This is a genomic window from uncultured Roseobacter sp., from assembly GCF_947496515.1.
In the GTDB taxonomy this organism is placed as follows: domain Bacteria; phylum Pseudomonadota; class Alphaproteobacteria; order Rhodobacterales; family Rhodobacteraceae; genus Roseobacter.
Map to the genome: position 1 here is coordinate 57,672 of NZ_CANMDB010000011.1, position 56,513 is coordinate 114,184.

At 64.4% G+C, this 56,513-nt stretch carries 54 protein-coding genes (2 of these 54 cut by a window edge); 30 read left to right on the forward strand and 24 right to left on the reverse strand.

Annotation, left to right across the window (positions count from 1 at the left end; translation table 11 throughout):
* The 10 genes in view from Q1A53_RS17645 to Q1A53_RS17690 are tightly spaced (at most 18 nt apart) and all read left to right on the forward strand, a layout consistent with a single transcriptional unit that may run on beyond the window.
* Positions 1–155 carry the 3' portion of a transporter substrate-binding domain-containing protein gene (locus tag Q1A53_RS17645; RefSeq protein WP_299968967.1) on the forward strand. The gene continues 679 nt to the left of window position 1, outside the view, so the window shows 155 of its 834 coding nt (coding positions 680–834); its start codon lies beyond the left edge, outside the window; its stop codon occupies positions 153–155.
* 1 nt (position 156) lies between these two features.
* Complete coding sequence (locus Q1A53_RS17650) at positions 157–912, forward strand: amino acid ABC transporter ATP-binding protein (RefSeq protein ID WP_299968968.1); 756 nt, start codon at positions 157–159, stop codon at positions 910–912.
* Positions 913–918: 6 nt separating this feature from the next.
* Complete coding sequence (locus Q1A53_RS17655; protein ID WP_299968969.1) at positions 919–1,593, forward strand: amino acid ABC transporter permease; 675 nt, start codon at positions 919–921, stop codon at positions 1,591–1,593.
* Between the two features lie 3 nt (positions 1,594–1,596).
* Entirely contained in the window at positions 1,597–2,262 is a 666-nt protein-coding gene (locus Q1A53_RS17660) for an amino acid ABC transporter permease (protein ID WP_299968970.1), read from the forward strand.
* A 17-nt stretch (positions 2,263–2,279) separates the two neighbouring features.
* A complete protein-coding gene (locus tag Q1A53_RS17665; protein WP_299968971.1) occupies positions 2,280–3,206 on the forward strand; it encodes an N-carbamoyl-D-amino-acid hydrolase in 927 nt (308 codons plus the stop codon).
* Positions 3,203–3,838 (forward strand): flavin reductase family protein, encoded by a 636-nt coding sequence (locus Q1A53_RS17670; protein WP_299968972.1) that lies wholly within the window; start codon positions 3,203–3,205, stop codon positions 3,836–3,838. The genes Q1A53_RS17665 and Q1A53_RS17670 overlap by 4 nt, the downstream gene beginning before the upstream one ends.
* Positions 3,835–4,767 (forward strand): dihydrodipicolinate synthase family protein, encoded by a 933-nt coding sequence (locus Q1A53_RS17675; RefSeq protein ID WP_299968973.1) that lies wholly within the window; start codon positions 3,835–3,837, stop codon positions 4,765–4,767. The genes Q1A53_RS17670 and Q1A53_RS17675 overlap by 4 nt, the downstream gene beginning before the upstream one ends.
* Positions 4,767–6,236 carry a dihydropyrimidinase gene (gene hydA, locus Q1A53_RS17680; protein ID WP_299968974.1) on the forward strand — a complete coding sequence of 490 codons (1,470 nt, stop codon included), beginning with the start codon at positions 4,767–4,769 and terminating at the stop codon, positions 6,234–6,236. The genes Q1A53_RS17675 and hydA overlap by 1 nt, the downstream gene beginning before the upstream one ends.
* Positions 6,233–6,889, forward strand: coding sequence for an aspartate/glutamate racemase family protein (locus Q1A53_RS17685; protein WP_299968975.1), 657 nt, complete (start codon positions 6,233–6,235; stop codon positions 6,887–6,889). Before hydA ends, Q1A53_RS17685 begins: the two co-directional genes overlap by 4 nt.
* Positions 6,890–6,907: 18 nt before the next feature.
* Positions 6,908–7,819 carry a LysR substrate-binding domain-containing protein gene (locus Q1A53_RS17690; RefSeq protein WP_299968976.1) on the forward strand — a complete coding sequence of 304 codons (912 nt, stop codon included), beginning with the start codon at positions 6,908–6,910 and terminating at the stop codon, positions 7,817–7,819.
* A 461-nt stretch (positions 7,820–8,280) separates the two neighbouring features.
* On the opposite strand, the gene Q1A53_RS17695 is transcribed toward Q1A53_RS17690, so the two are convergent.
* Together Q1A53_RS17695 and Q1A53_RS17700 are read right to left on the reverse strand one after the other, a co-directional pair.
* Positions 8,281–9,405, reverse strand: coding sequence for a beta-ketoacyl-ACP synthase III (locus Q1A53_RS17695; RefSeq protein ID WP_299968977.1), 1,125 nt, complete (start codon positions 9,403–9,405; stop codon positions 8,281–8,283).
* Between the two features lie 181 nt (positions 9,406–9,586).
* Complete coding sequence (locus tag Q1A53_RS17700) at positions 9,587–10,315, reverse strand: Crp/Fnr family transcriptional regulator (RefSeq protein ID WP_299968978.1); 729 nt, start codon at positions 10,313–10,315, stop codon at positions 9,587–9,589.
* 84 nt (positions 10,316–10,399) lie between these two features.
* Here Q1A53_RS17700 and Q1A53_RS17705 point away from each other — a divergent pair, with 84 nt between their 5' ends.
* The 3 genes from Q1A53_RS17705 (at position 10,400) to Q1A53_RS17715 (ending at position 13,745) form a co-directional block, all read left to right on the forward strand.
* Positions 10,400–10,774 (forward strand): hypothetical protein, encoded by a 375-nt coding sequence (locus tag Q1A53_RS17705; protein WP_299968979.1) that lies wholly within the window; start codon positions 10,400–10,402, stop codon positions 10,772–10,774.
* 146 nt (positions 10,775–10,920) lie between these two features.
* The gene (locus tag Q1A53_RS17710) at positions 10,921–12,810 is read left to right on the forward strand and encodes a bifunctional diguanylate cyclase/phosphodiesterase (protein ID WP_299968980.1); all 1,890 of its coding nucleotides are present in this window, start codon (positions 10,921–10,923) and stop codon (positions 12,808–12,810) included.
* Positions 12,811–13,145: 335 nt separating this feature from the next.
* Complete coding sequence (locus Q1A53_RS17715; protein ID WP_299968981.1) at positions 13,146–13,745, forward strand: NAD(P)H-dependent oxidoreductase; 600 nt, start codon at positions 13,146–13,148, stop codon at positions 13,743–13,745.
* 233 nt (positions 13,746–13,978) lie between these two features.
* On the opposite strand, the gene carB is transcribed toward Q1A53_RS17715, so the two are convergent.
* On the reverse strand, positions 13,979–17,323 hold the full coding sequence (gene carB, locus Q1A53_RS17720; protein WP_299968982.1) for a carbamoyl-phosphate synthase large subunit: 3,345 nt from the start codon (positions 17,321–17,323) through the stop codon (positions 13,979–13,981).
* A 97-nt stretch (positions 17,324–17,420) separates the two neighbouring features.
* On the reverse strand, positions 17,421–18,176 hold the full coding sequence (locus tag Q1A53_RS17725; protein WP_299968983.1) for an alpha/beta fold hydrolase: 756 nt from the start codon (positions 18,174–18,176) through the stop codon (positions 17,421–17,423).
* A gap of 89 nt (positions 18,177–18,265) precedes the next feature.
* Here Q1A53_RS17725 and Q1A53_RS17730 point away from each other — a divergent pair, with 89 nt between their 5' ends.
* Positions 18,266–18,619, forward strand: coding sequence for a hypothetical protein (locus Q1A53_RS17730; protein ID WP_299968984.1), 354 nt, complete (start codon positions 18,266–18,268; stop codon positions 18,617–18,619).
* A 124-nt stretch (positions 18,620–18,743) separates the two neighbouring features.
* Here the strand turns inward: Q1A53_RS17730 and glyA are convergent, their stop codons facing one another.
* Positions 18,744–20,039, reverse strand: a complete 1,296-nt coding sequence (gene glyA, locus Q1A53_RS17735) for a serine hydroxymethyltransferase (RefSeq protein ID WP_299968985.1) — start codon at positions 20,037–20,039, stop codon at positions 18,744–18,746.
* 229 nt (positions 20,040–20,268) lie between these two features.
* Between glyA and Q1A53_RS17740 the strand changes: the two genes are divergently transcribed.
* From Q1A53_RS17740 to Q1A53_RS17750, 3 genes are all read left to right on the forward strand, one after another.
* The gene (locus tag Q1A53_RS17740) at positions 20,269–21,030 is read left to right on the forward strand and encodes an NAD kinase (protein WP_299968987.1); all 762 of its coding nucleotides are present in this window, start codon (positions 20,269–20,271) and stop codon (positions 21,028–21,030) included.
* The gene (locus tag Q1A53_RS17745; RefSeq protein WP_299968989.1) at positions 21,027–22,235 is read left to right on the forward strand and encodes a Coenzyme F420 hydrogenase/dehydrogenase, beta subunit C-terminal domain; all 1,209 of its coding nucleotides are present in this window, start codon (positions 21,027–21,029) and stop codon (positions 22,233–22,235) included. The genes Q1A53_RS17740 and Q1A53_RS17745 overlap by 4 nt, the downstream gene beginning before the upstream one ends.
* Positions 22,236–22,511: 276 nt before the next feature.
* Positions 22,512–22,721: a CsbD family protein gene (locus Q1A53_RS17750; protein WP_299968991.1), complete on the forward strand. Its 210-nt coding sequence runs from the start codon at positions 22,512–22,514 to the stop codon at positions 22,719–22,721.
* Between the two features lie 100 nt (positions 22,722–22,821).
* On the opposite strand, the gene Q1A53_RS17755 is transcribed toward Q1A53_RS17750, so the two are convergent.
* The 4 genes from Q1A53_RS17755 to Q1A53_RS17770 form a co-directional block, all read right to left on the reverse strand.
* Positions 22,822–23,586 carry a VPLPA-CTERM sorting domain-containing protein gene (locus Q1A53_RS17755; RefSeq protein WP_299968993.1) on the reverse strand — a complete coding sequence of 255 codons (765 nt, stop codon included), beginning with the start codon at positions 23,584–23,586 and terminating at the stop codon, positions 22,822–22,824.
* A 405-nt stretch (positions 23,587–23,991) separates the two neighbouring features.
* Complete coding sequence (locus Q1A53_RS17760; protein WP_299968995.1) at positions 23,992–25,884, reverse strand: propionyl-CoA synthetase; 1,893 nt, start codon at positions 25,882–25,884, stop codon at positions 23,992–23,994.
* 173 nt (positions 25,885–26,057) lie between these two features.
* Positions 26,058–26,330 (reverse strand): hypothetical protein, encoded by a 273-nt coding sequence (locus Q1A53_RS17765; RefSeq protein ID WP_299968997.1) that lies wholly within the window; start codon positions 26,328–26,330, stop codon positions 26,058–26,060.
* Between the two features lie 114 nt (positions 26,331–26,444).
* The gene (locus tag Q1A53_RS17770) at positions 26,445–28,718 is read right to left on the reverse strand and encodes an NADP-dependent malic enzyme (RefSeq protein WP_299968999.1); all 2,274 of its coding nucleotides are present in this window, start codon (positions 28,716–28,718) and stop codon (positions 26,445–26,447) included.
* A gap of 132 nt (positions 28,719–28,850) precedes the next feature.
* Here Q1A53_RS17770 and Q1A53_RS17775 point away from each other — a divergent pair, with 132 nt between their 5' ends.
* Positions 28,851–29,948 carry a cupin domain-containing protein gene (locus Q1A53_RS17775; protein WP_299969001.1) on the forward strand — a complete coding sequence of 366 codons (1,098 nt, stop codon included), beginning with the start codon at positions 28,851–28,853 and terminating at the stop codon, positions 29,946–29,948.
* Positions 29,949–29,951: 3 nt separating this feature from the next.
* Here the strand turns inward: Q1A53_RS17775 and Q1A53_RS17780 are convergent, their stop codons facing one another.
* Positions 29,952–30,158 (reverse strand): DUF3072 domain-containing protein, encoded by a 207-nt coding sequence (locus Q1A53_RS17780; RefSeq protein WP_299969003.1) that lies wholly within the window; start codon positions 30,156–30,158, stop codon positions 29,952–29,954.
* 92 nt (positions 30,159–30,250) lie between these two features.
* Here Q1A53_RS17780 and Q1A53_RS17785 point away from each other — a divergent pair, with 92 nt between their 5' ends.
* From Q1A53_RS17785 to Q1A53_RS17805, 5 genes are all read left to right on the forward strand, one after another.
* The gene (locus Q1A53_RS17785) at positions 30,251–30,646 is read left to right on the forward strand and encodes a cytidine deaminase (RefSeq protein WP_299969005.1); all 396 of its coding nucleotides are present in this window, start codon (positions 30,251–30,253) and stop codon (positions 30,644–30,646) included.
* Between the two features lie 2 nt (positions 30,647–30,648).
* A complete protein-coding gene (locus tag Q1A53_RS17790; protein WP_299969006.1) occupies positions 30,649–31,959 on the forward strand; it encodes a thymidine phosphorylase in 1,311 nt (436 codons plus the stop codon).
* Positions 31,959–33,152 (forward strand): phosphopentomutase, encoded by a 1,194-nt coding sequence (locus Q1A53_RS17795; protein WP_299969008.1) that lies wholly within the window; start codon positions 31,959–31,961, stop codon positions 33,150–33,152. The genes Q1A53_RS17790 and Q1A53_RS17795 overlap by 1 nt, the downstream gene beginning before the upstream one ends.
* A gap of 86 nt (positions 33,153–33,238) precedes the next feature.
* Complete coding sequence (gene upp / locus Q1A53_RS17800; protein WP_299969010.1) at positions 33,239–33,871, forward strand: uracil phosphoribosyltransferase; 633 nt, start codon at positions 33,239–33,241, stop codon at positions 33,869–33,871.
* 64 nt (positions 33,872–33,935) lie between these two features.
* Positions 33,936–34,544, forward strand: coding sequence for a hypothetical protein (locus Q1A53_RS17805; protein WP_299969012.1), 609 nt, complete (start codon positions 33,936–33,938; stop codon positions 34,542–34,544).
* A gap of 485 nt (positions 34,545–35,029) precedes the next feature.
* On the opposite strand, the gene Q1A53_RS17810 is transcribed toward Q1A53_RS17805, so the two are convergent.
* Together Q1A53_RS17810 and Q1A53_RS17815 are read right to left on the reverse strand one after the other, a co-directional pair.
* On the reverse strand, positions 35,030–36,046 hold the full coding sequence (locus tag Q1A53_RS17810; protein ID WP_299969014.1) for a hypothetical protein: 1,017 nt from the start codon (positions 36,044–36,046) through the stop codon (positions 35,030–35,032).
* A gap of 93 nt (positions 36,047–36,139) precedes the next feature.
* On the reverse strand, positions 36,140–37,771 hold the full coding sequence (locus Q1A53_RS17815; protein ID WP_299969016.1) for an AMP-binding protein: 1,632 nt from the start codon (positions 37,769–37,771) through the stop codon (positions 36,140–36,142).
* Positions 37,772–37,896: 125 nt separating this feature from the next.
* Between Q1A53_RS17815 and Q1A53_RS17820 the strand changes: the two genes are divergently transcribed.
* On the forward strand, positions 37,897–38,562 hold the full coding sequence (locus Q1A53_RS17820; protein WP_299969018.1) for a sulfotransferase family 2 domain-containing protein: 666 nt from the start codon (positions 37,897–37,899) through the stop codon (positions 38,560–38,562).
* A 92-nt stretch (positions 38,563–38,654) separates the two neighbouring features.
* Here Q1A53_RS17820 and Q1A53_RS17825 read toward each other — a convergent pair whose 3' ends face one another.
* The 8 genes from Q1A53_RS17825 to Q1A53_RS17860 form a co-directional block, all read right to left on the reverse strand.
* Complete coding sequence (locus Q1A53_RS17825) at positions 38,655–40,856, reverse strand: 3-hydroxyacyl-CoA dehydrogenase NAD-binding domain-containing protein (protein ID WP_299969020.1); 2,202 nt, start codon at positions 40,854–40,856, stop codon at positions 38,655–38,657.
* Positions 40,853–41,803 carry a hypothetical protein gene (locus Q1A53_RS17830; RefSeq protein ID WP_299969022.1) on the reverse strand — a complete coding sequence of 317 codons (951 nt, stop codon included), beginning with the start codon at positions 41,801–41,803 and terminating at the stop codon, positions 40,853–40,855. The genes Q1A53_RS17825 and Q1A53_RS17830 overlap by 4 nt, the downstream gene beginning before the upstream one ends.
* A 5-nt stretch (positions 41,804–41,808) precedes the next feature.
* Entirely contained in the window at positions 41,809–43,020 is a 1,212-nt protein-coding gene (locus tag Q1A53_RS17835) for an acetyl-CoA C-acetyltransferase (RefSeq protein ID WP_299969024.1), read from the reverse strand.
* A gap of 231 nt (positions 43,021–43,251) precedes the next feature.
* Positions 43,252–43,890, reverse strand: a complete 639-nt coding sequence (locus Q1A53_RS17840) for a glutathione S-transferase family protein (RefSeq protein WP_299969026.1) — start codon at positions 43,888–43,890, stop codon at positions 43,252–43,254.
* Positions 43,887–44,189, reverse strand: coding sequence for a hypothetical protein (locus Q1A53_RS17845; protein ID WP_299969028.1), 303 nt, complete (start codon positions 44,187–44,189; stop codon positions 43,887–43,889). Before Q1A53_RS17845 ends, Q1A53_RS17840 begins: the two co-directional genes overlap by 4 nt.
* Before the next feature lie 246 nt (positions 44,190–44,435).
* A complete protein-coding gene (locus tag Q1A53_RS17850; protein WP_299969030.1) occupies positions 44,436–46,217 on the reverse strand; it encodes an acyl-CoA dehydrogenase C-terminal domain-containing protein in 1,782 nt (593 codons plus the stop codon).
* Positions 46,218–46,254: 37 nt separating this feature from the next.
* On the reverse strand, positions 46,255–46,656 hold the full coding sequence (locus tag Q1A53_RS17855; protein ID WP_299969032.1) for a MerR family DNA-binding transcriptional regulator: 402 nt from the start codon (positions 46,654–46,656) through the stop codon (positions 46,255–46,257).
* A gap of 391 nt (positions 46,657–47,047) precedes the next feature.
* A complete protein-coding gene (locus Q1A53_RS17860) occupies positions 47,048–47,422 on the reverse strand; it encodes a MerR family DNA-binding transcriptional regulator (protein ID WP_299969034.1) in 375 nt (124 codons plus the stop codon).
* Between the two features lie 133 nt (positions 47,423–47,555).
* On the opposite strand from Q1A53_RS17860, the gene Q1A53_RS17865 reads away from it, so the two are divergent.
* The 3 genes from Q1A53_RS17865 to Q1A53_RS17875 are packed head-to-tail and all read left to right on the forward strand — an operon-like array spanning position 47,556 to position 49,805.
* Positions 47,556–47,978: a PaaI family thioesterase gene (locus Q1A53_RS17865; RefSeq protein WP_299969036.1), complete on the forward strand. Its 423-nt coding sequence runs from the start codon at positions 47,556–47,558 to the stop codon at positions 47,976–47,978.
* The gene (locus Q1A53_RS17870; RefSeq protein WP_299969038.1) at positions 47,975–48,490 is read left to right on the forward strand and encodes a PaaI family thioesterase; all 516 of its coding nucleotides are present in this window, start codon (positions 47,975–47,977) and stop codon (positions 48,488–48,490) included. Before Q1A53_RS17865 ends, Q1A53_RS17870 begins: the two co-directional genes overlap by 4 nt.
* The gene (locus Q1A53_RS17875) at positions 48,483–49,805 is read left to right on the forward strand and encodes an MATE family efflux transporter (protein WP_299969040.1); all 1,323 of its coding nucleotides are present in this window, start codon (positions 48,483–48,485) and stop codon (positions 49,803–49,805) included. The genes Q1A53_RS17870 and Q1A53_RS17875 overlap by 8 nt, the downstream gene beginning before the upstream one ends.
* A 217-nt stretch (positions 49,806–50,022) precedes the next feature.
* Here Q1A53_RS17875 and Q1A53_RS17880 read toward each other — a convergent pair whose 3' ends face one another.
* Positions 50,023–51,063, reverse strand: a complete 1,041-nt coding sequence (locus Q1A53_RS17880; protein WP_299969160.1) for a quinone-dependent dihydroorotate dehydrogenase — start codon at positions 51,061–51,063, stop codon at positions 50,023–50,025.
* The gene (locus Q1A53_RS17885; protein WP_299969042.1) at positions 51,063–51,407 is read right to left on the reverse strand and encodes a DUF952 domain-containing protein; all 345 of its coding nucleotides are present in this window, start codon (positions 51,405–51,407) and stop codon (positions 51,063–51,065) included. Before Q1A53_RS17885 ends, Q1A53_RS17880 begins: the two co-directional genes overlap by 1 nt.
* Before the next feature lie 183 nt (positions 51,408–51,590).
* Between Q1A53_RS17885 and Q1A53_RS17890 the strand changes: the two genes are divergently transcribed.
* Complete coding sequence (locus Q1A53_RS17890) at positions 51,591–53,150, forward strand: bifunctional UDP-sugar hydrolase/5'-nucleotidase (protein ID WP_299969044.1); 1,560 nt, start codon at positions 51,591–51,593, stop codon at positions 53,148–53,150.
* 31 nt (positions 53,151–53,181) lie between these two features.
* On the opposite strand, the gene Q1A53_RS17895 is transcribed toward Q1A53_RS17890, so the two are convergent.
* On the reverse strand, positions 53,182–54,108 hold the full coding sequence (locus Q1A53_RS17895) for a LysR substrate-binding domain-containing protein (protein ID WP_299969046.1): 927 nt from the start codon (positions 54,106–54,108) through the stop codon (positions 53,182–53,184).
* A gap of 83 nt (positions 54,109–54,191) precedes the next feature.
* Between Q1A53_RS17895 and Q1A53_RS17900 the strand changes: the two genes are divergently transcribed.
* Positions 54,192–55,415, forward strand: a complete 1,224-nt coding sequence (locus Q1A53_RS17900) for an acyl-CoA dehydrogenase (RefSeq protein ID WP_299969048.1) — start codon at positions 54,192–54,194, stop codon at positions 55,413–55,415.
* A 76-nt stretch (positions 55,416–55,491) separates the two neighbouring features.
* The gene (locus Q1A53_RS17905) at positions 55,492–56,097 is read left to right on the forward strand and encodes a class I SAM-dependent methyltransferase (protein ID WP_299969050.1); all 606 of its coding nucleotides are present in this window, start codon (positions 55,492–55,494) and stop codon (positions 56,095–56,097) included.
* A gap of 327 nt (positions 56,098–56,424) precedes the next feature.
* Here Q1A53_RS17905 and Q1A53_RS17910 read toward each other — a convergent pair whose 3' ends face one another.
* Positions 56,425–56,513 carry the end of a mandelate racemase/muconate lactonizing enzyme family protein gene (locus Q1A53_RS17910; RefSeq protein ID WP_299969052.1) on the reverse strand. Its footprint extends 1,150 nt past the window's final position, so 89 of the gene's 1,239 nt are visible here — the last part of the coding sequence; the start codon falls outside the window, past its right edge; its stop codon occupies positions 56,425–56,427.

Sequence of the window (56,513 nt, forward strand, 5' to 3'; positions counted from 1 at the left end):
GCATGAAGATCGACGGCACCATGGCCGAACTCAGCGTCAAATGGTTCGGGGTGGAACCCGCGCCCGGCTCCGCCGCGGTCACGCCGCTGCCGGGCTTTGGTGAGCCGGGGTTCAAAGGTCACGTGGAGGGTGGGCACACACCGAGCTGCGGCTAAGATGAACGCCCCTTCTTCTCTGACGGTGCCTAGCCTGCGCATCGCGGGGCTCGACAAGTCCTTTGGCACGGATCCGGTGCTGACGGGCATCGATCTCAGCGTGGCACGCAGCGAGATGGTCTTTGTGCTGGGGCCTTCGGGCTCCGGCAAATCCACCATGCTGCGCTGCTGCAACCGGCTGGAGGAGCCTGACAGCGGGTCGGTCTTTGTGGAGGGTGATCCGGTGACCGGGCCGGGGGTGGATCTCAACCGGATGCGTCAGCGGATCGGAATGGTGTTCCAGTCCTTCAACCTCTACCCGCATCTGACCGCTTTGGGGAATGTGACCCTGGCCCTGCGGCGGGTGCAGAAGATGCCGCGGGCGCAGGCCGATGACGTGGGGCTGGAGGCGCTGGCGCTGGTCGGGCTGACCGACCGCGCACGGCACTATCCGGCGCAGCTGTCGGGCGGGCAACAGCAGCGGGTTGCCATCGCGCGCGCGCTGGCGCTGAAGCCCGCGGTGATGCTGTTTGATGAGCCCACATCGGCGCTGGACCCTGAGCTGGTCGGCGATGTGCTGGCGGTGATGCGCGACATGAAAGCGCGCGGCATGACCATGCTGGTGGTCAGCCATGAGATGGGCTTTGCCCGGGATGCCGCCGACCGCGTGGTGTTCATGGACGGCGGCCGGATCGTAGAGCAGGGCCTGCCAGAGCAGATCTTTGGCAACCCGCAACAGGAGCGCACGCGCGCCTTTCTCGCCCGGGTGCAGGGCTGAGCGGCGATGGAGCGGTTCGTCGATACCTTCTTCAACGGTGCGGTGCTGATCCGTTACGCGCCCGCGATCCTCGAAGGGGCTGCGGTGACCGTGCTGCTTTCAGTGCTGATCGTGCTGAGCGGTGTTTTGCTGGGCGGGGTGCTGGCCTGCTTGCGTGCCTACCGGATCCGCGCGCTGTCGTTCATCATCGTGATCTACGCGGATGTGTGGCGGGCGCTGCCACCCTTGGTGCTGATCCTGCTGGGGTTCTTCGGGTTGCCCAACGTCGGCATGGTGCTGTCCTCTTTCATGGTGCTCTATCTGGTGCTGACGCTGGTGCTGGCAGCCTTTGCGGAGGAGATCATCTGGGCCGGCATCACAGCCACGCCCAGGGGCCAGTGGGAGGCCGCGCGCTCCACAGGGCTGTCGTTTACCGCCGCACTCGGCCATGTGGTGCTGCCGCAGGCGGTGCGCATGGTCATCCCGCCCCTGACCAACCGCGCCATTGCGATCACCAAGATGACAGCACTTGGCATGGTCATCGGCGTGCCCGACATCCTCGGGCAAGCCACGACAGCGCAGAGCTTTTCGGCCAATGCCTCGCCGCTGACGCTGGCCGCCATCACTTATGTCATTCTTTTTCTGCCGCTTGTCATCGCCTCGCGCTGGCTGGAAGCGCGGTTCACGCCGCCGGGGGTCTGAGGCATGGAGGCGATGGTCGATCAGTTCTTCAACGTCGGGATCATGATCAAGGCATGGCCGCTGGTGATCAAGGGCCTCGGCATGACCCTGCTGATCTGTGTGGTCGTCATTCCGCTGGGCGCCATCGGTAGTCTGCTGGCAGCGCTCGGCGCGCTGTCGCCCAACCGGGCGCTGCGGTGGGCGTCGCTGGCCTTCATCGATCTGTTCCGCGCCTTGCCGCCGCTGGTGCTGCTGATCTTCATCTACGCGGGTCTGCCGTTTGCGGGGATGAGCCTCACGCCTTTTGTCGCCGTGATCATCGGGTTTTTCCTCAACAATACCGCCTATTTCGCCGAGATTTTTCGCGCGGGCCTTCTGTCGGTCCCGAAAGGTCAGCGGGAGGCTGCACGCTCCACCGGGCTGACACCTGCGCAAACGCTGATCTGGGTGACGCTGCCGCAGGCCACGCGCAATGTGCTTCCGGACCTGCTGTCCAATGTGGTGGAGGTGGTCAAGCTGACCTCGCTCGCCTCGGTGGTCAGCCTGGGCGAAATGCTGCACGCGGCGGGGCTGGTGCGGTCGATTACCTACAACGCGTCGCCGCTGGTGCTGGCGGCAGGGCTTTATCTCGCGCTGCTCTGGCCGCTGATCCGTTTGATCAGCCGGTTTGAGCGGCGCCTGGCACATTGAACGAGGAGGAGGTTGGTATGCGGGAAATCGTCATCGGGGGGGCTCAGCTGGGGCCCATTCAGAAGGCCGACAGCCGGGAGGAGGTGGTCGCGCGGATGATCAAGCTGCTGGACCGGGCGGCGGGCGCGGGCTGCGATCTGGTGGTCTTTCCGGAGCTGGCGCTGACCACCTTCTTTCCCCGCTGGTGGATGGAGGACCAGACCGAGATCGACAGCTGGTTCGAGAGCGAAATGCCCGGCCCCGCCACGCGGCCGCTCTTTGACCGGGCGCGGGAGCATGGGATCGCTATCACCTTTGGCTACGCGGAAAAGACACCCCAAGGGCGCTATTTCAACACCTCCATCCTCACCGACCGGGCCGGGCAGATCGTGGGCACCTACCGCAAGGTGCACTTGCCCGGACATTCGGACTACGACACCGAGCGCGCCTTTCAGCATCTGGAGAAACGCTATTTCGAACCCGGTGATCTGGGCTTTCCGGTCTGGCGCAATTTGGATGCCTGGATGGGGATGTGTATCTGCAATGACCGCCGCTGGCCCGAGGTCTACCGGGAGATGGGACTACAGGGGGTGGAGCTGATCACGCTGGGCTACAACACGCCGTCCGTGAACAGTCAGGACAGCGCCGAAGGGCTGGCGCAGCGGCTCTACCATTCGGAGCTTTCAATGACCGCCGGTGCCTATCAGAACGCCGCCTGGGTTGTGGGCGTGGCCAAGGCAGGGAATGAGGATGGTCACCCGCTGATGGGAGGCAGTATCATCTGTGATCCCAACGGTTATGTGGTGGCGCGGGCCGAGAGTGAGGGCGACGAGCTGATCGTGCACGCCTGCGATATGGACCTGTGCCACTTCGGCAAGACGACGATCTTTGATTTTGCCCGCCACCGCCGGGTGGAGCACTACGGGCGCATCACGGCGCAGACGGGCGTGGTGTTGCCGGAATGATGGACGCATTTGATTTTGACGCACTGACACCGGCGCAGCGTTACAAGCTGTTGACGGCGGTCGTGCTGCCACGACCTGTCGCCTGGGTCACGACGCAGAACGCCCAAGGCATCGTCAACGCCGCCCCCTATTCGTTCTTCAACGTGTTCGGGCAGGATCCGGCGCTGGTGATCCTCGGGCTGGAGCACCGTGTGGACGGCACGCCCAAGGACACCACCCTGAACATCCGCGCCACCGGTGAATTCGTGGTCAATATCGCGACACCCGCGCTGAGCGAGGTTATGGTCGCGACAGCAGCATCCTACCCGGGCGATGTCTCCGAAGCGGCGGCTTTGGGGCTGTCCCTGGCGCCCTCGCGCCGTGTCGCGCCGCCGCGGCTGGCGGAGGTGCCGGTGGCCATCGAATGCAAGCTGCTCGACCGATTGACCTATTCGCCAGAGCGCGACATCGTCGTCGGCAGAGCCGTGGGGCTCGCGGCACAGACGGGGCTGATCGACGAAGAGACGTACCGCGTGGATTGGCAGGGCGACTATCCGGTTGCGCGGCTCTTTGCGGATAAATACGCCCGGCTCGAAGAGATCGCACCGCGCAGCATCCCGCAGCTGTCCGACATGAAGGAAAAGACATCGTGACCCAACTGATCAACCGGAATTCGGAAGGTGTGTTTATCATTGCCGCCACCCCCTTTGACGACGCAGGGGCGCTGGATCTGGCCAGCACGGACCGGATGGTGGATTTCTATCTCGACTGCGGCGTGACCGGCATGACCATCCTGGGGATCATGGGCGAAGCGCCCAAGATGGGCGGGGACGAGGCCATCCAGTTTGCCCGCCATGTGCTGGACCGGGTGGCAGGGCGCGTGCCCGTCATCGTGGGCGTCTCTGCCGCGGGGCTCGACAATATGGCGCGGCTGGCGGGCACGGTGATGGACGCAGGCGCCGGTGGTGTGATGGTGGCGCCGCAACCGGGCATGGTGACCGAGGCCAAGCTCGCAGCCTACGTCGGCCAAGTCTGCGCGGCGCTGCCCGATATTCCCATCTGCTTTCAGGATTACCCGCAGACCACCGGTGTTCAGGTCTCGGTCGAGACGATCCTGCGCCTTGCCACCGATCATCCCCAGATTGTCATGCTGAAACATGAGGATTGGCCGGGGCTGACCAAGCTCAGCCGTGTACGGGCGGAGACCGGGACAGATGCGGTCCCGCGCCTGTCGATCCTGACCGGCAATTCCGCGCTGTTCCTGCCGCAGGAGATGCAGCGCGGGGCGGATGGCGCCATGACCGGTTTTGCCTACCCGGAGATGCTCGTTCAGGTGGTCGCAAAGCACAAGGCGGGCGATGTGGACGGGGCGGAAGATCTCTTTGATGCCTACCTGCCGCTGGTGCGCTACGAGCAGCAGCTGGGCCTCGGCCTCGCCATCCGCAAGGAAACATTGCGCAGGCGCGGTGTGCTGGGCTCCGCCAAGGTGCGTGCACCGGGGCCTGCCATGACCGAGCTGGATCACGCAGAGCTGACCCGGCTGATCGCGCGGCTGGAAAAACGACTGAAGGAGCTGAGCTGATGCAAGGCGAGAGCATATTTGACACCGTGATCACCGGCGGAACGGTCGTGACCGCATCCGATACGTTCAACGCCGATATCGGTATCAGCGGCGGACAGATCACCGGGCTTGGCCTGGGATTGACCGGTCGCGACACCATCGACGCCACCGGCAAGCTTGTGCTGCCCGGCGGCATCGAGGCGCATTGCCACATCGCACAGGAATCCGCGACAGGGGGGATGACGTCGGACGATTATCGCAGCGGGTCGATCTCCGCGGCTTTCGGGGGGAACTCGTGTTTCGTGCCCTTCGCCGCACAGCATCGCGGGATGGGCGTGACGGAAACACTGGACCTTTATGACAGCCGCGCGGAGGGAAGCTCCGTCATTGACTACGGCTATCATCTGATCGTCGCCGACCCAACCGAGAAGGTGCTGACCGAGGAGTTGCCCGCGGCCTTCGCGCGGGGGGTGACCTCCTTCAAGGTCTTCATGACCTACGATTTGATGCGCGTGGATGATCGGCAGTTCCTCGACATTCTGACCGTGGCCAAAACCCACGGCGCGCTGACCATGGTGCACGCAGAAAACAACGGCATGATCTCCTGGATCTCCGACAGGCTGCTGGCCGCGGGCCACAGTGCGCCGCGCTACCATGCGCCCAGCCACCCGGCATTGGCCGAGGCGGAGGCGATCAACCGGGCGATTTCACTTGCGAAACTGGTGGATGCCGCCTTGCTGATCGTGCATGTTTCCACCCCCGAAGGCGCAGGGCTGGTCTCGGAGGCGCGCATGGCGGGGGCCAAGATCTTTGGCGAGACCTGCGCGCAATACCTGTTCCTGACCCGCGAGGATCTGGACCGTCCGGGGATGGAGGGTGCCAAGTTCATGTGCTCGCCCCCCTTGCGCGACGTGCCGACACAGGACGCGCTCTGGCGGCACCTGCAGGCCGGAACCTTCAGCGTCTTCTCCTCGGATCACGCGCCCTACCGCTTTGATGAGACGGGTAAATTGGCGAACGGGCCGGATGCCACATTCAAACAGATTGCCAATGGCATGCCGGGCATCGGGCTGCGCCTGCCGCTGTTGTTTTCCGAAGGTGTCGGCAAGGGGCGCATCACACTGCAGCAGTTCGCCGCCCTGTCATCGAGCAACGCGGCGCGTCTCTATGGTCTGGACCAAAAGGGCAGCATCGCCATCGGCATGGATGCGGATATCGCCATCTGGGACCCGGAGGAAACCCGCACGGTGACCGCCGAGGACCAGCACGACAACATGGACTATACGCCCTTTGAGGGGTGGCAGGTCACCGGCTGGCCGGTCACCGTGCTCACGCGCGGGCAACGGGTGATTGACGGTGGCAAGCTTCAGGTCGAGCCGGGACACGGGCGCTACGTGGCGCGCTCGCGGATTGATCTGACAGGTTATCCCGGCCACCGCGCGCCGGAGCTGGACCCGGCGACAAACTTCGGCGCGGAGATCGCGCCATGAGCGGACCCGTCGTCGTGATCAATCCAAATTCCAATCAGGCGGTGACGGATGGCCTGGCCACGGCGCTGGCGCCTTTCGATCTGCCCGGCGGGCCGGGGATCGAGTGTGTGACCCTGGCCGACGGGCCCTTCGGGATCGAGAGCCAGTTGCAGTCGGATCAGGTTGTCTTGCCGCTGGTGGCGCAGATGCGCGCGCGCGGCGATGCGGGCGCCTTTGTCATCGCATGCTATTCGGATCCCGGGATCGACGCCTGCCGGTCAGAGATCGCGGTGCCCGTTTTCGGCATTCAGGAAAGCGGGCTTCTGACGGCGATGGCGCGCGCGGACAGAATTGGGATCATCGGGATCTCTGCCGCGTCGGAACGGCGGCACCGGCTCTACATGCGGCGGATGGGGGTGAGCGCGCGCATTGCAGGCGAGCGGGCGCTCGATATGTCCGTGGATGAGACCGCGCGCGGAGAGGATACGTTCGACCGCCTTGTGGACGTCGGCAGCGGGTTGATGGTCGATGGCGCCGAGGCTCTGGTGCTGGGTTGTGCTGGCATGGCAGTGCACCGCGCGCCGCTGGAGAGCCGCTTGGGCGTTCCGGTGATCGACCCCACGCAGGCTGCGGTGGCGATGGCGCTTGGGTCCATTCTGGCCGCGGGGCTGTGACCGGGGTATAGCTGAGGCATGAAGGTTGCCCGCCGCAATGATCTGTCCCTGCGTTTGCTGGAGGTGTTCGGGACGCTGATGCTGCATCACACGACGGTGCGCACGGCAGAAGAGCTTGGCATCTCGCAACCGTCTGTCTCAAGCGCCATCCAACAGCTGGAGCGGCAGCTGGGCTTTGCGCTTTTTGAACGCTCCAAAAAGCGGATGCTGCCGACGCCGGACGCGCTGAGCCTCTTTGAGGAAATCGAGCCGATGTTCGAACAGCTGCGCCGGGTGGAGAGCCGGGTGCGCGATTTGCGCGGTGGCTCGGTGGGCAAGCTGCGGCTGATGGCGACGCCACCGCTGGGCCATTCGGTGGTGCCGGGTGCCCTGCTGTCCTTTCTGGAGGACCGGGCCGATGTGACGGTGCAGTACGATGTCCGCCGGATGGAGAACGTGATCGAGGCCGTGGCGACGGGCACGGCTGACATCGGTCTTTGCCTCGGGCTGGACAGTCACCCGGGCGTGAGTGTGGAGAAGATGCGCACCGACAGGATGGTGGCGCTGATGCGCATGGATCATCCGCTGGCAAGCCTGAGCGTGGTCACCCCGGCGGATGTAGTAGAGAACGGGTTCATCGGGCTCGACCGGGCGTCGCGGCTTGGGTTCCTGATGCAGAGCGCCTTTGACAGCGCTGGCGTTGCCTATACGCCGCGGGTCGAGGTGCGCTATTGCCACACTGCGGCGGTGCTGGCGCAGTCAGGCAGTGATGTGGCCATCGTGGATAGGTATACGGCGAGCTTTCTGCCGAACATGGAACTGGCAGTGCGCGCTTTTGATCCGGCGATCACCGTATCGGCCTGCTTGCTGACGCGACCGGGAAGGCCATTATCCCGCCTCGCGGCCGACTTTCGGCAGTGCTTTATCCTCGTGATGACGCAGCAGCGGTAATGGTTCGCGTTATACTTTAAGTTAAGCTTTCAAGTATTTGATAAGTTTGTATTTATTCAAATATAGTGATCAACCCGCTACGCAGATCTTGATTAGTTGTTTTGACGCAGATCGCAGAACGACTGCCCCTTTGAAAGCCGACGATGGCCGACAGTTAGGCCCGGATCCCGTTGAAAGTCCGTAAACCGGGCGTACGGTGCCAGTGGTTTTGGACCCTTCGGTGCCCAAAACGGCGAGAACCTGTCCGCGACTGTTGACCCAAGGCCAACCTGCCGGTCCCAAGGCGGCAGAGCGCGACAGGTCTCTGACCCAAAACCGGTGCAGGGTCACCGGCCACTCATTACTTCCGAAGCTTCGGAGCCCTTCTGTAGGTGATTATTCCCTGCGATCCGATTAACTCGGGTGCAGATTAGGGTGACCGTTCGTGAGGTATCGCTGGCTAATCCCCTGACCGCCGCCGCTTAGCCTTTGCGCTCCACCAGAACGGAGCCGACCGAATAGCCCGCCCCGAATGAGCAGATGAGCCCTTTGTCTCCGGGTGCCAGATCATTGGAATACTTGGAAAAAGCGATGATGGATCCGGCAGAGGACGTATTGGCATAGTCCTGGAGGATGTTGGGTTGTTCGGCGGGTTCCGGCGTCCGCCCGAGCACCTTGCGACCGATAAAATCGTTCATAGTCTTGTTGGCCTGGTGCAGCCACAGCCGCTTGAGATCGTCGGCGCCGACCCCCTCATCCGCCATATGCGCGGCGATGTGTGCACTGACCATCGGCAGCACTTCCTTGAAGACCTTGCGGCCATTCTGCATGAACTGCATGTCGCGTCGGTCGGCCATTCCTGCGGGCCTGGTCCGCCTCAGAAAGCCGTTGTTGTTGCGGATATTATTGGAAAAGACCGTGGCGCAGCGGGTTGATTTCACTTGGAAATAGCTGCTGGCTGCGTCTTCTTCCCGCTCCAGCAGAACGGCTGTCGCGACGTCACCGAAAATGAAATGGCAATCGCGGTCGCGCCACTCCAGATGGGCCGAGCAAATCTCGGGGTTGATGACAAGCGCCTTGCGGACACTTCCGGACCGGATCATATCGCTGGCTGCCTGGATCCCGAAGGTCGCAGAGGAGCAGGCGACATTCATATCGAACGCGAAGCCATTGATCCCCAAGAGATCTTGCATCTCAACGGCGATAGCGGGATAGGCGCGCTCCATATTGGAGGCAGCGCAGATCACCAGATCAATCTCATCCACATTTCGTTGAGCATTTTCAAGTGCTTGCCGGGCGGCTTTCACACTGATCTCGGCCATAAGCGACGGCTCGTCATCTTTCCGTTGAGCAAAACGGGGGTGCATGACCTTTGGGTCTAGTATCCCTGTCTTATCAATCACATAGCGCTGTTCGATCCCGGAGGATTTGAGAATGAACTCTTCGGAGGAATACGCTTTCGCTTCCAGAGTACCTGAGGCGATTTCATCAGCGTTTTCAGCGTTGTAAAGATCGACATAGTTGTTGAAAGCCTTGACCAGCTCGGCATTCGTGATGGTCTCGGAGGGCGTGAAGACGCCGCTTCCTGTGATGGCTGGGGTGTGCATTGATGCTCTCCGGGCAATTGCCTGATTTGGCCGGTATCCACCTGTCAGGTCAAGCGCCGCGACGCAATGACTTCGGCGCTGTGACCCTGCGGTACAGCGTCGGTATCACGTCGGTACAGCGTCGGTATCACGTCGGTGCGTGGCGCTCTGTCTGGCAAGGTTTGGGTAAGACATCCCCTGCTCAGATCAGGGGACGCCTGCGATGTCCTTCAAGCTCGATCTGTGCCACATCGGCCAGCGCCTGCAGATCGTGGATGTGCAAGGATCCGTCAGACAAGGTGAGCAGTTGCCGCTGCCGAAGCCGGGCGATTGTCTTGTTGGTATGCACCAGCGACAGGCCAAGCGCATCTGCGATGTCCTGCTGTTTGAAGGGGAAGGGCACGGCGCCATTCTGTTGCATGTTGAGTTCGTCGGCTCTCTGGAACAGGCGCACCATGGCCCACGCCATCGAGGACAAGGCATCGCGCTGTCCGACTGTTGTGAGCGACTCGCCCAGAAAATGCTCTTCGGTGGCGGCGAGCCACGTGATGTCGAACGCCCGCGCGGTCGAGCTTTTGAAGAAGTCGAAAAAATCGCTGCGGTCAAAAACACACAGGGTCATGCGGGTCGTGGCCTCGACCGAATGACCCATCTCGCCCAGCATACCGGCCTGAAGCCCGATGAAATCGCCCGGGAAGATGAAGTTGATCACCTGCCGCTGACCGTCCGGCAGCGTCTTGTATCTCAGCCCCATGCCCCGCAACGCGGTGTAGAGTTGCGGTGCGTTGGAGCCTTCCATAAGTATGGGCGTGCCAGGATCAACAGACAGCTCGCCTGATTTGAAGCGCGCTGTTTTTTTCAATTCGTCCTGCGTCATGTCGTCAAAAATCGACTGGCTGCGCAGCGGACAAGCCTTGCAGTCGGTGGTCATGTAAATCTCCCGGCTATGTCATAGTTTAATGCAAAAACCGTGAAAGGGTTCCATAAGAGGTTTTGGCAATCAGGAAAAACCGCGTTGGACGACCCGCTTTCGGTTGGTATTGTTGTAAAGGACCCGCTGATATCCCAGGATATTGCCGGGATCTTCGGGTTCTGGCAGGCCGGCTCGATCTGCCGCATCTATGAAACGGTGGCTGAGGCGCGGGCGGTTCCTGCCACCTCCTTTGATCCGGAGCTGGTCTTTGTTGCTGCGCAAGGCGGTGTGCTGGAACTGTCGCCGGCAGATTTCGACTGGCTTGAGGCCCGCAATGTGATCACGCTTGATCTGCGTGAGACCGGGCAGTTCAGTCATTGGCAGCATCTCAGCCGTCCGTTTGCTGAGGCGCAGGTGATCCAGGCGGCCTATGAGTTATTGCGTCTGAACGCTGGTGACAGGGCACAGACCGGTTAGCCCCTGGGCGTCTGTCGATCCAAAACAGTTCAATTTGGCGATATTGATCCGCAGGCATTCACCACTCCTTAGAAACGGGTGCGCTACACCCCAAGGACGTTTGTCCGGAGGGGTTTCTGTCGATTTTACGTGCGATAGTGTTCGGTGTGTTCGCCATTGGGGCGATCTGGAGCGCCACCACCTACGGTGTTGAAAGCGCCGTGGACCGTGCGGTCACGCGCGACGCGCTCGAAGATGCGCAGCTTTGGGGCAGCCATATCGCGCAACGTGTGCCTGATCTGGAAAATCTGATCGAAACCGGCAGGCCTGATACAGCGCAGCTGGAAGCGATGGCCGAGATGCGGGCCGTCGGAAACATCTTTCGGTTCAAATTGTTTTCGCCCGACGGTCGGTTGGCCTTCACGTCCGATGATATGTTCCGTGCCAGATATACCGGCGTGGCGGAGGTGGCCGATCCCGCGGCGCTGCTGGTTGCAGCGACGGGCGATGCCAACGTCAAGATCTTTCGGGGGTCCGGCGGCGGTGGTCTGTTTGACCATTATGCGCAGGTGCTGATCCCCTTGCTTGACGCGGAAGGAAGCCAACGGGCGATTGTCGCGGTCTATGTGGACCAGACCCAGACCAGCGCGTATTTCGAGGAAAGTTTCAGCGCCTTCGGCATGATGGTGTCGGTCTTTTGCATGTTGATCTTTGTGGTGCCGAGCCTGGCCTTTTATCTGCAACGGATCATCGCGCAGCGCTCCCGGCGGGATGCGGAGTTTCTGGCACGGTTCGATCCGCTCACCGGGCTGCTGAACCGACGTGAATTTACCAAGCAAGTGAGCGAGGTGATGGCCGAGGGTCGGCTGACCTGTCTGGGCTATCTCGATATTGATCACTTCAAATCCATCAATGACACGCGCGGGCATGCGGTCGGGGACGATTATCTGGCGCATGTTGCAGAGAGGATCCGTGCGGCCTGCGGGCCCGGGGATCTGGTGGCGCGGTTTGGCGGCGATGAGTTCGTCATCGGGTTTCGCGCGACGGAAAAGGACGGGGTGATCGAGCGGATCCGCGATATCTTGAAATCCTGTGCGCAGGATGTGCAAGTGCAGGACGTGCGGATCAGCGCATCGGTCAGCATCGGTTTGGCGGATGTCGCACCGGGAGATACGCTCGATGCCACGCTGAAAAAGGCGGATGCGGCGCTCTATCACGCCAAGGCCGCGGGGCGGAACGATTTTGCGTTTTACGGCAATGAGATGGGTGAGCAGCTTCGCAAGAGGCGCGCGCTGGAGGACAGGCTGCGCGAGGCCGTGCAAAGCGAGCATTTCGATATTCATTACCAGCCGTTGGTCTGCGGAAAGAGCCATGCGCTGATCGGGCACGAAGCTTTGCTGCGCCTGTCGGATCAAGATGGCCATCCGATCCCGCCGTCAGAGTTCATCCCCATGGCGGAGGAACTGGGACTGATCGAAGAGATCGGCAACTGGACCTTGCGCACGGCGATGCAGCAGATGGCGACGCTTGGTCAGCAGACGATGCTGGCGATCAACCTCTCCACGGTGCAGTTCGAGAGCGGCGAGCTTGTGAACACGGTGCGGGAAGCGTTGTCGGAGACGGGATTTCCGGCCCGGCTGCTGGAGTTGGAGATCACCGAGTCGCTGTTGCTGGATGACAGTACCTTTGTCGAGATGCAGATCGACGCGCTCAAGGAAATGGGTGTTACGATTGCGATGGATGACTTTGGCACCGGGTTCTCCAGCCTCAGCTACCTGTGGAAATACGGCTTTGACCGGTTGAAGATTGACCGGTCCTTTGTGGCTGCGCTGGATGAAAACCCCAAACGGTCCCGGGAGATCATCGAATCGGTGGTGATGCTGGGCGCGAAGCTGAATATGAAAGTGACGGCGGAAGGGGTGGAGACGCCCGAGCAGTCAGCGCTCCTGTCGTCGCTGGGGTGCGATGTGCTTCAGGGCTACCTCTATGGCAGGCCCTCAGCGTTGGCTATGACCGAACCTGGTAAGTTAGACGATGCGGATCGCGATGCGGGCTGATGGGCACATGATCTCCCCGCGCGCCTGTCACACGCCGGCGACGGGTTTTGCCAGGATCCACATTGGGTCGCGCTGACCCCGGCACTTCAGCTTTGTGACCTTCGTTTTGCTGAGCGGAGATAGGGCGAGGCATCGTGCTGGTGACCGCTGGCTGGGTGCGATAGGCCCCGAAGCAAGCCGCGGGTTGATGCAGGACGGGCGTGAGGCTCCAAGCCATTGACACCCGGGACGGAAATGGGTCAACGCGCGCGTCGGGACGGTATCGTCTTGTCACCAGATGTCTCGCCCGACAGGATGCCCTGAGCGCTCTGTAGAACCTGCGCGAAAGGCCAGAAATGCATCTTTTGACAGTTCTTGATCATCCCGACCCCGCGTCTTTCAGTGCGGCGGTCGCCGCTCGTGTGATGGCGGGCGCCGCGGCCGCGGGGCACACGACCGAGCTTGCCGATCTGAATGCCGAAGGGTTCGACCCGCGCTGGTCCATGGCCGATATCGAGGCCGACCGGACCGGGACGCCTCCGGCGGATGTGCGGACGGAACAGATCCGGATTGACCGTGCCGACGCCATCGCCTTTGTCTTTCCATTGTTCTGGTGGGGCATGCCGGCGACCATGAAAGGCTGGATGGACCGGATCTGGTCGTGGGGATGGGCGTACGATCAACTGGAAGATCCGGAACAGTCGCTCCAGCGCCCGCGCACCGGGATGCTGCTGGTGCCGGCGGGCGCGCGCTCCGATGAGATGGCGACACTTGGATACCGGGACGCGCTGGAAACCCTGTGGATAAATGGCACCTTTGGGTATTTCGGTTTTGCCGACCGGCGGATCGAGGTGCTCAACGGATCCAAAGGGTCCGCGTCGCGCCGTGAGGCATTGCTCGGCCGTGCCTATGACTGCGGTGCGGCACTGCAGCCGCCGGTCGGGCCCAGCGGATAGTGTCTGGGTCGACCCCCCGTCCTGACGGATTGGCACTCGCTACCCGGTGAAGTTGAAAATATTAGGCAAGACCAGCTTTGTATGGCTGACTCCTCAAGAGTTGCATGCAGATGTGCGATGGAGAGCTGGTTGAGCACATGCCCGATCGGCGCTCTGGGGCCCGGAAATGCGAGGTCAAGGAGACCCGTTTTGCGGGACCCCGCTGACAAGTCCCGCGCGCAGGCGCCTTGCGCTTAACCCTGCAATGCTTTGACGCCTACATCACCGTCGGCCTGAGCCCGGATCGCCAGAGCGGCGGCGTGGCTGCCCGCGGCCGTCGTGAAATAGGGGATCCGGTCGTAGAGCGCGATGGCCCGAATGGATTTGCTGTCCTCCACCGCCTGCGCGCCTTCGGTGGTGTTCATCACCAGATGGACCGCGCCGTCCTTCATCAGATCGGTGATATCAGGGCGACCCTCGTAGACCTTGTTGACAGTCTCTGCCGCCAGCCCGTGGTCGGTCAGCCAACTGGCGGTCCCGCGGGTGGCTATGATGCTAAAGCCCTGATCCAGCAAGATTTTAGCGGCACTGAGCATATCGTCCGTCTTGTCCATATCCTTGATCGACAGGAACGCGCAGCCGGAGCTGGGCAGCATCGTCCCCGCGCCCATCTGCGCCTTGAGAAAGGCCCGGGGGAAATCGCGGTCCCAGCCCATGACCTCTCCGGTAGAGCGCATTTCCGGCCCCAGCAAGGTGTCGACCCCGGGGAACCGGGCAAAGGGCAGCACCGCTTCCTTGACCGAAAACCACGGCATATGGGGGTCGGCCAGCGTCATCGGATCGCCCAATGGCAAGACGTCATCGTAGGCGGCACCGGCGTCATAGGGCGGGCGCTGCGGGAACTCCGCCAGCTTGGCCCCCGCCATGATCCGCGCGGCGATGGAGGCGATGGCGCTGTCGGTGGCCTTGGCGACGAAGGGCACGGTGCGGGACGCGCGCGGATTGACCTCAATGAGGTATATCTCACCCTCTTTGATCGCAAATTGGATATTCATCAGGCCGACCACGTTGAGGGCACGGGCAAGCGCGCGGGTCTGTTCCTCCACGTCGGCGATGATCTCGCGGCTGAGCGAATAAGGCGGCAGCGAACAGGCGCTGTCACCGGAATGCACGCCTGCTTCCTCGATGTGCTGCATGATGCCCGCCACATGCACGTCCGTCCCGTCGCTGAGCGCATCGACATCCAGCTCCACCGCGCCGGAAAGATAGCTGTCGAGCAGCACCGGGCTGTCCCCGGAGACAACCACGGCGGAGGTGATGTAGCGTTCGAGCGAGGCCTGATCGCGCACGATTTCCATGGCACGCCCCCCCAGCACGTAGGACGGGCGGATCACCAGCGGAAAGCCGATATCCTCAGCGATCTCAAGGGCTTCGGCATCAGAGTGGGCGATCCCGTTCTTCGGTTGCTTGAGGCCAAGCGACTGCACCAGCTGCTGAAACCGCTCGCGGTCCTCGGCCAGGTCGATGGCATCCGGGGTGGTGCCGAGAATGGGAATGCCTTCGGCGTGGAGCGCCTGCGCGATCTTGAGCGGGGTCTGACCGCCAAACTGAACGATAACACCGTGGAGCGTGCCGTTGTCCTGTTCGACCCGCAGGATTTCCATCACATGCTCAAAGGTGAGCGGCTCAAAATAGAGCCGGTCGGAGGTGTCATAATCGGTGGAGACCGTCTCGGGGTTGCAGTTGACCATGATGGTCTCGAACCCTGCGTCGGTCAGCGCGTAGCAGGCGTGGCAGCAGCAGTAGTCGAACTCGATCCCCTGGCCGATGCGGTTGGGCCCACCGCCCAGGATGACGACTTTCTTGCGATCCGTGGGGCGGGCCTCGCATTCGGCTTCGTCGAAGACCGGGCTTTCGTAGGTGGAGTACATGTAGGGCGTCTGTGCCTCGAACTCCGCCGCACAGGTGTCGATCCGTTTGAAGACGGCTGTGACGCCTGCGGCACGGCGGGTGCGGCGCACGTCGGCTTCCGACTGGCCCGCAAGATGTGCCAGGCGCGCGTCCGTGAACCCCATCATCTTGAGCTGCCGCAAGCTGGCGGCATCCTCGGGCAGGCCGCTGGCCTCCACCTCCTGCTCGGCCTCGATGATCTCGCGGATGCGGGAGAGAAACCACGGATCGAACTTGGTCACGGCCTGGATCTCGTCGTCCTCCAGCCCTTCGCGCATGGCCTGTGCAATGACGCGAAGCCGGTCGGGGGTCTGCTGGCTGAGCGATTTGATGATCGCCGCCTTGCCGGAAGTGGGGTCGGCGGCGCCGGGGATGTGGATCTCGTCAAAGCCGCTGAGGCCCTGTTCCATGGACGCCAGCGCCTTTTGCAGCGATTCGTGGATCGTGCGCCCGATGGCCATGGCCTCGCCCACGGATTTCATCGCGGTGGTCAGATCCGGCGTGCTACCGGGGAATTTCTCAAAGGCGAATTTCGGGATTTTGGTGACCACATAGTCGATGCTGGGCTCAAAGCTCGCGGGCGTGACCTTGGTGATGTCGTTGTCGAGCTCATCGAGCGTGAAGCCGACCGCGAGCTTGGCGGCGATCTTGGCGATGGGAAAACCCGTGGCCTTGGAGGCCAGCGCCGAGGAGCGGCTGACGCGCGGGTTCATCTCGATCACCACCATGCGGCCATCGGCGGGGTTCACCGCCCATTGCACGTTGGAGCCGCCCGTTTCCACCCCGATCTCGCGCAGCACCGCGATCGAGTGGTTGCGCATGATCTGGTATTCCTTGTCCGTCAGCGTCAGGGCGGGGGCGACGGTGATGCTGTCGCCCGTATGCACGCCCATGGGATCCACGTTCTCGATGGAGCAGACGATGATCGCGTTATCGGCCGTATCGCGCACCACCTCCATCTCGAATTCCTTCCAGCCGAGCAGGCTTTCGTCGACGAGGATTTGCCCGACAGGGGAGGCATCCATACCGGACCGGCAGATCGCCTCATAGTCGTCGCGATTGTAGGCAACGCCGCCGCCGGTGCCGCCCATGGTGAAAGCAGGGCGAATGATGGCAGGCAGTCCGACATCTTCCAGCGCTTCAAGTGCCACTTGAACACCGGCGGCCAAGTCTTTCTTTCCATTGCCATCCATGGGGGCGGTCACGATGGTGGCGCGGGGATTCTCGATCCCCAGCCGGTCCATCGCCTCCCGAAAGAGCTTGCGGTCCTCGGCCATCTCGATGGCGGCGCGTTTGGCGCCAATCATCTCGACATTGTATCTGTCCAGCACGCCCATCTCTTCGAGCGCGAGAGAGGTGTTCAGCCCGGTCTGACCACCCATGGTGGGCAACAGCGCGTCGGGGCGTTCCTTCTCGATGATCTTGGCGACCATCTCGGGCGTGATGGGCTCGATATAGGTGGCATCGGCGAGGCCGGGGTCCGTCATGATCGTGGCGGGGTTGGAGTTCACGAGGATGACGCGGTAGCCTTCCTCCTTCAGCGCCTTGCAGGCCTGCGCCCCCGAGTAGTCGAATTCACAGGCCTGCCCGATCACGATGGGGCCCGCGCCGATGATCATGATCGATTTGATATCGGTTCTCTTTGGCATGTGGCGACCCCCGGGCACACGGGCAGAAAGACTGCCCAAATTGTCCTGCGTTATAGGCAAGCGCTGCCGGGGCGCAAGGGCCGAATGGACCCGGGCCTCAGGCTGTCAGAAAGCTGCGCACGGTCGCTTCGAAGTCCCGCGGCTTTTCCGCGTGCAGCCAGTGACCTGCGCCCGGCAGTTTTGCGAAACGGGCGTTGGGAAAGAGCGCCTTGATCGCCGGGCGGTGGTCACCCGAGACATAGTCGGAAGCGCCCCCGGAGAGAAAGAGCGTCGGTCCGTCAAACGTGCCGTCGATGTCCGGGAAGCCGAGGATCTTGTCCATCTCGGCAGCCAGCACATCGAGGTTCAGCCGCCAGCGCTGCTTGGCCACGTCGAGCGATTGGGTGAAAAAGCTGCGAAGTGCGGCCTCGACGCCCTGCTCTGCCAGCAGTGCATCCGCATCTGCCCGGCGCGTAACGCGGGTCAGGTCAACGGCGCGCATGGCAGTGATGAATTCCATCTGGCTGTGGCTGTAGGTGACGGGCGCGATGTCAGCGACGAGCAGGCGGTCGATCAGTGCGGGACGGGTGGCGGCGAGCACCATGGCCGCTTTGCCGCCCATCGAGTGGCCAACCACATGCGCCGGTGCGCCGATGGCCTCGATCACTTCGGCCAGATCGCCCGCCAGATCGTGGTAGCTGTGGGTGTCCTGCCAGTCGCTGAGCCCGTGGTTGCGCAGATCGACGGTGATCGCCCGGAACCTGTCGCTGAGCCGTTTTGCGATCACGCCCCAGTTGCGTCCGGACCCGTAGAGGCCGTGAACGATCAGCACAGGCGGCGCGTCCGGTGCGCCGAATTCCGAGTGGGCGAGCATGCAAGAGAGCTACCGGATTGCGCCCGAGCGCACCAGCGCTATTGCAAGGTCTGGCGGACTTCGGTCTAGTAGTGGCGGGGGCGCAAATCATGCAACAGATCGAAACCGTCAGCGACGCAATCCACACCCATCTCGGGGTTGGCGGCAAGACACTGGCCCAGCAAATGCGCCGCGCAGGCCGCCTCTTGCCGCGCCACGTGCGGGCGCAGGCCAACCTTCTGGTGCAGGCCGAAGCTCTCTCGGGTAACCCGCGCGTGCAGCGTCAGCTGAGCGCCACGCGCCTGGCGCAGGCCACCACGACGGTGCTGACCCACCTGACGGCAATAGATCGCAAGAAACAGCGCCAGGATCGGTTTTTATCAATTCTCGCCGGCATAGCGGTGCAGATCATCGTGGTGTTCGTCGGGTTTCTCATAGCGCTCCGCACCTACGGTGCAATCTGAAATACCCCTCTGGACCGCTTGCAGCACTGCTCTTTCATCTTGCCAAATAAACTCAATGGCGCGACGCATCCACGCGTCCCGCCGCTGATCTCAAAGCGGCCCGGCCGGCCACTCATCCGCTGCGTCAGAGCGTCGGGTAGATCGGGAACCGCGCGCAAAGCGCTGCGACCTCGGCTTTGACCTTTTGTTCCACCGCGTCGTTACCGTCTTCGCCGTGACCGGCCAGACCGTCCACGACCTCGATGATCCAGTCGGCGATCTGGCGGAATTCGGGTTCCGCAAAGCCGCGGGTGGTGCCCGCAGGAGAGCCCAGACGGATGCCGGAGGTCACCATGGGCTTTTCGGGATCAAAGGGCACGCCGTTCTTGTTGCAGGTGATATGCGCGCGGCCCAGAGCCTTTTCGGTTGCGTTGCCCTTGACGCCCTTGGGGCGCAGATCCACCAGCAGGACGTGGGTGTCGGTACCATGGGTGACCGTATCCAGCCCGCCCTTGATCAACTGATCGCTCAGCGCTTGCGCATTGGCGATGACCTGCTGAATGTAGGCTTTGAAATCGGGGCGCAGGGCTTCGCCAAAAGCCACCGCCTTGGCGGCGATCACATGCATCAGCGGGCCGCCCTGGATGCCGGGGAAAATGGCGGAGTTGAACTTTTTCGCCAGCGCTTCGTCATTTGTCAGGATCATGCCGCCGCGGGGGCCGCGCAGGGTCTTGTGGGTCGTGGTGGTGGCCACATGGGCGTGCGGAAAGGGCGAAGGGTGCTCGCCCGCGGCCACCAGCCCCGCAAAATGCGCCATGTCCACGTGCAGATAGGCGCCCACGCTGTCGGCGATCTCGCGCATGCGGGCAAAGTCGATCTGACGCGGGACGGCGGAACCACCGGCGATGATCATCTTGGGTGTGTGCTCCGCGGCCAGCCGCGCCACTTCCTCGTAGTCAAGCAGGTTGTCCTCGCGCCGTACGCCATATTGCACCGCGTTGAACCACTTGCCGGACTGGTTGGGGCGCGCGCCGTGGGTGAGGTGCCCGCCTGCATCGAGGCTCATGCCAAGGATCGTGTCCCCGGGCTGCAGCAGCGCCTGAAACACCCCCTGGTTGGCCTGGCTGCCGGAGTTGGGCTGCACATTTGCGAAACCGCAGTCAAAGAGCTTGCAGGCCCGCTCAATGGCCAGATCCTCGGCGACGTCCACGAATTGACATCCGCCGTAGTAGCGCCGCCCCGAATAGCCTTCGGCATATTTGTTGGTCATGATGGAGCCCTGCGCCTCCATGACCGCGCGGCTCACGATGTTCTCGGAGGCGATGAGCTCGATCTCGTCGCGCTGGCGGCCCAATTCGTTGCCGATGGCGGCAAAGATGTCGGGGTCGCTCTCGGCAAGAGCGTCGGTGAAAAAGCCGGGGGCGCTGTGTGGGGCGTTCATGGGCGGTGGTCCTCGTGAAGGGCTAAGGGGTGAGGGTGATCTCCGCGCGGAGACGGTCGGGCGGGGCCAAGGGCGTTCGAACGCCCTTGGCGCGGGGTGTCGATGTCCTCTCATACTGTCTCCGCAGCCGCTGCGCAATCGGGCCCGCCGCGGGCATTTCGGCGCAGCGCTGGTCACCGGTAGGGATATATGATTGGGTTCGGGCAGGACGTCGCGGAACGGAAAGCCTATGGCCCAGAAGATCGCCTTTACCGCCAGCCGTGCGGAGGTGGCACAGACCGCTCGCGCGGCCTTGATCACCCGGTATGGCAACGCGGCGCCGGAGGAGGCGGATGTGATCGTGTCCCTGGGCGGGGACGGGTTCATGCTGGAGACGCTGCACAAGGTCCAGAGCCTCGGGATCCCGGTTTACGGGATGAACCGCGGCACGATCGGGTTCTTGATGAACACCTATGCCGAGAGTGATCTGCCCACGCGGCTGGCCGCGGCGGAGGAGGCGGTGCTGAACCCGCTGCGGATGCTCGCCACCCGTGCCGATGGCAGCATCACGGAGGCCTCGGCGATCAACGAGGTATCCCTGCTGCGGGCCGGGCCCCAGGCGGCGAAGCTCAAGATCACGGTGGACAAGCGGCTGCGCATGTCCGAGCTCGTGTGCGACGGTGCGCTGGTCTGCACCCCCGCTGGGTCCACTGCCTACAATTATTCGGCACACGGGCCGATCATTCCCATTGGCTCGGACGTGCTGGCGCTGACCGCCATGAGCGCGTTTCGCCCGCGGCGCTGGCGCGGGGCACTGCTGCCGAAGCAGGCTGTTGTCGAGATCGAGGTGCTGGAGCCCGGCAAGCGGCCCGTCATGGCCGAGGCGGATGCCAACTCCGTCATGGGGGCGGTGAAGGTTGAAATAAGGTCGGATCCGTCGGTGGTGCACCGTATCCTCTTTGATCCGGGGCACGGGCTGGAGGAGCGGCTGATCAGCGAGCAGTTCACATGATCCTGACGCCGGAGCCGGGTCCCGCCGCGCCGCGCGGCCTGTGCACGGATTGCGGCGTGTCGCGCATGCGCGATGCCAAGGCCTGCGGTCGGGCGTGCCAGTTCATTGCGCCTGATTATCCGCGACTGGAGCGCGCGGCACATGGGGAGGTGCCCCCAGATGAGGATACGCGGTTCTTCGGACCCTACCGCGCCATGTACCGCGCTGAGCTGGTGCCCGCCGCGCCGGGCGCGCAGTGGACCGGGCTGACCACCGCCCTGGCCGCCGATCTGCTCGACAAAGGACAGGTGGAGGCGGTGCTGACCGTGGTGCCGGACCCGGAGGATCGCTGGCGCCCGCGCCCTGCACTGATCACCGATGCGGCGGATCTGGCGCAGGCGCGCGGCATGCGCATGGGCTACGCGCCCCTGCTGGCGCTGCTGGAGGAAGCAACCGCACAGGGCATGACACGGCTGGCCGTCATCGGCATTCCCTGCCAGATCTACGCCCTGCGCGCGCTGGAGGCGGAACTTGGGCTCGACAGGCTCTACGTGATCGGCACGCCCTGTTCGGACAACACGACGACGGAGAACTTTCACCAGTTTCTGGCGCTGCTGGACGAGGACCCCGGCAGCATCACCTATCTGGAGTTTCGCGCCGACTACCGGGTGGAGCTGCGTTATGCGGACGGGCGGCAGCGGTTGATCCCGTTTCTCAAACTGCCGATTTCGGATTTGCCGCAGGACTTCTTTCCACTGACCTGCCGTACCTGCGTGGATTACACCAATCGGCTCGCGGACATCACGGTGGGCTACATGGGCGGGCAGGGCGATCAATGGGTTCTGGTGCGCAACGCGCGGGGGGCGGAGATGCTGGCGGGACTGGGAGATCGGGTGCGGCTGGAGGCGCCGGGCTCCGCCGGGCGGCGCGCTGCTGCGGTGAAGGGCTTTGTGGCCAACACGGCGGCGGCCGCCGGTGGGCTGCCACTGCGCCGGATGCCGGAGTGGTTGCGCCCGATTGTCAGCTGGCTGCAGCCCCGGGTCGGGCCGCGGGGGCTCGAATTCGCACGCGCGCGGGTGGAGATGAAAGCTGCCGAAACGGTGCTGCACCTGCGCCGCGCGGCCCCGGCGCGGATGAAGAACATGATCCCCGCCCATGTCTGGGCGCTGGCAGCCCAGTACGGGCTGACACCGAAGCCGGGCGAGACCTCGCCCCCGGGTGAATGAGCCGAGCCAGCGGCTGTCCCCGGCGCGCGGCGCTTGACGGATACCGCCAAAAGCACGCGCGGCCATCGTCTTTGAGGCAGGTGCTATTCTATCCCGTGGCATCGGGCCGTCGCGCCGAGTGGCACCGCACCCGACCTTCCCGCAAAGCAGATGGCATGCGCCATCATTTTATTCGGATCTGCGGGGAACTCATTCGCCGCTGCGTGGTTAATGGTGCAAGGGCATATGATACGCATGTGTCTGGTTCAACGAGATCAACTATCAAAGGAGAGACCAATGAACTGGGACATTATCAAAGGCAACTGGAAACAGATGACAGGGTCGGTGAAGTCCAAATGGGGCGAGCTGACCGACGATGAGGTGGATCAGGTCGAGGGCGACCGCGAGCGTCTCGCCGGGCTTATCCAGGAACGCTATGGTGTAGCCAAGGATGAAGCGGAGCGGCAGATCGACGCCTTTATCGCAGAGAATAAATCAGCTGCGTAATTACCTCGTGGTAGCTGATTGAGAAAGGGCGATCCCCAGCGGGGGTCGCCTTTTTTCGTGGGGCGAGGGGGTGCGCGTTGCCACGCATCCCCTGATACGCTCAGGCAGCGCGCCGCTTGCGCCGCGTGACAAAGCCGACACCGGCAAGGCCAGCCAGCATCAACGGCAAGGACGCAGGCAGCGGCACGGGGCTGGGCACGTCACCGTAGATGATGTCGATAGACGTGCTGCCCAGGGTGGCGCCGTTCGATCCGAACGCGCTGAGGCGGATGGTATATTGGCCCTGGGTCTGCGGATCAAAGCCGACAGGATTGAAGAAGCCAAGGTTCCACGAGTTCTGCGCCACGTTGTTGTTGGCGATCAGACTGCTGTAGCCGAGCGGATTGCTGGTGCCACCGCCGTTGCCGGTGCTGTTGGTACCGATGGCATGGTCAGCAGCAGGCTGGTTGATCGGATCAAAGGTGGTAAAGCTGGTCGCCGCTGTCGGATCATAGTCGATCGCCAGCTGGTAGGTATAGGCGATCAGATTGGTCCCGCCGTTGCCGGAAACGTCCGAATTGACCGACCATTCGAAGTTGAAAGCAGAGCGGTTCGCTGGCGCATTGCTTTGCGCTGGATCGAACGTGTAGGTGCTGGCGCCGTCGTAGTTGAACGTGTTCTCCGGCAAACCGGCCAGATTGTAGCGGACCTTGCCACGCAGCGCGAGCTCGATGTTGTTCACCGAGACGCCGGTAAAGCTGCCGTTGGCGTTGCCGCTGCCAAAGATCACGTCAGGATTGACATTGCCGGTGGCGTTGATCGGTGCTGCCAGAGCCGTTGTGCCGGCGAGGCAGGCGCCCGCGGCTAAAACTGTTAAGTATCGCATGATATCCCTTTTTCGTTTCCCTTGAAAAATGCGCGGCTTTCCGCCGGTCTTGTAATGTTCTTCTAACGGGTGTCATGGGGGCTTGCAACGTTTCGGGCCTGATTTGAGACCCCGCCGCGCGCCAGGGTGGTCCCGTGTTCTGTCAGGCTCCCGTTTGGCGCGCGGCACGGTCGCGATGCCCCCGGGGCTGTCGGATTTGATGCCATACCGGCTGGATCGGGCTTGAGCGCGGCTCATGTCTCTTTCCATGGGCTGTCCTGCCAGTGGTTCACCCGCCGGGTGAGAGGTCTGGCATTGCGCCGGATCAAGGTGCAATTGCCTCTTTCGGCGCTCTGCAGGACGCCAGACCAGCCGTCGCTGGTGCGGCGTTGATCACCGATGTGCCGCTGCGCGCAGGGCGCGATCTTACCCCTTGGCGTAGCCGATGGTTTGCAGCGCGGTGCGAATTTCATCCAGGATCGCGGGATCGTCGATGGTGGCGGGCATCTTGAAATCAGCGCCATCGGCGATCTTGACCACCGTGCTCCGCAGGATCTTGCCCGAGCGGGTCTTGGGCAGTCGGTCCACCACCAGCGCCAGTTTGAAGGCCGCGACGGGCCCGATCTGGTCGCGCACCCGTTTGACGCACTCCGCCGTGATCTCACCGTGGGGCCGGTTGACGCCGGTGGTCAGGCACAAAAGACCCAGCGGCACCTGCCCTTTGAGCGGATCCGCGACGCCCACCACCGCGCATTCCGCCACATCCGGGTGCCCGGCGAGCACTTCTTCCATGGCGCCGGTGGAGAGGCGGTGGCCTGCGACATTGATCACATCATCGGTGCGGGCCATGATATAGAGATAGCCGTCGTCGTCGATCATGCCCGCGTCGCCTGTCTCGTAATACCCGGGAAAGGTGCTGAGATAGCTGTTGCGGAACCTGTCGGTGGCGTTCCAGAGGGTGGGCAGCGTGCCGGGCGGCAGCGGCAGTTTGATGGTAATGGCTCCCAGGGTGCCGGGCGCCTGCCGGTGACCCGCCTCATCCAGGATCTGCACGTCATAGCCGGGCATGGCCACGGTGGGCGAGCCGATCTTGACTGGCAGCGCCTCCAGCCCGGCGGGGTTACCCGCGATGGTATAGCCGGTTTCGGTCTGCCACCAGTGATCATAGACCGGCACGCCGAGCAGATCCTGCGCCCATTCGATGGTGTCGGGGTCCGCACGCTCCCCCGCCAGATAGAGCGCGCGCAGGCACGACAGATCGTATCTCTGACGCTCCAGCCCTTTGGGATCCTCTCGCTTGACGGCGCGGATGGCGGTGGGCGCGGTAAAGAAGCTGCGCACGTTGTGCTCTTCGATCACTCGCCAGAAGGTGCCTGCGTCGGGGGTGCCCACTGGTTTGCCTTCGAACACGACCGTGGTGTTGCCGTGGATCAGTGGCGCATAGCAGATGTAGCTGTGGCCCACGACCCAGCCCACATCCGAGGCGGCCCAGAACACGTCACCGGGATCGCATTGGTAGATGTTTTTCATGGTCCAGTGGAGCGCCACAAGATGGCCCGCGGTCGGGCGCACGACCCCTTTGGGCGCGCCGGTGGTGCCGGAGGTATAGAGGATGTAGGCAGGGTGATTGCCCTCGACCGGCACGCAATCGGCGGGGGTCACGCCCTGCTGAGCCTCGTGCCAGTCGAGGTCCCGTCCCGGGGTCAGATCGGCGGGCGACTGCTCTCTTTGCAGGATGATGCAAACCTCAGGTGTGTGGTTTGCAAACTCGATTGCGCCGTCCAAAAGCGGCTTGTATTCAACGATGCGCCCGGGTTCCAGCCCGCAGGAGGCGGCGAGGATCGCCTTGGGCTGGCAGTCATCGATGCGCACGGCGAGCTCTTGTGCCGCAAAGCCGCCGAACACCACGGAGTGCACGGCACCGATGCGCGCGCAGGCCAGCATCGCTTCCAGCGCTTCGGGGACCATGGGCATGTCGATGATCACCCGGTCGCCCTTGGTGACGCCGCGGGCGACCAGAGCCCCGGCGAGGTTTGCCACACGGGTCTGAAGTTCGGCGTAGGTGAGGGTGGATTTGGTGCCGGTGACCGGGCTGTCGTGGATGATGGCCGGCTGGTCGCCGCGTCCGGTCGCCACATGACGGTCCACGGCGTTGTAGCAGCCATTGGTCAGCCCATCCGCGAACCACTCGTAGAGGTGCTCGCCTCTGTCAAAGAGTGCCCGGCTGGGTTTCTGGGTCCAGTCGATGGTCTCTGACGCCTGCATCCAGAAGCCTTCCGGATCTGCCATGCTGGCCTGATAGACTTCCCGGTATGTCATACGCCTGCTCCCCCGTCGCACTGCTGGGCTATGGTTACGCGCAAGCGGTGGCGGAGGGCAAGAGGGCCGCGCGTCAAGGTGCGGCTGTCCACCAGCCAGTCCCGGGGGGCCAGCGGCGGGCCGTAGCGAAACGCGCGGTGTGTCGTGCTCTGTGTGGGATGGTTCAGGGCAGCCTAGCGGCCACCGAGGCGGGCGTCGTTTTTCAGTTCAGAGGCAGCGGCCTGGCAGCTCCCCGGGCTGTCGACCAGACAGCGTTGCGATCTGTTACGCCATTCGACGCGCGACACATCATAGACCCGCTCGCCCACCTGCAGGGTCTGAGTGCGTACGGTCAGCGTATCGCGTTCGTGCTGGATGGTGCTGGTGCGTTCGGAGATAACCTCGGCGCAGGCGCTCAGGCTCAGGACCGCTGCCAGGGCGAAAAATCTGATTGAACTACGTGTCATCACCAATGTCCTTTACCTGCAAGAGAATGGCGGGGACGACATGCCTCCCGTCTGGGTGAAAATGGGGCGCCAACGGCAGAGATCAATGCGTGCGGATGCTGCCACACAAAGGTGTCAGCCGTAGTGATCGACCGGCGTGCCCGCGATGGCGGACATGTTCAGCAAGCCCCGCGCGGTGATGGAGGGCGAGACGATATGCGCCCGGTTGCCCATGCCCATCAGAATGGGCCCGACCTCCAGCCCGCCGCCTTTCATCTTCAGGATGTTCCGCACGCCGGAGGCCGCATCGGCGTGGGCAAAGACCAGCACATTGGCGGCCCCTTCCATCCGGTTGCCGGGCAGGATGCGCGCGCGCAGTTCCGGATCCAGCGCCGTGTCGATGTTCATCTCGCCCTCGTAGCAGAAATCGTAATCGCGCTCGTCCAGCAGCCGGATGGCGGCCCGCAGCCGCCCGCCGGTGCCGTCGCCCTGATTGCCGAACTGCGACTGGGAACAGAACGCGATGCGCGGCTCGATCCCGAAGCGGCGCACGTGCCGGGCGGCACCGCAGGCGATCTCTGCGATCTGATCGGGGTTCGGGTGCAGGTTGACCTGTGTGTCCGTCACGAAGAGAGGCCCATCCTCCAGGATCATCATGGACAGCGCGCCGACCGGGTGCAGCGCGCCCCGACCGAGGATCTGATCCACGTAGTTCAGATGCCAGCGAAATTCGCCGAAGGTGCCGCAGATCAGGCTGTCGGCCTCGCCCCGGTGGACCATCACCGCACCGATGGCCGTGGTATTGGTGCGCATGATGGCGCGCGCGATGTCGGGGCTGGCCCCGCGCCGGGCCATCAGCTCGTGATAGGTCTCCCAATAGTCGCGGTAGCGCGGGTCGTTCTCGGGGTTGACCAGATCCACGTCCTTTTCCAGCCGTAGGGTCAGACCGGCGCGCGCGATGCGGCTCTCGATCACCTCGGGCCTGCCGATGAGGATCGGGCGTTCGGTGGTCTCCTCCAGCATTGCCTGTGCGCACCGCAGCACCCTTTCGTCCTCGCCTTCGGCAAAGACGATGCGGCGCGGGGCCAGACGCGCGGCCTGAAACACGGGCCGCATCAGCAGCGCGGATTTGAAGACGGAACCGTCGAGTTTCTGGCGGTAGGCCTCCAGATCTTCGATGGGGCGGGTGGCCACACCCGTCTCCATCGCCGCCCGCGCGACCGAAGACGAGACTACGCCCACCAGCCGCGGATCGAAGGGTTTGGGGATCAGGTAGTCCGCCCCGAAGGTCAGCTGCTCACCCTGGTAGGCGGCGGCGGCCTCGGCGGAGGTCGTGGCACGTGCCAGCTCTGCAATGCCGTCGATACAGGCCAGCTCCATCTCGTCGTTGATGGTGGTGGCCCCCACATCCAGTGCGCCGCGAAAGATAAAGGGAAAGCACAGTACGTTGTTGACCTGATTGGGAAAATCGCTACGACCTGTGGCGATGATCGCGTTGGGTGCGATCTCGCGCACCAGATCGGGCAGGATCTCCGGCGTGGGGTTGGCCAGCGCAAAGATGATGGGGCGCTCGACCATCTGGCCTACCATCTCCGGCGTCAGCACCCCGGGGCCGGAAAGCCCCAGAAAGAGATCGGCACCCGGGATGACATCCGCGAGGGTGCGCAGATCAGAGGCTTGTGCAAAGGCGGATTTGGAGGGGTTCATATCCACCTCGCGCCCTTCATGGACCAGCCCGTGGATGTCACAGAGCCAGACGTTTTCGCGCTGCACCCCCATCTTGAGCAGCATGTTCAGACACGCGATGCCCGCCGCGCCGCCCCCGGTGGAGACGATCTTGATGTCTTCAAAGGATTTGCCCGCCACGTGCAGCGCGTTCTTGACGGCGGCTCCCACCACGATGGCGGTGCCGTGCTGGTCGTCGTGGAACACGGGGATGTTCATGCGCTCGCGGCAGATCCGCTCGACCGTGAAACAATCAGGCGCCTTGATATCCTCAAGGTTGATCGCCCCGAAGGTGGGCCCGAGCGCGCAGACGATATCGGCCAGCTTTTCGGGGTCGGCCTCGTCCACCTCGATGTCGAAACAGTCGATGCCCGCGAATTTCTTGAAGAGCACCGCCTTGCCCTCCATCACCGGTTTGGAGGCGAGCGCGCCGATATTGCCCAGACCCAGCACCGCCGAGCCGTTGGAGACGACGGCCACCAGATTACCGCGCGCGGTGTAGCGGGCGGCCGTGCTGGGGTCTGCCTTGATTTCCAGGCAGGCTTCGGCGACGCCAGGCGAATAAGCACGGGCCAGATCGCGCCCGTTGGCCAGTGGCTTGGTGGCGCGGATCTCCAGCTTTCCGGGCTTGGGGTATTCGTGATAGTCGAGGGCTGCCTGGCGCAGATTGTTCGGATCGCTCATGGTCTTGTGGCCTCCCCTGATGTGGTTGAGTGTTAGCGGGTTTCGGCAGAAGGGCCAAGTATCTCATTGAGATACCGGGGCTGCAGGGGGTCGGGGCATGTCGCGTCAGGGCGAGTGCGAAGGGGGAAGAGGGTGAGCGAGATCAGGGCAGAGGTGCTGTTGCCGACGCAGGAGCTGCGCGACGACATCCCGTTTTTCACGAAGACCTTGGGCATGCGGATGGAGATGATCTACCCCGCGGATGATCCGTCGGCCGCGGTGTTCTCCGGTCACGGGTTGCGGGTCCGGGTGGAGAAGGGGGCGGATGTGCCGCCCGGCATCTTGCGGATCTTGACGGAGGATCCGGACGCTTTTGCGAAAGGCGCGCGCGATCTTGTGGCACCCAATGGCACGCGGGTCGAGATCCATCCGCTGCACACGCCGCTGGTGATGCCCGAGACGGTGCACAGTTTTGTGGTGCGGCGGTTGGCGGATCAGGCACCCTGGATCATCGGGCGGGCGGGCATGCAGTACCGCGATCTCATTCCCGACAGGCTGGGCGGCTCGATCATCGCGAGCCACATCCGGATCCCCGATGGTGGTCCGGTGCCGGATATGGTGCACTACCACACGGTCGGGTTTCAGCTGATCTTTTGCTACCGCGGCTGGGTCGATCTGGTCTACGAGGATCAGGGAGAGCCCTTTCGGCTGCACCCGGGCAACTGCGTGATCCAGCCACCCGAGATCCGGCACCGGGTGCTCTATGCCTCTGATAACATTGAGGTGATCGAGATCGGTGTGCCCGCCGAGCATGTGACGACCATTGATCATGAGATGACCTTGCCCAACGGCCCTGCGCGTCCCGACCGGGTGTTTCAGGGGCAACGTTTCGTCCATCACCGGGCCGAGGGCGCACCGTGGCAGCCCTTCCGTGTGCCGGGATTTCAGAGCCGCGACACCACGATTGCGGCCCATACGCGGGATGTGGCGGGCGTGCATGTGGTGCGAGCGGGGCAGGGCGCGGCACCTTGGGTGCGGCACGGGGCCGACATCCTGTTCACCTTCGTGATGGCGGGGGAAATGACGCTGGAGGGAGACGAGCAGGCGCCGCACGCCCTGACCGCGGGCGATGCCTTTGTGGTGCCGCCGGGCATGGCGACACGCTACCGGGACGTCAGCGCCGATCTGGAACTGCTGGAGGTGGCCCTGCCCGGCGCCTTCCGGACGGATGTATTGCCGGATGGCCCCTGAAGGTCAGTCGAGCTCGTGAACTTCCCGCAGCGCCGCGATCCGCTTTTGCGCCTGCGCTTCGGTCAGATTGCCGTCAAAGGGCTCGCCCGTCTTGTCGCAAAGCGCGCGCAACTCCGCCGCGGTCTGCTCCGTGATCTCGCCGCTGTCTGTCTCCGCCAACCCGATGGATTGCGGGCCTGCCACGATATCAGCTGGTTGTTTGGTGCTCATGGAAAGGTCTCCCTCTGCTGTGATTTCGATGATTTCTATGGGCAAAACAGGCAGGCTTGACTAAAGGTTCCCGGGTAAGGGGAAGGAGCGACATGACATCGGATCTGAAAGACGCCGCGACCGCGGTGCGCGCGCATGCCTACGCGCCTTACTCCGGGTTCAAGGTGGGAGCAGCCGTGCGCGGGGCGTCGGGTCGGGTCTATGTGGGTTGCAACGTGGAGAACGTGGCCTACCCAGAAGGCACCTGCGCCGAAGCCGGGGCCATCGCCGCACTGGTGGCGGCGGGCGAGACGGCGCTGACGGAGGCTTATGTGATCGCCGCCTCGCCCGAGCCGGTGACACCCTGCGGCGGTTGCCGCCAGAAACTGGCGGAGTTTGGCGCGGGCGATGTGCGCGTGACCATGGCGACCACGGCGGGGGTGGAGCGGGTAATGACGGTCGCTGATCTCTTGCCCGGTGTGTTCAGCACGGTTCACATGGGCAGCTGAGGGTGGCGGGCGTGCAGGATCTGCTGGGTCGCCTGCGCCATGGTAGGGCGCTTGAGCCGGGCGATATGGACCGGATTGCGCAACAGCTGGCGGACGGCGGGCTGAGCGACGCACAGGCGGGCGCGTTGTCCATGGGGCTGTGCATCCGCGGGCTGGACGATGCCTGCCGCGTGGCACTGACACTGGCCATGCGCGACAGCGGGCGCGTGCTGTGCTGGGACCTGCCGGGGCCCGTGCTCGACAAGCACTCCACCGGCGGTGTCGGCGACTGTGTCTCGCTGTTGCTGGCACCGATGCTGGCGGCCTGCGGTGCCTATGTGCCCATGATCTCCGGGCGCGGGTTGGGCCATACCGGTGGCACGCTCGACAAGCTCGATGCGATACCCGGGCTCGTGACCCAGCTGGACGAGCCTCGGTTCCGGGATGTCGTCGCGCAGGCGGGCTGTGCGATTGTCAGCGCCAGCGCCGACATCGCCCCGGCGGACAAGCGGCTTTATGCGGTGCGGGATGTGACCGCCACCGTCGATAGCCTCGATCTGATCACCGCGTCGATCCTGTCCAAGAAGCTGGCAGCGGGGCTGGAAGGTCTCGTGCTCGACGTCAAGATGGGCAGCGGGGCCTTCATGAAGGATCTGGCCAGCGCCCGCGACCTGGCAGGCGCGCTGGTGGAGACGGCGAATGCTGCCGGCTGTCCGACCCGCGCCGTGATCAGCAATATGAACGAGCCGCTGGCCCCCAGCCTCGGCAATGCGCTGGAAGTGGCAGAGGTGATGGCCGTACTGACCCGTGGTGATGTGCAGACGCCGCTGGCGACGCTGTCGATTGCGCTGGGGGCCGGCTTGCTGGCCGGGTCAGGGCTGGCGTCAGATGTGGAGGCAGGTGCGGGCCAGCTGACGGCGGCGCTTGGCGACGGGCGCGCGGCGGAGCGGTTCGGCAGGATGATCGCTGCCATGGGCGGACCGGTGCGCTTTGTGGAGGACTGGCAGCGCTTTCTGCCCGAGGCGCCTGTGATCTGCGAGGTCAAGGCCGCATCGGCGGGATACGTCGGTGCCATTGATGGCACGGCCCTCGGCATGGCCGTGGTGCATCTGGGCGGTGGCCGCCGGGTCGAGAGTGATGCGGTGGATCCGGGCGTTGGCCTCGCGCAGGTTGTGCGTCTGGGCCAGTGGATCGAGGCGGGCCAACCGCTCTGCGTCGTCCACGCGGCGCGCGGCGATGCGGCGGACCGTGCCGCGGCCGCGGTGCGGCAGGCCATTGTGTTGGCACCCGAGGCACCCGCCCGTGAGGCATTGATCATCGAGAGGGTGGGCTGATGGCGCGCGCATTTCTGGTGGTAATGGACTCCGTCGGGATCGGTGGCGCGCCCGATGCCGAGCAGTACAGCAATGGCGCTGTCGCCGACACCGGGGCCAATACCGTGGCACATATTGCCCAGGCCTGCGGTCGGGGCCTGGCCTCCGACGGGCGGCTGGGGCCACTGCGCCTGCCGACGCTGGACGCCATGGGGCTGGGCCGTGCGGTCCATCTGGCCAGCGGTGCCCCGGCGCTGGGCCTCGGGCGGGAACCGCAGGGCAGCTGGGGTGTCGCAACCGAGGTATCCCGCGGCAAGGACACTCCCTCCGGGCATTGGGAACTTGCGGGCGTGCCGGTGCCGTGGGACTGGCACTATTTTCCCGATACCGATCCCGCCTTTCCGCCGGATCTGGTGTCGCAGGTCGCGTCGCTCGCGGGGACCGACGGGATCCTTGGCAACTGCCACAGCTCCGGCACGCTGATCATCGAGCGGCTGGGGGCGGCGCATATCCGAACCGGCAAGCCGATCTGCTATACCTCGGCGGATTCAGTCTTTCAGGTTGCCGCACATGAGGACACATTCGGCCTCGACCGGCTGTTGTGGCTCTGCGAGACGCTGGCACCCGCGCTGCATGACATAAAGGTTGGACGGGTGATTGCGCGACCGTTCAAGGGCGGGCCGGAGAGGGGGTTCGTGCGCACCCCCAACCGCCGGGATTACTCGGTGGCACCACCCGCGCCGGTTCTGACGAACTGGGTTCAGGATGCAGGGCGTCGGGTCTACGGGTTGGGCAAGATCGGCGACATCTTTTCGATGCAGGGGATCGACCGCGTCCGAAAGGGGCCCGATGAGCGGTTGATGGCGCATCTGCATGATCTTGTTGCCAGCGCAGAAGACGGCAGCCTGGTCTTTGCCAATTTCGTCGAGTTCGACAGCCTCTATGGTCACCGGCGCGATGTCTCCGGTTATGCCCGCGCGCTGGAGTGGTTTGATACTCAGATCGGGGCCTTGCTGCCAAAGCTGCGGGAGGATGACATGCTGCTGCTGACTGCGGATCACGGCAATGATCCCACCTGGGTTGGCACAGATCATACCCGCGAACGGGTGCCGGTGCTCATCGCCGGACCCGGTCGGGAAACCTTGGGTCATATCGGTTTTTCCGATGTGGCCACCATCGTGGCGCGGCATCTGGGCGTGCCGGTGCCGGACTAGGACAGCGCCCGCTTGCGGCGCCCCGGTCTCCGGCGCTACACCGGCACCAACGCCCGGCTGCCGGGTCTGCAACGAGGAAGCCTGCCATGTCCGATCATCTCACCGTCGTCGATCACCCGTTGGTCCAGCACAAGCTGACCATCATGCGCGACCGCGACACGCCGACAGCTGTCTTTCGGCAGTTGTTGCGCGAGATCAGCCAGCTTTTGGCCTATGAGGTCACCCGGGGTCTGCCGATGACCACAAAGCGGATCGAGACCCCGATGCAGAGCATGGAGGCGCCCACGCTGGCGGGCAAGAAACTGGCGCTAATCTCGATCCTGAGAGCGGGCAACGGCTTGCTCGACGGTGTGCTGGAGTTGATCCCCTCGGCGCGCGTCGGCTTCGTCGGGCTCTACCGGGATGAGGCGACGCTGCAGCCGGTACAATACTATTTCAAAGTGCCCGAAGGCCTGGATGACCGGCTGGTGATTGCGGTGGATCCGATGCTGGCCACGGGGAATTCCTCTGCGGCGGCGGTGGATCTGCTGAAGAAAGCGGGGGCCACCAACATCCGCTTTCTGTGCTTGCTGGCCGCGCCGAAGGGTGTTGCGCGGATGCGCGAGGCGCACCCCGACGTGCCCATCGTGACCGCGGCCGTGGACACGCAGCTCAACGATGTAGGCTATATCGTGCCTGGTCTGGGGGATGCGGGCGACCGCATGTTTGGCACAAAATAGGGCCACTGCTTGCTTTTCGGGCAGGGCTGGGGCAGGGTTTCGCCGGTAACCGCTTGAGGCTCTTATGAAAATCATTGCAGCGCTCATTCTTGCCATGCTGATGGCACCCGTGCCCGCACCGCTTCGCGCGCAGAGCTCCGCGGCACCGCAGGAGTTTCCGCCGGCGAGCTTCACGGGGCGTCAATATGTGGACAGCGCCGGATGTGCCTTTATTCGGGCGGGGAGCCCGGGGGCGGTGCAGTGGGTACCGCGGGTCACGCGCCAACGGCGGCAGGTCTGCGGTCAGACACCGACCTTTGCGCGCGCACCGGCACCTGCGGCCCAAACCGCGCCACGGGCGGCGATTGTCCTGACGCCCGCACCGGTGGCCCGCCCGGGGGTTGCCAACCGCGCGCCCGGTGCCGCGCCGTCCGCTCGGGCCACCGGCCTGGTAGGCACGGTGGTGACACCCGACACGGCAGCGGCCAAAGGGGTCTCACCCCTGACCCGGGTGATTCCCAAACACCTGTACGAGCGACACCGCAACGCACGCAAGACCACCGTGCCCCCCGGATACCGGTCCGTTTGGGAGGACGACCGTCTGAACCCGCGCCGCGCCGAGCAGACGCTGCAAGGCCACCAACAGATGCGCGAGATCTGGCGGCCCGGCGTACCAACCCGGCCCGCTGACTAGGACTGACATGGCCTGGCCGCGGGAGGGTCGTCCGGGGAGAAAGGCCTTCGAAGGCCTTTCGGCGCAGACTGTACAGGGTGCGCCTTGCCGGTCCGCGGTTTTTATTGCGATCAGCATCCAGGCGGGAAAACGGCGTTTCGAAACGCCGTTGCCGTGTGTCGCCGGTAGTTTGAGCGAAAAGCCGGTGCAGCGTGCGGGAAGGATTTCCAGTCGCACGAAGGTGCTTTGCCCCTGAAAAACCGGCCGACCCGATCCGCGTCACTGCGTCATCGCGGATCCCGCAGCGAGACGGACCTGACGAACCGCGCTCTTTCTGGAGCGCCCGTCCCCAAACCTGATACGTCCGGTGTCAGTATGGAACCGCCGCCCATTTTGCCAAAGGCAAACCTCCGGTTTGACGAGGGCGGAACGGTGCGGCGCACCAGTACCTGTTGCCGGGGCGCTCTGACCCAAAGCGGGGTCTCTGGGGTTTTTGGCTGGTCGCTCTAGCCTCCACAGATCCCCTGCAGCCGCAGCCAGTCCGCATCGCTGAGCAGGGCCTTGCCCGTTTGCTCGGCCATCGGATCGGCTTCGACCAAAGGCAGCACCGTCTCGCCGGTGATGTCACGCGCATAGGCATAGGGGGTGCTGCGCACCCCTGCCTCGGCAAACACGGCCAGAAGCGCCCCGGGCGCGGGGTCGACCCTGGGCTGGGTCAGCATGTATTCGGCATAGGCGTCGAGTGTTTCGGGCGCGATACGGCCCGTGGTGAGCAATTGGAAACTCGCCCGTGCGCCCGCCACCGCGAGCAGATCCGCCAGCGGATCCTGAGTGCGTGCGGCCCACGCCTCAACCAGCGCGAACCCGGCCGCCACATCGGGTTCCTCGAAGTCTTCCACCAACGCCCGGTCCAGCAGGATATGTCCGCCCGGCAGATGCAGGCTGGTGGTGATGCCCCCGGGCAGGATGCTGATCGGTCCGGTGCCGAGGCGGGCGCGCAGGGTGCTGAGCGCACGGCGTCCCGCGCTGTTGGCACAGGCTGCCCCGGCCATCCGTTCAATCCGGCTCAGCAGCGCTGCCCCGATCTCCGCCCGTTTGACCTGTGGCACGACCGTCGTGGCATGGCGGTTCAGCGCCTGTGGCACGCACAACACCCCCGCCAGCGCAACAGCCCCCAACGACAGCCCCAATCCCAGCCAGCGCAGCCGCCCGGGCCGTGGGCGCGCCCGCTCCACCGCGCGGCGCAGCGTCTCGATGGCCTCGATCATCTGCGCCTCATCCGTGCCGAGCTCCAGCGTCTCGCCAGGATCCCCCTCGGGGTAGAAAAGCGCGGGCCGCTCGCCCGGATTGACGCGCTGGATGGCGGCCAGCGACCAGTGGGTCAGAGGCCGGTCGCCCAGATCCGCAATGGTCAGCGTCGCCTCGCCGATGGAAATCACGACCTCACGGCGCTGATCCTCGGGCGTCGCACGCCAGAGCGCCGTGGCCTCGAGCCGTTCATATCGTGTCAGGGCCGTTTTCACCGAAAGGTTGCTGCTCGCTTGATGCTTTGCGTCAGCCTATCACCCCGGTCGTCGCGGCGGCAATGGCCGGGGCTCGGCGGTCTCTGCCTACCTTCAGCCCATCTCGCGGGCCAGTTTGCGCAGTTCGAACTTCTGGATCTTGCCGGTGGAGGTCTTGGGCAGCTCCTGAAACACCACGTGTTTGGGCGTCTTGAACCCGGCCAGCTGCTCACGCGCAAAGGCGATAAGGCCGGGGCCATCCACCGACGCGCCGCTTTTCAGCTCCACGAAGGCGCAGGGCACCTCGCCCCATGTCTCGTCCGGTTTCGCCACGACCGCGGCCAGCATCACTTCCTCATGGTTCATCAGCACCCCTTCGACCTCGACGGAGGAGATATTCTCGCCTCCAGAGATGATGATGTCCTTGGCGCGGTCCGCGATCTGGATATAGCCGTCACCATGCTGCACCGCGATATCACCGGAATGGAAATAACCGCCCTCAAAGGACGCCTGCGTGGCCTTCGGATCGCGGTAGTACCCCTTCATCACCGAATTTCCGCGGATCATGATTTCTCCCTGCACCGTGCCGTCCAGAGGGACAGGGGACAGGGCATCGTCCGTGACCACGATGTCCTCCATCATGGGAAAAGCCACGCCCTGCCGCGCCTTGATCGCTGCCCGCTCCGGCCCCGCCAGCGCGTCCCACTCGGCCCCGCGCCACAGGCACTCGGTCACATGGCCATATGTCTCCGTCAGACCGTAGACCTGCGTGACGTTGAAGCCGAGGTCTTCGATCTTGGCCAATGTGGCAGGCGCCGGTGGCGCTCCGGCGGTGAAAACCTCCACCGGGTGGGGCAGCGCGCGGCGTTCGTCAGCGGGCGCATTGACCAGCATGTTGAGCACGATGGGCGCGCCGCCCAGATGGGTGACGCCTTCCTCTGCGATCGCGCCAAAGATCGCCGGTGCCGTGATGTCGCGGCAGCACACCACCGTGCCGCCAATCAGCGGCATCATCCAGCTGTGGTTCCAGCCGTTGCAATGAAACAGCGGCACGATGGTCAGGTAGATCGGATGCAGCACCATTCGCCAGCTGATCACCGTGCCCATGGTCATGAGGTACGCCCCGCGGTGGTGGTAGACGACCCCCTTGGGGCGCCCCGTGGTGCCGGAAGTGTAGTTGAGCGAGAGGCTCTCCCATTCGTCCTGCGGCAGGATCCAGTCGAACGCCGGATCCGCTCCGGCCAGCATCTCCTCGTAGGTCTCATACCGGCCCGACGCGGGGTAGCCTGCGCCGGGGTCGGGTACCTCGATCAACAGCGGCGGGGTGCCCTCCAGTCGCGCGCAGGCGGCCTCTGCCAGCTCCAGGAACTGGCGGTCCACCAGCACCACCTTCGCCTCGCCATGACCGAAGATATAGGCCACCGTCTCCACATCCAGCCGCGTGTTGATGGTGTTCAGCACAGCACCGCAGGCGGGCACGCCGAAGCCGGCCTCGACCTGTGCGGGCACGTTGGGCAGCAGGGTGGCCACCACGTCGCCCGGGACCACACCGCGCGCCGCCAGCGCCGAGGCCAGCCGCGTGCAGCGCGCATGGTACTGCCTATAGCTCACCCGATGCGCGCCGTAGATCACCGCCAGGTGATCCGCAAACACCGCGGCCGCCCGGCGCAGATGCGACAGGGGCGTCAGTGGCACATGGTTGGCGGCACATTTCTCCAGCCCGGTTTCGTCTTTCATCCACCCCATACGGCGCTCCTCTCCCTTTGCGCTTGGCAGTTTACGCCGCGCAGCGCTATGACACTATTGTTCCCGGTGCATCTGGAAAGTCAATTGTCATACATTTGGATCGCCTGCCGCTACAGGTGCCGCCGGTGATCATCTCGACCGGGCGGCGCTACATCTTCGTGCATATCCCCAAGACGGGCGGGACCTCTCTGGCCACCGCTCTGGAGGCGCGGGCGATGCGGGATGATCTGCTGATCGGCGACACCCCCAAGGCACGTCGTCGCCAGCGCCGGTTGGCGGGGCTGAGCCCGCGCGGCCGGTTGTGGAAACACAGCACACTTGGCGATATCGACGGGATCGTCGGCGTACCCGAGATGGCCGGGATGCTGGTCTTCACGCTGGTGCGCAACCCGTGGGACAGGGTGGTCAGCTACTACCACTGGCTGCGGGAGCAAGGGTTCGATCACCCGGCCGTGGCCGCATCGCAGGCCTTTGAGTTTGCGGATTTCCTGCAGGTCAGCCATGTGCAGGAAAGCCTCCGGGCCAGCCCGGCGCGTCATTACCTGACCGATGCGACCGGGCGCGAACAGGACGCGCTCTATATCCGGCTGGAGCATTTCACTCGCGATGCAGCACCGCTCTTTGCGCATCTGGGCTTTGAGATCACGCTGCCGCGATGCAACGCCTCCAAGCGGCCCGCAGACTATCGGCGTTGCTATGACACCGCGAGCGCGGAGACGGTGGCGACCCTCTGCGCGGAAGATATTGCGCGCTTCAGGTACCGGTTCGAAAGGCAGGATGTTGAGGAGTGATGCACCCGCCCGGCAGCACCGCCGGGCGTCCCTGCTTGATACCCAACCGCCATGGAATTGAAAGCGCGCCGCGCTGGCGCGCCCTCACATCCTCAGGCCGCCGTCTTTTGCGGCGCGAAGCGACCGTAAAAGCTCTGCCCCTTCTCCGCCATCTCGCGCAGCAGGTCGGGACAGGTGAACCGTTCGCCAAAGGCTGCCGTCAACTGGTCACACCGCTCCGCCGCATAGGCCGATCCGATCATGTCGAGCCAGCTCAGCGGGCCGCCCGACCATGGCGCAAAGCCCCAGCCGAGGATCGCGCCCACATCGCCTTCGCGGATGTCCATCAACACACCTTCCTCCAGCGCGCGCACGGCCTCCAGCGACTGCGCGAACAGCAGGCGGTGTTGCACATCGATCAGCTCGGGCTGCTCCTGAAGGGTCGCATATTGTGCGCTCAGCCCGTCCCAGAGGCCCTGTCGCTTGCCCTTCTCGTCGTAGCTGTAGAACCCGGCGCTGGACTTGCGCCCCAGCCGTCCGAGGTCCTCCATCCAGAAGATCACCTCATCCACGGCACCATCCGGGTAGGCGTCACCCATGGCCGATTTCGTGGCCCGCGCGATCTTGGCGCCCAGATCAATCGATGTCTCATCGACCAGCTGCAGCGGCCCCAATGGCATGCCCACCAGCCGCGCGGCATTTTCGATCAGCGCGGGCTCCACACCCTCGGCCACCATCCGGATGCCTTCATTGATGTAGGGAATGATGCAGCGATTGGCGTAGAAGAACCGCGCGTCATTGACCACGATGGGTGTCTTGCGGATCTGCCGCACGTAGTCGAGCGCCTTGGCCACGGCCCGGTCACCTGTCTCCTTGCCCTTGATGATCTCCACCAGCAGCATCTTCTCCACCGGAGAGAAGAAATGGATCCCGATGAACTGACCCGCGCGACGCGATGCCTTGGCGAGTTCGGTAATGGGCAGGGTCGAGGTGTTGGAGGCAAAGATGCAGTCCTCGTCGATCACCGCTTCCACCTTGTCGGTCATCTCCGCCTTGACCTTCGGGTCCTCGAAAACCGCCTCGATGATCAGATCGCAGCCCTTGAGCGCGCCCAGATCGGTCGTCGCCGTGATCAGGCTCAGCAGCTGCTCTTTCTTCTCTGGCGTGGTCTTTTTGCGCTGGATGCCCTTGTCGGCGAAAGTCGCCGTATAGGCGCGGCCCTTGTCCGCGGCTTCCTGCGTCTGGTCGATCAGCACCACCTCAATGCCCGCCTGGGCGGAGACCAGCGCGATGCCCGCCCCCATCATGCCCGCGCCCAGCACGCCCAGTTTTTTCACCCGCTGGTCCGGTACATCCGCAGGGCGTACGGCGCCCTTCTCCAGCGCCTCCTTGTTGATGAAGAGCGAGCGGATCATCGCCTCGGAGCTTGGGTTCATCAGCACGGAGGTGAACCACCGCGCCTCGATCTTCAGCGCCGTGTCAAAGGGCACCAGCGCGCCCTCATAGACCGCACTCAGCAACGCCTTGGCTGCCGGATAGACCCCTTGGGTCTTGCCGTTGACCATGGCCGAGGCGCCGACAAATGTCATGAAGCCCGCCGGATGGTAGGGCGCACCGCCGGGCATCTTGTAGCCCTTGGCGTCCCAGGGCTTGACCAGATCCGCGTCCTTCGCTGACAACACCCAGGCGCGCGCATCGGCCATCGGATCAGCGCTGACCTCGTCGATCAGCCCCGCCGCCTTGGCTGCGGCAGGTGCCACCAGCTTGCCCTCCAGCAGGAAGGGGGAGGCCGACATGGCGCCCATCTTGCGCACCAGTCGCGTGGTCCCGCCCGCACCGGGGAAGATCCCCACCATGATCTCGGGCAGGCCGATCTTGGCCTTGGGGTTGTCGGCGGCAAAGACCCGGTGGCAGGACAGCGGCAGCTCCAGCCCGATGCCCAGAGCCGTACCCGGCAGCACGCAGGCCACCGGCTTGCCGCCCTTCAGCGTCTTCGGGTCCATGCCCGCGCGCTCGATCTTGCGCAGCAGCCGGTGCATGTCCATGACGCCGTCAAAGAGCCCTTTGGCCGGGTTCTCGCCCGCATCCGCTTTCATTTTTGCGATCAGGTTGAGATCCATACCCCCCGCAAACGAGCCATCCTTGCCGGATGTCAATATCACACCCTTGATGTCCCCATCCGCCAGTGCAGCGTCAATCAGCTCTTCCAGCTGCGCCAGCCCCTCGTAGGACATCACGTTCATGGATTTGCCGGGCACGTCCCAGGTGATCGTTGCAATGCCATCTGCGTCGGTGGTTGAAGTAAACTCGGTCATGTCCGGGTCCTTTCCTGAATTTTCTGAAGCGTCACGAGAGCCTTGCCGGGCCTCGGCACATTGTAGGGGTAGCGTTTGTTCTGGAGCGCGTTGGTTACCGATTTCAGGTACCAGTCGGTGTTCTGACGTTTCAGCACCATGCGCGATTTTACCGGTCCGAAAACGCAGGCCTCGCCCGCGCGGAACTCTGTCGCGTGATAGCCGCAGATCAGATCGGCAGAGATGAACTCCGCGCTCTCGGCACATCGCGCGATACGGTCCGCACCGTGTTTTGCCAGGGTCTGTCGCAGCCCGTCAAAAAACGGCCGCACGTCTTCCGGGCTGTCGATGATCGTATCGGTCGCCTCGGTATGCGACGAATAGGGGAACAGCATATGATTGCAGTAGCCGTCGAAATCGCCCGCGTTATTGGCCTCCGACAGTGCATCCAGAAAATCCTGATAGAGCCGCAAAGGCGAGACCGCCAGTTTCCGCACGTCGTCTTTCGGGGCCGCCGGTGCCGCCTTGCGCGCACCATCGCGCGGGGCACGTGGCATATGAATGGGCCAGTGCGGGTTTTGTAGCGTCGTTTCTGTTTCCAGCATCTTCCAGATCCCTGCATCGCATATCAGCACCATGCGGTTGGTGTAGCTTTCAATGACCGGCAGCGCGTCCCGCAGCGTGTGGGTGACGTGGTGACCGGTGATGTATTGCGGGCTCAGGTATGTCGCATCCGTTGCCAGCCGTACCAGTTGCGTCGCGCCGAGCGCCTTGACCGCCTGCGCAAAGACCCCGAACCCCTGTATCAGGTCCTCCGGTGTCTCCATCACCGCTTCGCTTTGGGCGGTGCGCACCAGATGGGGCAGCTTTGCGCGGGCCATGAGGCCAGGTCCATCCTCCTCCATGATCGCCCGGGACACGGCATCGAGCGCATCCTGGTAGATCACGAGAGCCCTGGCGTCGCTCACCTCCGTCAGACCCTTTCGATGATCGTGGCCGCCCCCATGCCGGAGGCGATACAGAGCGTCGCCAGACCCACCTCCTTGTCGCTGCGCTCCATCTCGTCCAGCAGGGTACCGATGATCATCGCACCCGTCGCGCCCAGCGGGTGACCCATGGCAATCGAGCCACCGTTGACGTTGACCCGGTCGCTGTCCACCTCAAAGGCCTGCATGAAGCGCAGGACAACGGCGGCAAAGGCCTCGTTCACCTCGAAGAGGTCGATGTCACCGATCGTCATGCCATTGTCGGCAAGGATCTTTTCGGTCACCGGCACCGGGCCGGTCAGCATGATGGTGGGGTCGGTGCCGATCTTGGCCGTGGCCCGGATGCGCGCCCGGGGCGTTAGCCCGTGCGCCTCGCCGAATGCCTTGGACCCGATCAGCAGCGCCGCCGCCCCGTCCACGATCCCGCTGGAGTTACCCGCATGGTGAATGTGGTTGATCCGCTCCAGATGCGGGTATTTCATCAGCGCGACCTTGTCGAAACCGGGCATGACCTCGCCCATGGCCTGGAACGCCGGGTTCAACCCGCCGAGGCTCTGCATGTCTGTCTGGGGGCGCATGTACTCGTCATGATCCAGGATCGGCAGACCGTTCTGATCGCGGATCTCGATGACCGATTTTTCAAAGCGGCGCTCGTCCCAGGCCTGTTTCGCCCGCCGCTGGGATTCGACCGCCAGATGGTCCGCGTCATCGCGCGTAAACCCGTACTCGGTCGCGATGATGTCAGCACTGATGCCCTGCGGTACGAAATACTGTTCCATGGCGATGGAGGGATCCACGGCAATCGCCGCCCCGTCCGAGCCCATGGCGACCCGGCCCATCATCTCCACACCCCCGGCGATATAGGCCTCGCCCGCACCGCCCCGCACCTGATTGGCTGCGATGTTCACCGCCTCCATGCCGCTGGCACAAAAGCGGTTGATGGCGAGCCCCGGGATCCGCTCATCCAGATCCGAGGCCAGTACGGCAGAGCGCGCCAGGCAGCCCCCCTGTTCCATCACCTGGGTGACATTGCCCCAGATCACGTCCTCGACCGCGTGACCTTCGAGGTTGTTGCGCTCCTTCAGGGCGTTCAACGTGAGGGCCGACAGCCGCAGCGCGGTCACCTCATGCAGGGACCCGTCCTTGCGCCCTTTGCCGCGCGGGGTGCGCAGCGCGTCGTAGATATAAGCCTCGGTCATGTCATCTGTCCTTCTTCGAGATGCTCATCGAGCAACTTGGATAAATAGTCCGCTTCCCCTCAACTGAGGCTGACGTGCGCACGTGTCTCGCCATCGTTGAAGCGAAAGGTGATAGGGTTTGTGGCATCCATGGTTTCGTACATCACAAGACCATCTGAAAGGCGTCTGCGTTGACATTCGATGCCGCACCATAGCCTGAATGTGTCTAACCAACGCGACATCGTCTTCCTTTCAAGCGCGGTCCGCGGGACTGCCCGGCATCAGATCATAAGGTGCCTTCCAGCCGGGAGTATCGCTCAACCGCGTCAGCCAAGCGTCGATGTTGGGCCAATCCGTCCGGTTGAACCCAAAGGGCTCCGGGTAATAGAGATAGCCGCAACAGCTCAGATCCGCATTGGTGATCCCGTCGCCCACGATCCAGTCCCGCCCTTGGAGGTGATCGTTCAGCACCTCATAGGCCGCCTTCAGCCGCCCCTGCTGAAAGGCGATGACCTCTGTGGGGCGCTTGTCTTCGGGCAGGAAGTTCATCAGGAATCGCGTCATCCCGGCCGCTGAGCTCAGCTTGTGGTTATCCCAGAACACCCACCGCAGGATCTCGCGCCGTTCGTCCGCATCCCGACCCCCGAACTTGCCGGATTTCTCCGATACATAGTCCTGAATGACCCCCGATTGGGTCAGACGCAGATCGCCGTCCACGAGAATGGGCACCTCGCCCATCACGCTGACTTCTGCACGGTAGGCGGGCGTACGGGTCTCGCCTCCGAAGAAGTCCACCTTGACCGGCTCCCACGCAAGACCGGACAGCTCCAGCGCCAGTGCCGCCTTGTAGGAGTTCCCGCTCTCGCCGAAGCAATGGAGTTTCAGGCTCATGTGATATCCTTTTCGATTGAAAACCGCCCATCGTCGACGGGATCGCCAACGTGGTCGCTCAGGTCGGCCCCGCCGTGGCTGATCACACCCGCGGCAGCGCCTTCGCAGGAAGGCATGTCGCCGATTGAGTTTATTTGGCAAGATGAAAGAGCTGCGTTGATCATTTGTTTACCTAGAATGCCATAGCATCGGTCTTGCGGGGCAGGCTGGAGAGCCGAGCGTCGTGCAAGGTGACGCTCTGTTTTCACGGCCTCGGTGTATCGCCGCCCGATGAAAACAGAGCGGAGCTTCCCTGTCATCTTGCCAGAAAAACTCCCGCCGGAGGCTCCGACAGGGGCGTCAGGGGGAGCGGTCAATCCGCTCGCACCCCCGGCGGCAAACCAGCGGTTATCGGGCCTTGCTTCGTGATCCTGAGCTGCTCTAGCCACCTGACCGTCACCCCGTTCTGACTCGTTGCACCTTCGGACCGATGTCCAAGGCGGCGCGCCCCGCGTCATCTCGCCCGTGGCGCCCGGTTCGGTTGCCCGGGCCGCCCCCGGATTTCGTCAGAACTGCGCTGCCTCCAGCGCCATCACCGGTTCCGCTCCGCTCTGGATCCGCGTCAGATGCAGCGCCGTCGCGGGCAATTGCCGCGCCATATAGTACCGCCCTGTATGAAGCTTGCCTTCAAAGAAATCCACATCTGTCGTCCCGGCCGACAGTGCCGACAGCGCCGCCTTGCCCATCTTGGCCCACATCAGGCCCAGACAGACATGACCGAACATATGCATGAAATCATAAGAGCCCGAGAGCGCGTTGTTCGGGTTCTTCATGCCGTTTTGCATGAAATACATTCCGGCTGCCTGCAGATCCTTGCTCGCGGCCTTCAGGGGCTCCAGGAATTGCGCATCAAAGGCGGCATCCTGTCCGGCACTCTCCTTGATGAACGACTTTACCAGATCAAAGAATGCCATCACGTGCTTGCCTCCGTCCTGGGCCAGCTTGCGCCCCACCAGATCCAGCGCCTGAACACCATTGGCCCCTTCGTAGATCATGGCGATCCGCGCATCGCGGGCAAACTGCGACATGCCCCATTCCTCGATGTAGCCATGCCCGCCGTAGACCTGCTGGGCCTTGACGGTCATGTCATAGCCCTGATCGGTCAGGAACCCTTTGATCACTGGTGTCAGCAGGGAGACCAGACCATCCGCATCCTTGTCGTCCGACCGATGGGCCGCGTCGATCATCGCAGCCCCCCACAGAAGGAACGCCCGCGCGCCCTCGGCAAAGCTCTTCTGGTCCATCAGGCTGCGGCGGATGTCGGGATGCACGATCAGCGGGTCCGCCGGGCCATCGGGGTTCTTTACGCCCGTGACATCCCGCCCCTGAAGCCGGTCCTGCGCATAATCCAGCGCATTCTGATAAGCGACCTCCGCCTGGCTCATGCCCTGCATGCCCACACCCAGCCGCGCTTCGTTCATCATGGTGAACATGGCGCGCATGCCCTTGTGCTCCTCACCGAGCAGATAGCCCACAGCGCCGTCGTAGTTCATCACGCAGGTGGAATTGCCGTGGATGCCCATCTTCTCCTCGATCTTGCCCACGGCCACGCCGTTGCGCGCGCCAAGCGAGCCATCCTCGTTCACCAGGAATTTCGGCACGATGAAGAGCGACACACCCTTGATCCCCTCCGGCGCGCCGGTGATCTTGGCCAGCACCAGATGGATGATGTTGTCGGCCATGTCGTGCTCACCGGCGGAGATAAAGATCTTCTGCCCCGTCAGCTTGTAGGACCCGTCCCCCTGCGGCTCCGCCTTGGTGCGCATCAGCCCCAGGTCCGTGCCGCAATGGGGCTCCGTCAGGTTCATGGTCCCGGTCCAGTCGCAGGACACCATCTTGGGCAGATAGGTTTCCTTCTGCGCCTGTGTCCCATGTGCGAGAATGGCAGAGGCCGCGCCATGGGTCAGACCCTGATACATCGTGAACGCCATATTGGCGGAGGAGAACATCTCCCCCACGGCAGTGCCGATCACGCAGGGCATGTTCTGGCCACCGAATTCCTCGGGCATATCCAGCCCGGGCCAACCGCCTTCCTTGACCTGTTCGAAGGCGTCCTTGAAGCCGGTAGGCGTGCGCACCACGCCGTTCTCCAGCGTGCAGCCTTCGGTATCGCCCACCACATTCAGGGGCGCCAGCACGGCTGAGGCCAGTTTGCCTGCCTCTTCCAGAATGGCAGCCGTGAAATCAGCCTCCAGCTCGTCATAGCCGGGGATCGTCTGCTCGGTCACCTTCAGCACGTCATGCAGGACGAATTGCAGATCCTTGGCGGGGGCGGTGTAGCGGGGCATATCGGTCTCTCCCTGATAAACAGTCGTGAGCTTTTGGTTATTCGGCGGCGCTGCGGGGCGCGCGCATGGAGGTCAGCATTTCTTCGCCCCATTTCAGCTGGTCGGTCAGATCGGCAATGGCGGCGTCGAGCGCGGCGCGCTGTCGCTTCATCTCGCCCAGACGCTTCTGACCCACGGCATAGGAGGCCTCCAGCTGGCTTTGCTGCTGATCACCACGGTCATAGAGGTCCAGCAGCTGGCGCAGCTCTTCGAGGTTGATGCCGAACTTCTTGCCGCGCAGGATGAGCTTGAGCCGCGCGCGGTCGCGGCGCGTGAAAAGCCGCTTCTGACCGTCGCGCAGCGGAAACAGCAATTCCTTGGATTCGTAGAATCGCAGCGTACGCGGCGTTACGCCAAAGGCATCGCACATCTGCCGGATGGTCATCGTTTCTTGGGTCATGGCAGGGCCTTTTCGGGAACGTGTGTTGGGCTACAGCTACGGGTTGTTCGCTCTTCTACAAGGCTCGGCGAGGTTGACGTAAGTCCGACGTCACGTCACTCTGGCGACTGTCTTAACGGAACGCGGAAAAACGCCGCCTTGCCCTGGCGCGCCTTCGGGTCCGGAGGGTGGCTTTTGGACAAAAATCCACCGCAGCGGGCGGCGGAGTGGCCCCGCATCCGGCTTTTTCGAGGTTTGGCGCAGACCGTCGGGGCAGGCGGGCCCGGTCATTGGACCGGGCAGCCACCGATCCCCCTCGATGGGGGTGAGGAGGCTTTCCCCCTTTTCCTGAGCGGTTTCCCTCAGAGGCGTGCCTTGATCCCGGACGTCCCGTCGCCCGGTGCCAGCCGCGTCAACCCTGGCCCAGCTCTCCGGCGACGCTGTCGCGCAGATCGCGCAATTCCGTGATGGCGTCTTCCAGCTGGCTGCGCTGTTCCGCCAATTCCTGCAACTGGCTGTCGGCCAGCTTGATCCAGGCGGCCATCTGCGCTTCGGTGCCCTCGTTCTCGTAGATCAGCAGCCACTGGCGGATGTCTTCGAGTTGAAAGCCGAACTTGCGCCCGCGCAGGATCAGCTTCATCCGCGCCCGTTCGCGCGGCCCGTAAAAGCGCGCGCGCCCCTCGCGGTCGGGCTCCAGCAATTCGATATATTCATAGTAGCGCAACGTGCGGGGCGTCACGTCGAACGCGGCGCACATCTCTTTGAACGTCAGGCGCTCGTCTGCCATACGGTCTCTCCCTTGATCTCAGGCTAGGACGGCCCGGCGCCAAGCGCAACCGTCGCTCTTGCCCTCGCCGCCGCAATGCGTTGATAAAGGCGGCAGACGGCGGGCGGTGTGCCCGTCGCAACACGGAAAGCGCATGGCCACAAAGACCGATATCGCCCGGCAGTTCATCGAAGCGATCCCCCACAGCAAGGCGCTCGCCATGCGGCTCACCTCCATCGGGGACGGTGAGGCGACCATCCTGATGCCCTATGACGCCAAGCTCGTGGGCGATCCGGAAACTGGCGTGATCCACGGCGGGGCGGTCTCCGCGCTGATGGATACCTGCTGCGGCGCCGCGGTGATGAGCCATCCGGCCAGTCCCGGCGGCACGGCCACCATTGATCTGCGCATCGACTACATGCGCGCCGCCACGCCCGGTCAGCCGATCACGGCCCATGCCACCTGTTACCACGTGACCCGCACGGTGGCCTTCGTCCGCGCCACCGCCACGGATGCCGATACCGGCAATCCGGTCGCTGCCGCTACCGGTGCCTTCACGGTGGAGGGGGCCGCGTGAAAGCACCCCGCCGCCCACCCGAGCCCGTTCAGGTCATCAAGCAGCGCCGCGATGCGACCCTGCGCGCGCTGGTGGAGGGGGTGCCCTACATCCGCTATCTCGGCATGCAGTTCGAGCGCAAGGGTGACGAGCTTACCGGCGTGTTGCCTTTCGACCAGAAACTCATCGGCAACCCGATGCTGCCCGCGATCCACGGCGGGGTGACCGCCGCGTTTCTGGAGGTCACCGCCATCGTGACGCTCAGCTGGACCTATCTGTGGGAAGACATCGAATCAGGCGCCATCGACACCGCCACGCTGGCCGCCGGAGGTCTGCCGCGCCTGCCCAAGACCATCGACATCTCCACCGATTACCTGCGCTCCGGTCTGCCGCGCGACGCCTATGCCCGCGCGCGGGTCAACCGCTCCGGACGGCGCTACGCCAGCGTGCATGTGGAGGCCTGGCAGGACCACCGCGCGCGGCTCTTTGCCCAGGCCACAGGTCATTTCCTGATGCCCCAGCCCCGTGACTGACCAGCCCGCGACGGTCAGCCACCGGCGCGTCCTGAAAATCGCCCTGCCCATCGTGCTGTCCAACGCCACCGTGCCGATCCTGGGCGCGGTGGATGTGGGCGTCGTGGGCCAGATGGGCGAGGCCGCACCCATCGGGGCCGTGGGCCTCGGCGCGATCATCCTGTCGACGGTCTACTGGATCTTCGGCTTTCTGCGCATGGGAACCGTGGGGCTCGTCGGTCAGGCCGAAGGAGCAGGGGACAGCGACGAGGTCTCCGCCTGGCTCACCCGGGCGCTGATGGTGGCACTGGCGGGCGGCACAGCACTCATCGCGCTGCAGCCGCTGATCTTCTGGGCCGCGTTCCAGCTGGCGCCCGCCAGCGACGAGGTCGAGCGCCTCGCCAGCACCTACCTCACCATCCGCATCTGGACCGCCCCCGCGGCCATCGCCGTCTACGCGCTCACCGGCTGGCTGATCGCCATGGAAAAGACCGCCGCGGTCTTCTGGGTCCAGCTGGTGATGAACGGGGTCAACATCCTGCTCGACCTGATCTTCGTGCTGGGCTTCGGCTGGGGCGTTGCCGGCGTCGCCGTGGCCACCGTGATCGCCGAGCTGAGCGGTGCCGCCCTCGGCCTGTGGTTCTGCCGCGCCGCCTTCACACGTCCCGCCTGGCGCGACTGGCCGCGCATCTTCGACCGTGCGCGGCTCATCCGCATGGCGCTGCTGAACACCGACATCCTGCTGCGCTCGCTCATGCTGATGGTGATCTTTTCGTCCTTCGTCTTCATCGGGGCGCGGTTCGGCGATGTGACGCTGGCCGCGAACGAGGTGCTCATCCAGTTCATGTATATCACCGCCTATGCCATGGACGGCTTTGCCTTCGCGGCCGAGACGCTCATCGCCCGCGCCTACGGCCGGGGTGACCGGGCCTACGTGCGCCGCGCCGCCCTTGTCACCGCTTTCTGGGGTCTCATGATCTGCATCGGCACCGCGCTCGGCTTCGCGCTGGCGGGCGGGTGGCTCATTGACCTGATGGCCAAGAACGCGGAGGTGCAGGACACTGCCCGTGTCTTCCTGCCCTATATGATCGCGGCCCCCCTGCTCGGATGCGCCGCGTGGATGCTTGATGGCATCTTCATCGGCGCCACCCGCAGCGCGGACATGCGCAACATGATGGCACTCAGCTTTGCGATCTACTGGGCCGCGATCCTGATCCTGCTGCCGCTGCTGGACAACCACGGGCTCTGGCTGGCGCTGCTCATCTCCTTTGTGGCCCGCGGCGTAACGCTGGGCGCGCGCTACCCTGCGCTGGAAGCGGCGGCAGGGCGGGGGTAGCCCGTCGCTCCGCTCCCTGAATGGGTGCCTGCTTCAGTGCTATGCCCGTCGCCCGGCGGTATCGCCGGGCAGCCCCCGACCGCCCCCCGGGCGGGGGCTTCTCCCCCACCCGCGGTCACGGGCTGCCCTCATTTCCATGGTCAGACCAAGGGGTTTACGCCGCTCACGAGGTCGATGGTCAGTGCAGCACCATGGCCATGTCAGACGCCATACGATCCTACAGCCACGGCTCCCGCCCGGTCCCGACAGCCTCGGCCACCGTCGCAAACCCGTCCCGCGCCAACAGCGCGTCCAGCCCTTCGGCAATCTGCTGCACCAGCGACAGCCCGCCGTAAACCAGCGCCGTATAAAGCTGTACCGCCGATGCCCCGGCCCGGATCTTGGCATAGGCCTGTGCTGCACTGGCGACCCCGCCAACCCCGATCAGCGGCATGTCTACCTGCGTGGACAGCGCTGCCAGCACCCGCGTGGACCGCTCGAACAAGGGCTGACCCGACAGCCCGCCCGCTTCCTGCGCGTGACCGCTCGTCAGCCCCTCCCGGCTCAGCGTCGTGTTGGTCGCGATGATCGCGTCCACGCCCGCCTCCCGCGCGACGGCGGCGACATCGGCAAGCTCCGCCGCACTCAGGTCCGGCGCGATCTTGAGAAACACCGGCGTCTCGCCCCGCACCTCCATCACCCCGCCCAGCAAGGCCGCCAGCGCCGCTGGCCCCTGCAGATCCCGCAGCCGCTCGGTGTTGGGCGAGGACACGTTCACCGTCGCAAAGTCAACCACTTTGCAAACATGCGCCATGACCTTTGCAAAGTCGTCTGCGCGGTCCTCGCTCGCCTTGTTGGCGCCGAGGTTCAGCCCCACGGGTACGTGGCGCGGTGCCGACCGCAGCCGCGCGCTGATCGCTTTCATCCCGTCATTGTTGAACCCGAAGCGGTTGATCGCGGCCCGGTCCTCGCTCAGCCGAAACAGCCGCGGGCGCGGGTTCCCGGGCTGCGGCAGCGGGGTCGCCGCCCCCACCTCGACAAAGCCAAAGCCCGCGCGCCCCAGCGGTCCAACCGCTTCGGCGTTCTTGTCAAACCCCGCGGCCAGACCGACCGGGTTCGGCAGATCCAACCCCGCCACCCGGCTTTGCAACCGATCCGATGTCACCACCCCCGGCTGTGGCGCCAGCCCGCGCCGCAGCGCCGTGAGCGCGAGCCCGTGGGCGGTCTCCGGATCCACCCGGCGGAGGGCGGCCAGACCCAGCTGCTCCAACCCTGCCATCATGCGCCGCCGACCCTCGCAGGAAACACATGCACGCCCGCCACCAGCGGCAAAGGCTCCGACCAGAGCACATCGCTCAGCCGCAGCTCGCGGTAGAGGTGCGGAAACGGCTGCCCGCCCCGCGAGACTTCCCACCGCAGTTCCGCACCCAGGGGGTCTGCGTCCACCGCCAGCAGCATCAACCCTTCGGCCCCCGCAAAATGCTTGGCCGCCGTCTCCGCCGCCTGTTCGGCGGTGGAGAAATGCACATAGCCATCCGCCACGTCGATGGGGGCGCCATCGCTCCTGCCATCGGCCTGCAACCGGGCCCATTCGGGCGCGCGTAATATCTTGTAAATCACCATGCGCGCCGTGATGCCCGGTGCAGTCGGTCGGGTCAAGCACGGGGGCCGCGCGCCCGACCGTCCTCTTTTTCAGCGCCAGCGGGTGACGTCGCGGCGCCGCGGCCCCGGCAGCGCCCCGGGGCTTTGACACTGCCCGCGCGCCGGGTCACCATGCACCCCATAAAATCTCACAGGGGAGACACCATGAGACAGACCCTCACCGCCACTGCCATCCTCGCGCTCGGCGCCGGCATGGCACAGGCCGATTACACGCTGCACATCCTGCATACCAACGACATGCACAGCCGCATCGAATCCATCAACAAATACGATTCCACCTGCGACGCCGAGGGCGAGGCCGAAGGTGCCTGTTTCGGTGGCGTGGCGCGCGTGAAAACCGCGGTGGAGGCCAAGCGGGCCGAGCTTGCCGATGCCAACGTGCTGCTGCTCGACGCGGGCGACCCGTTCCAGGGCTCGCTCTTCTATTCCACCTACAAAGGTGCTGCGGAGGCCGAGTTCATGGAGGCCATCGGCTATGATGTCATGGCCGTGGGCAACCACGAATTTGACGACGGACCGCAGGGCCTCGCTGACTTCATCGAAAAGGTCAGCTTCCCCGTGGTCTCCGGCAACCTTGATCTTGCGGGCGAGCCCCTGCTGGCGGACGCCGTCGAAGACCACGTGGTGCTTGAGGTCGGCGGCCAGCGCATCGGTATCGTCTCGGCTCTGGCCACGGACACGGTGGAGACCTCCAGCCCGGGCGAAAACATCACCTTCGAGGATGAGATCGCCGCCCTCACCGCTGATGTCGCTGCGCTGGAAGCCGACGGCGTCACCATCATCATCGCGCTCAACCACGTCGGCCTCAACAAGGACCGTGAGATTGCCGCGGCCGTGCCCGGCATTGATCTGGTGATCGGCGGCCACAGCCACACGCTCATGAGCAATGACGACGAAGGCACGCCTGCCTACCCCGAAATGGTCGAGGGCACGCCCGTCGCACAGGCCTACGCCTACACCAAATACCTGGGCCATCTGGAAATCACATTCGACGATGAGGGTAACCTGACCGAGGTGTCGGGTGATCCCATGCTGCTCGACGCCTCCGTGACGCCCGATGCAGGCACCTTGGCGCGGATCGCCGAGATGGGCGCGCCCATCGAAGAGCTGAAACAGCGCGTCGTGGCCGAAACCGCCACCGACATCGTCGGCACGCGCGAGGATTGCCGCGCACGTGAATGCGCCATGGGCAACCTGATCACCGACGCCATGCTTGACCGGGTCAAGGATCAGGGCGTCGAGATCGCGATCCAGAACGGTGGTGGCATCCGCGCCAGCATCGACGCGGGCAAGGTGACCATGGGCGAGGTGCTGACAGTGCTGCCCTTCCAGAACACGCTGTCGACATTCGAGGTCACCGGCGAGGCGATTGTCGCCGCGCTTGAGAATGGCGTCAGCCAGTATGAGGATGGTGCGGGCCGCTTCCCCCAGGTCTCCGGCATGAGCTACAGCTTTGACGCCAGCGCCGAACCCGGCAGCCGGATCAGCGACGTGATGGTGGGCGGCGCGCCCATCGATCCCGCCAAGCTCTACGGTGTGGTCTCCAATAACTACGTCCGCAACGGCGGTGACGGCTACGCGATGTTCAAGGATGCGCAAAACGCATATGACTTCGGGCCGGATCTCGCGGATGTCATGGCGGAATTCCTCGCCGAGAACGGTCCCTACACGCCCTATACTGACGGGCGCATCACGGCCAAGTAAGCGCGCTGCCCTCTGACTGAAGACCAGCCATTCAGGCGTCGCCCGCGGACCCGGTCCCGGGCGGCGCCTCCTCCGCCAACCAGTCCCGAAAGGCCAGCAGCGCGGGCGGTGCCTCGCGCGCCAGAGGCCAGACAAGGAAGTAGCTGCCGATGCTCTCGGTCGTGTGATCGCTGGCCAAGACCAGCTGACCGCTGGCCAGATAGGGCTCCGCCACAAAGGTGGGCAGCAGCGCGATGCCTGAGCCATGCACCGCGGCCTGCGCCATCGTCGCGAACTGGTCGAACACCATGCCCGGCGGTGGCGATGCCTCATGCCCGAGGGCCTGCAGCCAACGGGCCCACCCCCGGGGCCGCGTGTCCAGATGCAACAGGTCATGACGCAGGATTTCCGCAGCCGTTGCCAGCGGCGCGGCCACCAGAGACGGCGCGCAGACCGCCACCACCGTCTCGGGCAGCAACGGCAGATACTGCACCCCGGGCCAGTCTTCCCGCCCGAAATGAATGGCCGCGTCAAACCGGCTCGTCCTGAAATCAAAGGGCGCCAGCCGCGTCGACAGGTTCACCGTAACCTCCGGGTGGCGCCGGGCGAAATCGCTCAGACGCGGTGCCAGCCAGTGCATGCCGAACGCGGGCAGGATGGCGAGGTTCAGCGCCCCGCCTGCCTCCAGCATCCGGGCGGCGACGGAGGCCTGCGCCAGCCGCTGCAGCACCGCCCGCACCTCGCTTACGTAGCGCGCGCCTGCGGGCGTCAGCACCAGCCCGCGCCCCTGCCGCGCCATCAACGCCACGCCCAGCTGGTCCTCCAGCGTCTTCAGCTGACGGCTCACGGCACTTTGCGTCTGGGCCAGCTCCGCGGCTGCCTGCGTGGCACTTCCCAGCCGCGCCGTGGCCTCGAAAGCCCGCAGGGCAGCGATCGACGGCAGATGGCGCGGCAGCCCGGACATATGCGGTTTCCTCATGAATGGCAGAAAAAACCATCGTTAGTCTTTTGCCCCGCGATTTGCAATAATATGGTCGATCGCCACCCCCGAGGAGGACTGCCATGAACATCGAGACACCCCTGCTGAAAGCCAAGGATGCGCCGGATCTCGGCACCTTCGACTGGTCCGACCCCTTCCGTCTGAGCCAGCAACTGGCCGAAGACGAGCGCATGATCCAGGACAGCGCCCGCGCCTACGCTCAGGAAAAGCTGCAACCCCGCGTGATTGAGGCTTACGAGAACGAAACCGTTGACGCGGGCATCTTCGCCGAGATGGGCGAGATGGGTCTGCTGGGCGTCACCTGCCCCGAGGAATACGGCGGGCTGGGCGGCTCCTACGTCTCCTACGGTCTCGTCGCGCGCGAGGTCGAGCGGGTCGATTCAGGCTACCGCTCCATGATGTCGGTGCAGTCCAGCCTCGTGATCTACCCGATCTACGCCTACGGCTCGGAGGCGCAGCGCCAGAAATACCTGCCGGGTCTCTGCGCGGGCACCCTGATCGGCTGCTTCGGCCTGACAGAGCCCGACGCGGGCTCCGATCCCGCGGGCATGAAGACCCGCGCCGAGAAGACTGCAAACGGCTACAAGCTGACAGGGTCCAAGATGTGGATCTCCAACGCGCCTATCGCGGATGTCTTCGTCGTCTGGGCAAAATCGGAAGAGCACGGCGGCAAGATCCGCGGCTTCATCCTCGAAAAGGGCATGAAGGGGCTCACCGCGCCCAAGGTCGGCAACAAGCTCAGCTTGCGCGCCTCAGTCACCGGCGAGATCGTGATGGACGGTGTCGAGGTGGGCGAGGATGCGCTCTTGCCCAATGTCCAGGGGCTCAAGGGTCCTTTCGGGTGCCTCAACCGTGCGCGCTATGGCATCAGCTGGGGCACCATGGGGGCGGCGGAGTTCTGCTGGCACGCGGCGCGCCAATACGGGCTCGACCGGCACCAGTTCGGCAAACCGCTCGCAGGCACCCAGCTGTTCCAGAAGAAACTCGCCGACATGCAGACCGAGATTGCCCTAGGGCTGCAGGCGTCGCTGCAGGTCGGTCGCCTGATGGATGCGGCCGAGGCCGCACCTGAGATGATCTCCATCGTCAAGCGCAACAACTGTGGCAAGGCGCTGGAGATCGCACGCCACGCCCGCGACATGCACGGCGGCAACGGCATCTCGGGTGAGTTCCAGGTGATCCGCCATATGATGAACCTGGAGACGGTCAACACCTACGAGGGCACCCACGACGTGCACGCGCTCATCCTGGGTCGGGCGCAGACGGGGATCCAGGCGTTTTTCTGACACGCCCCGGCGGGCGGTAATCGGACCGTCCCGCGCCCGTCTCGACAATCGCGGCAAATGCGGTAAAGACGGGACCATGACCTTGTCCGCCTCCGACGCCAACCGCGACGTCTACGAACGTCAGGCCGCCGCCTTCGATGGTCAACGCTCCCGCGCGTTGTTCGAGGCGCGCTGGCTGGCCCGCTTTGCCGCCTGCCTGCCCGATGGCGCCCGCGTGCTCGATCTCGGCTGCGGCGCGGGCGAGCCCATTGCCCGCTGGTTCATGGCCGAAGGGTTCCGGGTCACCGGCGTGGACTACGCCGACGCGATGCTCGACATCGCCCGCGCCCGCTGGCCCGACGGTGACTGGCGGCAGGGGGATATGCGCAGCCTCGATCTGGGCGCGCGGTTTGACGGCCTGATCGCCTGGGACAGCTTCTTTCACCTCACCCCGGACGAGCAGCGCGCCTGCATCACGCGCATGGCGGCGCATCTTTTACCCGGCGGGACGCTGATGCTGACCGTGGGGCCGGAGGCGGGTGAGCGCCACGGCACCGTCGGGGGAGAGCCCGTCTATCACGCGTCTCTCTCGCCCGCGGGCTATGCGAGCTGTCTGGAGGAGAACGGCCTGCGTCTCACCGGGTTTCTCGCCGAGGACGCCGAGACGGACAGCCACAGCGTTCTGATGGCGCGCAAGCTCTGAGCCGGGACAAGGGCCCGCGCGGGCCCTTGGGCGCCGGTATCAAACCTCTGGCCCCCAGGCAGCCGTCACGCTATCCGCGGCATATCAGGGCCGGTGTTGTTCCTGTGGCCTGCCGCGGTGCGAAGGGTCCGCGCGGACCCTTCCGCGCCCGTTAACGCTGTCGCGCCTCAAGGCGAAAGAAGCGCCAAAACCGACCCGTGCACCGACGCAATACCGACGTGGTACCGACGTTCTACCGACAGGGGATCCGGCTTGTTTTAAAGGCTCTTCCGGCCCTTTGGGCGAAGACTACTCACGCCGTTGCGCGCACGCTCCGGTAAGGTCTCGTCAGCCGCTCTCCCGCGGTGCCGGGGCACCGCCTTCAAACGCATTGCCGTGCACGTAGTCGCAGGGCGCTTCCTGCATCTCCAGATGCA

Bases quoted from the DNA above. Each gene is read 5' to 3' on its own strand.
- Q1A53_RS17855 (WP_299969032.1), bottom strand. From the start codon at position 46,656: ATGACCCAAGAAACGATGACCATCCGGCAGATGTGCGATGCCTTTGGC.
- Q1A53_RS17715 (WP_299968981.1), top strand. From the start codon at position 13,146: ATGCATCTTTTGACAGTTCTTGATCATCCCGACCCCGCGTCTTTCAGT.
- Q1A53_RS17860 (WP_299969034.1), bottom strand. From the start codon at position 47,422: ATGGCAGACGAGCGCCTGACGTTCAAAGAGATGTGCGCCGCGTTCGAC.
- Q1A53_RS17665 (WP_299968971.1), top strand. From the start codon at position 2,280: ATGCGGGAAATCGTCATCGGGGGGGCTCAGCTGGGGCCCATTCAGAAG.
- Q1A53_RS17890 (WP_299969044.1), top strand. From the start codon at position 51,591: ATGAGACAGACCCTCACCGCCACTGCCATCCTCGCGCTCGGCGCCGGC.
- carB (WP_299968982.1), bottom strand. From the start codon at position 17,323: ATGCCAAAGAGAACCGATATCAAATCGATCATGATCATCGGCGCGGGC.
- Q1A53_RS17785 (WP_299969005.1), top strand. From the start codon at position 30,251: ATGACATCGGATCTGAAAGACGCCGCGACCGCGGTGCGCGCGCATGCC.
- Q1A53_RS17835 (WP_299969024.1), bottom strand. From the start codon at position 43,020: ATGACCGAGGCTTATATCTACGACGCGCTGCGCACCCCGCGCGGCAAA.
- Q1A53_RS17760 (WP_299968995.1), bottom strand. From the start codon at position 25,884: ATGACATACCGGGAAGTCTATCAGGCCAGCATGGCAGATCCGGAAGGC.
- Q1A53_RS17670 (WP_299968972.1), top strand. From the start codon at position 3,203: ATGATGGACGCATTTGATTTTGACGCACTGACACCGGCGCAGCGTTAC.
- Q1A53_RS17795 (WP_299969008.1), top strand. From the start codon at position 31,959: ATGGCGCGCGCATTTCTGGTGGTAATGGACTCCGTCGGGATCGGTGGC.
- Q1A53_RS17740 (WP_299968987.1), top strand. From the start codon at position 20,269: ATGGCCCAGAAGATCGCCTTTACCGCCAGCCGTGCGGAGGTGGCACAG.
- Q1A53_RS17765 (WP_299968997.1), bottom strand. From the start codon at position 26,330: ATGACACGTAGTTCAATCAGATTTTTCGCCCTGGCAGCGGTCCTGAGC.
- Q1A53_RS17655 (WP_299968969.1), top strand. From the start codon at position 919: ATGGAGCGGTTCGTCGATACCTTCTTCAACGGTGCGGTGCTGATCCGT.
- Q1A53_RS17770 (WP_299968999.1), bottom strand. From the start codon at position 28,718: ATGAGCGATCCGAACAATCTGCGCCAGGCAGCCCTCGACTATCACGAA.
- Q1A53_RS17840 (WP_299969026.1), bottom strand. From the start codon at position 43,890: ATGAGCCTGAAACTCCATTGCTTCGGCGAGAGCGGGAACTCCTACAAG.
- Q1A53_RS17745 (WP_299968989.1), top strand. From the start codon at position 21,027: ATGATCCTGACGCCGGAGCCGGGTCCCGCCGCGCCGCGCGGCCTGTGC.
- Q1A53_RS17685 (WP_299968975.1), top strand. From the start codon at position 6,233: ATGAGCGGACCCGTCGTCGTGATCAATCCAAATTCCAATCAGGCGGTG.
- Q1A53_RS17660 (WP_299968970.1), top strand. From the start codon at position 1,597: ATGGAGGCGATGGTCGATCAGTTCTTCAACGTCGGGATCATGATCAAG.
- Q1A53_RS17865 (WP_299969036.1), top strand. From the start codon at position 47,556: ATGGCCACAAAGACCGATATCGCCCGGCAGTTCATCGAAGCGATCCCC.
- Q1A53_RS17755 (WP_299968993.1), bottom strand. From the start codon at position 23,586: ATGCGATACTTAACAGTTTTAGCCGCGGGCGCCTGCCTCGCCGGCACA.
- Q1A53_RS17695 (WP_299968977.1), bottom strand. From the start codon at position 9,405: ATGCACACCCCAGCCATCACAGGAAGCGGCGTCTTCACGCCCTCCGAG.
- Q1A53_RS17805 (WP_299969012.1), top strand. From the start codon at position 33,936: ATGAAAATCATTGCAGCGCTCATTCTTGCCATGCTGATGGCACCCGTG.
- Q1A53_RS17850 (WP_299969030.1), bottom strand. From the start codon at position 46,217: ATGCCCCGCTACACCGCCCCCGCCAAGGATCTGCAATTCGTCCTGCAT.
- Q1A53_RS17895 (WP_299969046.1), bottom strand. From the start codon at position 54,108: ATGAGGAAACCGCATATGTCCGGGCTGCCGCGCCATCTGCCGTCGATC.
- Q1A53_RS17885 (WP_299969042.1), bottom strand. From the start codon at position 51,407: ATGGTGATTTACAAGATATTACGCGCGCCCGAATGGGCCCGGTTGCAG.
- Q1A53_RS17825 (WP_299969020.1), bottom strand. From the start codon at position 40,856: ATGACCGAGTTTACTTCAACCACCGACGCAGATGGCATTGCAACGATC.
- Q1A53_RS17845 (WP_299969028.1), bottom strand. From the start codon at position 44,189: ATGACAGGGAAGCTCCGCTCTGTTTTCATCGGGCGGCGATACACCGAG.
- Q1A53_RS17725 (WP_299968983.1), bottom strand. From the start codon at position 18,176: ATGCTCGCCCACTCGGAATTCGGCGCACCGGACGCGCCGCCTGTGCTG.
- Q1A53_RS17750 (WP_299968991.1), top strand. From the start codon at position 22,512: ATGAACTGGGACATTATCAAAGGCAACTGGAAACAGATGACAGGGTCG.
- Q1A53_RS17690 (WP_299968976.1), top strand. From the start codon at position 6,908: ATGAAGGTTGCCCGCCGCAATGATCTGTCCCTGCGTTTGCTGGAGGTG.
- Q1A53_RS17900 (WP_299969048.1), top strand. From the start codon at position 54,192: ATGAACATCGAGACACCCCTGCTGAAAGCCAAGGATGCGCCGGATCTC.
- hydA (WP_299968974.1), top strand. From the start codon at position 4,767: ATGCAAGGCGAGAGCATATTTGACACCGTGATCACCGGCGGAACGGTC.
- Q1A53_RS17650 (WP_299968968.1), top strand. From the start codon at position 157: ATGAACGCCCCTTCTTCTCTGACGGTGCCTAGCCTGCGCATCGCGGGG.
- Q1A53_RS17815 (WP_299969016.1), bottom strand. From the start codon at position 37,771: ATGGGGTGGATGAAAGACGAAACCGGGCTGGAGAAATGTGCCGCCAAC.
- Q1A53_RS17730 (WP_299968984.1), top strand. From the start codon at position 18,266: ATGCAACAGATCGAAACCGTCAGCGACGCAATCCACACCCATCTCGGG.
- glyA (WP_299968985.1), bottom strand. From the start codon at position 20,039: ATGAACGCCCCACACAGCGCCCCCGGCTTTTTCACCGACGCTCTTGCC.
- Q1A53_RS17880 (WP_299969160.1), bottom strand. From the start codon at position 51,063: ATGGCAGGGTTGGAGCAGCTGGGTCTGGCCGCCCTCCGCCGGGTGGAT.
- Q1A53_RS17905 (WP_299969050.1), top strand. From the start codon at position 55,492: ATGACCTTGTCCGCCTCCGACGCCAACCGCGACGTCTACGAACGTCAG.
- Q1A53_RS17700 (WP_299968978.1), bottom strand. From the start codon at position 10,315: ATGACCACCGACTGCAAGGCTTGTCCGCTGCGCAGCCAGTCGATTTTT.
- Q1A53_RS17780 (WP_299969003.1), bottom strand. From the start codon at position 30,158: ATGAGCACCAAACAACCAGCTGATATCGTGGCAGGCCCGCAATCCATC.
- upp (WP_299969010.1), top strand. From the start codon at position 33,239: ATGTCCGATCATCTCACCGTCGTCGATCACCCGTTGGTCCAGCACAAG.